Source organism: Amycolatopsis sp. NPDC039088 (assembly GCF_055598845.1).
This window is the reverse complement of sequence record NZ_JBVKAE010000005.1, coordinates 1-55,267: the sequence shown is the minus strand read 5'-3', so window position 1 is coordinate 55,267 and position 55,267 is coordinate 1. Positions and strand designations below refer to the sequence as shown.

The 55,267-nt window shown below is 68.1% G+C and carries 59 protein-coding genes (1 of these 59 cut by a window edge); 29 read left to right on the top strand and 30 right to left on the bottom strand.

Features of this window, described 5'->3' with window-relative positions:
- Positions 1 to 450 carry the 3' portion of a 5-oxoprolinase subunit C family protein gene (locus tag ACZ7KI_RS08105; RefSeq protein WP_470272471.1) on the top strand. It extends 426 nt beyond the left edge of the window, so only the last 450 of its 876 coding nucleotides appear in the window; the start codon falls outside the window, past its left edge; its stop codon occupies positions 448 to 450.
- Complete coding sequence (locus tag ACZ7KI_RS08100) at positions 438 to 851, top strand: hypothetical protein (protein WP_470272470.1); 414 nt, start codon at positions 438 to 440, stop codon at positions 849 to 851. The genes ACZ7KI_RS08105 and ACZ7KI_RS08100 overlap by 13 nt, the downstream gene beginning before the upstream one ends.
- On the opposite strand, the gene ACZ7KI_RS08095 is transcribed toward ACZ7KI_RS08100, so the two are convergent.
- Complete coding sequence (locus ACZ7KI_RS08095) at positions 844 to 1,698, bottom strand: aminodeoxychorismate lyase (protein WP_470272469.1); 855 nt, start codon at positions 1,696 to 1,698, stop codon at positions 844 to 846. The two genes, ACZ7KI_RS08100 and ACZ7KI_RS08095, sit on opposite strands and share 8 nt — an antisense overlap.
- Before the next feature lie 30 nt (positions 1,699 to 1,728).
- Between ACZ7KI_RS08095 and ygfZ the strand changes: the two genes are divergently transcribed.
- The 3 genes from ygfZ to ACZ7KI_RS08080 all read left to right on the top strand — a co-directional run bounded on the left by ygfZ (position 1,729) and on the right by ACZ7KI_RS08080 (position 4,883).
- Positions 1,729 to 2,856 carry a CAF17-like 4Fe-4S cluster assembly/insertion protein YgfZ gene (gene ygfZ / locus ACZ7KI_RS08090; protein ID WP_470272468.1) on the top strand — a complete coding sequence of 376 codons (1,128 nt, stop codon included), beginning with the start codon at positions 1,729 to 1,731 and terminating at the stop codon, positions 2,854 to 2,856.
- 519 nt (positions 2,857 to 3,375) lie between these two features.
- A complete protein-coding gene (locus ACZ7KI_RS08085) occupies positions 3,376 to 3,939 on the top strand; it encodes an RsiG family protein (RefSeq protein ID WP_470272467.1) in 564 nt (187 codons plus the stop codon).
- Positions 3,936 to 4,883 (top strand): asparaginase, encoded by a 948-nt coding sequence (locus ACZ7KI_RS08080; protein WP_470272466.1) that lies wholly within the window; start codon positions 3,936 to 3,938, stop codon positions 4,881 to 4,883. Before ACZ7KI_RS08085 ends, ACZ7KI_RS08080 begins: the two co-directional genes overlap by 4 nt.
- Here ACZ7KI_RS08080 and ACZ7KI_RS08075 read toward each other — a convergent pair.
- Positions 4,880 to 5,779, bottom strand: a complete 900-nt coding sequence (locus ACZ7KI_RS08075) for a DUF8083 family protein (RefSeq protein WP_470272465.1) — start codon at positions 5,777 to 5,779, stop codon at positions 4,880 to 4,882. The genes ACZ7KI_RS08080 and ACZ7KI_RS08075 overlap by 4 nt on opposite strands.
- A gap of 207 nt (positions 5,780 to 5,986) precedes the next feature.
- Here ACZ7KI_RS08075 and ACZ7KI_RS08070 point away from each other — a divergent pair, with 207 nt between their 5' ends.
- The 3 genes from ACZ7KI_RS08070 to ACZ7KI_RS08060 all read left to right on the top strand — a co-directional run bounded on the left by ACZ7KI_RS08070 (position 5,987) and on the right by ACZ7KI_RS08060 (position 8,143).
- A complete protein-coding gene (locus tag ACZ7KI_RS08070) occupies positions 5,987 to 6,172 on the top strand; it encodes a DUF3073 domain-containing protein (protein ID WP_007032561.1) in 186 nt (61 codons plus the stop codon).
- Between the two features lie 89 nt (positions 6,173 to 6,261).
- Positions 6,262 to 7,122 carry a 3-hydroxybutyryl-CoA dehydrogenase gene (locus ACZ7KI_RS08065; protein WP_465499932.1) on the top strand — a complete coding sequence of 287 codons (861 nt, stop codon included), beginning with the start codon at positions 6,262 to 6,264 and terminating at the stop codon, positions 7,120 to 7,122.
- Positions 7,123 to 7,198: 76 nt separating this feature from the next.
- Complete coding sequence (locus ACZ7KI_RS08060) at positions 7,199 to 8,143, top strand: alpha/beta fold hydrolase (RefSeq protein WP_470272464.1); 945 nt, start codon at positions 7,199 to 7,201, stop codon at positions 8,141 to 8,143.
- Positions 8,144 to 8,300: 157 nt separating this feature from the next.
- Here ACZ7KI_RS08060 and ACZ7KI_RS08055 read toward each other — a convergent pair whose 3' ends face one another.
- Positions 8,301 to 8,759 (bottom strand): helix-turn-helix domain-containing protein, encoded by a 459-nt coding sequence (locus tag ACZ7KI_RS08055; protein WP_470272463.1) that lies wholly within the window; start codon positions 8,757 to 8,759, stop codon positions 8,301 to 8,303.
- 122 nt (positions 8,760 to 8,881) lie between these two features.
- On the opposite strand from ACZ7KI_RS08055, the gene ACZ7KI_RS08050 reads away from it, so the two are divergent.
- From ACZ7KI_RS08050 to ACZ7KI_RS08040, 3 genes are all read left to right on the top strand, one after another.
- Positions 8,882 to 9,781: a Gfo/Idh/MocA family protein gene (locus ACZ7KI_RS08050; protein ID WP_470272462.1), complete on the top strand. Its 900-nt coding sequence runs from the start codon at positions 8,882 to 8,884 to the stop codon at positions 9,779 to 9,781.
- A 232-nt stretch (positions 9,782 to 10,013) separates the two neighbouring features.
- Positions 10,014 to 10,664 carry a VanZ family protein gene (locus ACZ7KI_RS08045; protein WP_470272461.1) on the top strand — a complete coding sequence of 217 codons (651 nt, stop codon included), beginning with the start codon at positions 10,014 to 10,016 and terminating at the stop codon, positions 10,662 to 10,664.
- A 194-nt stretch (positions 10,665 to 10,858) separates the two neighbouring features.
- Positions 10,859 to 11,617, top strand: a complete 759-nt coding sequence (locus ACZ7KI_RS08040; RefSeq protein ID WP_470272460.1) for a GNAT family N-acetyltransferase — start codon at positions 10,859 to 10,861, stop codon at positions 11,615 to 11,617.
- Here the strand turns inward: ACZ7KI_RS08040 and arfB are convergent.
- The 6 genes from arfB to ACZ7KI_RS08010 form a co-directional block, all read right to left on the bottom strand.
- Entirely contained in the window at positions 11,606 to 12,037 is a 432-nt protein-coding gene (gene arfB, locus ACZ7KI_RS08035) for an alternative ribosome rescue aminoacyl-tRNA hydrolase ArfB (RefSeq protein WP_470272459.1), read from the bottom strand. The two genes, ACZ7KI_RS08040 and arfB, sit on opposite strands and share 12 nt — an antisense overlap.
- Positions 12,038 to 12,069: 32 nt before the next feature.
- Positions 12,070 to 13,140, bottom strand: coding sequence for a phosphoribosylformylglycinamidine cyclo-ligase (gene purM, locus ACZ7KI_RS08030; RefSeq protein WP_061981905.1), 1,071 nt, complete (start codon positions 13,138 to 13,140; stop codon positions 12,070 to 12,072).
- Positions 13,141 to 13,170: 30 nt separating this feature from the next.
- Entirely contained in the window at positions 13,171 to 14,709 is a 1,539-nt protein-coding gene (purF, locus tag ACZ7KI_RS08025) for an amidophosphoribosyltransferase (protein WP_470272458.1), read from the bottom strand.
- Positions 14,710 to 14,964: 255 nt separating this feature from the next.
- On the bottom strand, positions 14,965 to 15,366 hold the full coding sequence (locus tag ACZ7KI_RS08020) for a hypothetical protein (protein WP_470272457.1): 402 nt from the start codon (positions 15,364 to 15,366) through the stop codon (positions 14,965 to 14,967).
- The gene (locus tag ACZ7KI_RS08015; protein WP_005152616.1) at positions 15,350 to 15,589 is read right to left on the bottom strand and encodes a DUF397 domain-containing protein; all 240 of its coding nucleotides are present in this window, start codon (positions 15,587 to 15,589) and stop codon (positions 15,350 to 15,352) included. Before ACZ7KI_RS08015 ends, ACZ7KI_RS08020 begins: the two co-directional genes overlap by 17 nt.
- Positions 15,590 to 15,872: 283 nt before the next feature.
- Complete coding sequence (locus ACZ7KI_RS08010; protein WP_470272456.1) at positions 15,873 to 16,751, bottom strand: helix-turn-helix domain-containing protein; 879 nt, start codon at positions 16,749 to 16,751, stop codon at positions 15,873 to 15,875.
- Positions 16,752 to 16,955: 204 nt separating this feature from the next.
- Between ACZ7KI_RS08010 and ACZ7KI_RS08005 the strand changes: the two genes are divergently transcribed.
- Positions 16,956 to 17,753, top strand: a complete 798-nt coding sequence (locus ACZ7KI_RS08005) for an SAM-dependent methyltransferase (protein ID WP_470272455.1) — start codon at positions 16,956 to 16,958, stop codon at positions 17,751 to 17,753.
- Positions 17,754 to 17,836: 83 nt separating this feature from the next.
- On the opposite strand, the gene ACZ7KI_RS08000 is transcribed toward ACZ7KI_RS08005, so the two are convergent.
- On the bottom strand, positions 17,837 to 18,217 hold the full coding sequence (locus tag ACZ7KI_RS08000) for a sterol carrier family protein (protein ID WP_470272454.1): 381 nt from the start codon (positions 18,215 to 18,217) through the stop codon (positions 17,837 to 17,839).
- Between the two features lie 59 nt (positions 18,218 to 18,276).
- Between ACZ7KI_RS08000 and ACZ7KI_RS07995 the strand changes: the two genes are divergently transcribed.
- From ACZ7KI_RS07995 to ACZ7KI_RS07970, 6 genes are all read left to right on the top strand, one after another.
- Complete coding sequence (locus ACZ7KI_RS07995) at positions 18,277 to 18,897, top strand: type VII secretion system-associated protein (RefSeq protein ID WP_470272661.1); 621 nt, start codon at positions 18,277 to 18,279, stop codon at positions 18,895 to 18,897.
- Positions 18,898 to 19,013: 116 nt separating this feature from the next.
- A complete protein-coding gene (locus ACZ7KI_RS07990) occupies positions 19,014 to 19,817 on the top strand; it encodes a lysozyme (RefSeq protein WP_470272453.1) in 804 nt (267 codons plus the stop codon).
- A 184-nt stretch (positions 19,818 to 20,001) separates the two neighbouring features.
- Positions 20,002 to 20,847 (top strand): lysozyme, encoded by an 846-nt coding sequence (locus ACZ7KI_RS07985; protein WP_470272452.1) that lies wholly within the window; start codon positions 20,002 to 20,004, stop codon positions 20,845 to 20,847.
- 187 nt (positions 20,848 to 21,034) lie between these two features.
- Positions 21,035 to 21,865, top strand: a complete 831-nt coding sequence (locus ACZ7KI_RS07980) for a Twin-arginine translocation protein TatA (protein ID WP_470272451.1) — start codon at positions 21,035 to 21,037, stop codon at positions 21,863 to 21,865.
- Positions 21,866 to 21,869: 4 nt separating this feature from the next.
- Complete coding sequence (locus tag ACZ7KI_RS07975) at positions 21,870 to 22,979, top strand: pentapeptide repeat-containing protein (RefSeq protein ID WP_470272450.1); 1,110 nt, start codon at positions 21,870 to 21,872, stop codon at positions 22,977 to 22,979.
- Positions 22,976 to 23,812, top strand: coding sequence for a hypothetical protein (locus tag ACZ7KI_RS07970; RefSeq protein ID WP_470272449.1), 837 nt, complete (start codon positions 22,976 to 22,978; stop codon positions 23,810 to 23,812). The genes ACZ7KI_RS07975 and ACZ7KI_RS07970 overlap by 4 nt, the downstream gene beginning before the upstream one ends.
- Before the next feature lie 43 nt (positions 23,813 to 23,855).
- On the opposite strand, the gene purL is transcribed toward ACZ7KI_RS07970, so the two are convergent.
- On the bottom strand, positions 23,856 to 26,141 hold the full coding sequence (purL, locus tag ACZ7KI_RS07965; RefSeq protein WP_470272660.1) for a phosphoribosylformylglycinamidine synthase subunit PurL: 2,286 nt from the start codon (positions 26,139 to 26,141) through the stop codon (positions 23,856 to 23,858).
- A 119-nt stretch (positions 26,142 to 26,260) separates the two neighbouring features.
- Between purL and ACZ7KI_RS07960 the strand changes: the two genes are divergently transcribed.
- Entirely contained in the window at positions 26,261 to 27,886 is a 1,626-nt protein-coding gene (locus tag ACZ7KI_RS07960; RefSeq protein ID WP_470272448.1) for an ABC transporter ATP-binding protein, read from the top strand.
- Positions 27,883 to 29,610, top strand: coding sequence for an ABC transporter ATP-binding protein (locus ACZ7KI_RS07955; RefSeq protein WP_470272447.1), 1,728 nt, complete (start codon positions 27,883 to 27,885; stop codon positions 29,608 to 29,610). The genes ACZ7KI_RS07960 and ACZ7KI_RS07955 overlap by 4 nt, the downstream gene beginning before the upstream one ends.
- 150 nt (positions 29,611 to 29,760) lie before the next feature.
- Here the strand turns inward: ACZ7KI_RS07955 and purQ are convergent, their stop codons facing one another.
- Both purQ and purS read right to left on the bottom strand, forming a co-directional pair.
- Positions 29,761 to 30,435 (bottom strand): phosphoribosylformylglycinamidine synthase subunit PurQ, encoded by a 675-nt coding sequence (gene purQ / locus ACZ7KI_RS07950; protein WP_465454231.1) that lies wholly within the window; start codon positions 30,433 to 30,435, stop codon positions 29,761 to 29,763.
- Positions 30,432 to 30,671, bottom strand: a complete 240-nt coding sequence (gene purS / locus ACZ7KI_RS07945) for a phosphoribosylformylglycinamidine synthase subunit PurS (protein WP_003056885.1) — start codon at positions 30,669 to 30,671, stop codon at positions 30,432 to 30,434. The genes purQ and purS overlap by 4 nt, the downstream gene beginning before the upstream one ends.
- A gap of 66 nt (positions 30,672 to 30,737) precedes the next feature.
- Here purS and ACZ7KI_RS07940 point away from each other — a divergent pair, with 66 nt between their 5' ends.
- Positions 30,738 to 31,523, top strand: coding sequence for a hypothetical protein (locus ACZ7KI_RS07940; RefSeq protein ID WP_470272446.1), 786 nt, complete (start codon positions 30,738 to 30,740; stop codon positions 31,521 to 31,523).
- A 104-nt stretch (positions 31,524 to 31,627) separates the two neighbouring features.
- The gene (locus ACZ7KI_RS07935; RefSeq protein WP_470272445.1) at positions 31,628 to 33,208 is read left to right on the top strand and encodes a GMC family oxidoreductase; all 1,581 of its coding nucleotides are present in this window, start codon (positions 31,628 to 31,630) and stop codon (positions 33,206 to 33,208) included.
- Positions 33,209 to 33,465: 257 nt separating this feature from the next.
- On the opposite strand, the gene ACZ7KI_RS07930 is transcribed toward ACZ7KI_RS07935, so the two are convergent.
- The gene (locus ACZ7KI_RS07930; protein ID WP_470272444.1) at positions 33,466 to 34,968 is read right to left on the bottom strand and encodes an aldehyde dehydrogenase family protein; all 1,503 of its coding nucleotides are present in this window, start codon (positions 34,966 to 34,968) and stop codon (positions 33,466 to 33,468) included.
- A gap of 86 nt (positions 34,969 to 35,054) precedes the next feature.
- Entirely contained in the window at positions 35,055 to 36,197 is a 1,143-nt protein-coding gene (locus tag ACZ7KI_RS07925; protein WP_470272443.1) for an MFS transporter, read from the bottom strand.
- Positions 36,198 to 36,258: 61 nt separating this feature from the next.
- On the opposite strand from ACZ7KI_RS07925, the gene ACZ7KI_RS07920 reads away from it, so the two are divergent.
- Both ACZ7KI_RS07920 and ACZ7KI_RS07915 read left to right on the top strand, forming a co-directional pair.
- Complete coding sequence (locus ACZ7KI_RS07920) at positions 36,259 to 37,203, top strand: ArsR/SmtB family transcription factor (protein WP_470272442.1); 945 nt, start codon at positions 36,259 to 36,261, stop codon at positions 37,201 to 37,203.
- A 32-nt stretch (positions 37,204 to 37,235) separates the two neighbouring features.
- Positions 37,236 to 37,871: an MBL fold metallo-hydrolase gene (locus tag ACZ7KI_RS07915; protein WP_470272441.1), complete on the top strand. Its 636-nt coding sequence runs from the start codon at positions 37,236 to 37,238 to the stop codon at positions 37,869 to 37,871.
- A gap of 62 nt (positions 37,872 to 37,933) precedes the next feature.
- On the opposite strand, the gene ACZ7KI_RS07910 is transcribed toward ACZ7KI_RS07915, so the two are convergent.
- Both ACZ7KI_RS07910 and ACZ7KI_RS07905 read right to left on the bottom strand, forming a co-directional pair.
- The gene (locus ACZ7KI_RS07910; RefSeq protein WP_470272440.1) at positions 37,934 to 38,644 is read right to left on the bottom strand and encodes a DUF2334 domain-containing protein; all 711 of its coding nucleotides are present in this window, start codon (positions 38,642 to 38,644) and stop codon (positions 37,934 to 37,936) included.
- 95 nt (positions 38,645 to 38,739) lie between these two features.
- The gene (locus ACZ7KI_RS07905) at positions 38,740 to 39,621 is read right to left on the bottom strand and encodes a phosphoribosylaminoimidazolesuccinocarboxamide synthase (RefSeq protein WP_470272439.1); all 882 of its coding nucleotides are present in this window, start codon (positions 39,619 to 39,621) and stop codon (positions 38,740 to 38,742) included.
- 35 nt (positions 39,622 to 39,656) lie between these two features.
- Here ACZ7KI_RS07905 and ACZ7KI_RS07900 point away from each other — a divergent pair, with 35 nt between their 5' ends.
- The gene (locus ACZ7KI_RS07900; RefSeq protein WP_470272438.1) at positions 39,657 to 40,463 is read left to right on the top strand and encodes an SAM hydrolase/SAM-dependent halogenase family protein; all 807 of its coding nucleotides are present in this window, start codon (positions 39,657 to 39,659) and stop codon (positions 40,461 to 40,463) included.
- Here ACZ7KI_RS07900 and ACZ7KI_RS07895 read toward each other — a convergent pair.
- The 10 genes from ACZ7KI_RS07895 to ACZ7KI_RS07850 form a co-directional block, all read right to left on the bottom strand.
- Positions 40,346 to 41,233 carry an MOSC domain-containing protein gene (locus ACZ7KI_RS07895; protein WP_470272437.1) on the bottom strand — a complete coding sequence of 296 codons (888 nt, stop codon included), beginning with the start codon at positions 41,231 to 41,233 and terminating at the stop codon, positions 40,346 to 40,348. The genes ACZ7KI_RS07900 and ACZ7KI_RS07895 overlap by 118 nt on opposite strands.
- A 26-nt stretch (positions 41,234 to 41,259) precedes the next feature.
- Complete coding sequence (locus tag ACZ7KI_RS07890; protein WP_465459908.1) at positions 41,260 to 42,006, bottom strand: amino acid ABC transporter ATP-binding protein; 747 nt, start codon at positions 42,004 to 42,006, stop codon at positions 41,260 to 41,262.
- Positions 42,003 to 42,761 (bottom strand): amino acid ABC transporter permease, encoded by a 759-nt coding sequence (locus tag ACZ7KI_RS07885; protein ID WP_470272436.1) that lies wholly within the window; start codon positions 42,759 to 42,761, stop codon positions 42,003 to 42,005. The genes ACZ7KI_RS07890 and ACZ7KI_RS07885 overlap by 4 nt, the downstream gene beginning before the upstream one ends.
- Positions 42,762 to 43,544: an ABC transporter substrate-binding protein gene (locus tag ACZ7KI_RS07880; RefSeq protein ID WP_470272435.1), complete on the bottom strand. Its 783-nt coding sequence runs from the start codon at positions 43,542 to 43,544 to the stop codon at positions 42,762 to 42,764.
- 8 nt (positions 43,545 to 43,552) lie between these two features.
- Positions 43,553 to 44,326, bottom strand: a complete 774-nt coding sequence (locus tag ACZ7KI_RS07875; RefSeq protein WP_470272434.1) for an ABC transporter substrate-binding protein — start codon at positions 44,324 to 44,326, stop codon at positions 43,553 to 43,555.
- 5 nt (positions 44,327 to 44,331) lie between these two features.
- Positions 44,332 to 45,159: a substrate-binding periplasmic protein gene (locus tag ACZ7KI_RS07870; RefSeq protein ID WP_470272433.1), complete on the bottom strand. Its 828-nt coding sequence runs from the start codon at positions 45,157 to 45,159 to the stop codon at positions 44,332 to 44,334.
- A gap of 162 nt (positions 45,160 to 45,321) precedes the next feature.
- The gene (gene purB, locus ACZ7KI_RS07865; protein ID WP_470272432.1) at positions 45,322 to 46,752 is read right to left on the bottom strand and encodes an adenylosuccinate lyase; all 1,431 of its coding nucleotides are present in this window, start codon (positions 46,750 to 46,752) and stop codon (positions 45,322 to 45,324) included.
- Between the two features lie 53 nt (positions 46,753 to 46,805).
- Positions 46,806 to 47,399: a TetR/AcrR family transcriptional regulator gene (locus tag ACZ7KI_RS07860; RefSeq protein ID WP_470272431.1), complete on the bottom strand. Its 594-nt coding sequence runs from the start codon at positions 47,397 to 47,399 to the stop codon at positions 46,806 to 46,808.
- Between the two features lie 39 nt (positions 47,400 to 47,438).
- Complete coding sequence (locus ACZ7KI_RS07855; protein WP_470272430.1) at positions 47,439 to 48,143, bottom strand: hypothetical protein; 705 nt, start codon at positions 48,141 to 48,143, stop codon at positions 47,439 to 47,441.
- The gene (locus ACZ7KI_RS07850; protein ID WP_470272429.1) at positions 48,130 to 48,648 is read right to left on the bottom strand and encodes a SigE family RNA polymerase sigma factor; all 519 of its coding nucleotides are present in this window, start codon (positions 48,646 to 48,648) and stop codon (positions 48,130 to 48,132) included. The genes ACZ7KI_RS07855 and ACZ7KI_RS07850 overlap by 14 nt, the downstream gene beginning before the upstream one ends.
- Positions 48,649 to 48,783: 135 nt before the next feature.
- Between ACZ7KI_RS07850 and ACZ7KI_RS07845 the strand changes: the two genes are divergently transcribed.
- From ACZ7KI_RS07845 to ACZ7KI_RS07835, 3 genes are all read left to right on the top strand, one after another.
- Entirely contained in the window at positions 48,784 to 49,812 is a 1,029-nt protein-coding gene (locus ACZ7KI_RS07845; RefSeq protein WP_470272428.1) for a threonine aldolase family protein, read from the top strand.
- A 2-nt stretch (positions 49,813 to 49,814) separates the two neighbouring features.
- Positions 49,815 to 50,405: an HAD family hydrolase gene (locus ACZ7KI_RS07840; protein WP_470272427.1), complete on the top strand. Its 591-nt coding sequence runs from the start codon at positions 49,815 to 49,817 to the stop codon at positions 50,403 to 50,405.
- Between the two features lie 90 nt (positions 50,406 to 50,495).
- Positions 50,496 to 51,323, top strand: a complete 828-nt coding sequence (locus tag ACZ7KI_RS07835) for an SAM-dependent methyltransferase (protein WP_470272426.1) — start codon at positions 50,496 to 50,498, stop codon at positions 51,321 to 51,323.
- On the opposite strand, the gene ACZ7KI_RS07830 is transcribed toward ACZ7KI_RS07835, so the two are convergent.
- From ACZ7KI_RS07830 to ACZ7KI_RS07820, 3 genes are all read right to left on the bottom strand, one after another.
- Complete coding sequence (locus tag ACZ7KI_RS07830; protein ID WP_037320551.1) at positions 51,320 to 51,505, bottom strand: hypothetical protein; 186 nt, start codon at positions 51,503 to 51,505, stop codon at positions 51,320 to 51,322. The genes ACZ7KI_RS07835 and ACZ7KI_RS07830 overlap by 4 nt on opposite strands.
- A gap of 85 nt (positions 51,506 to 51,590) precedes the next feature.
- A complete protein-coding gene (locus ACZ7KI_RS07825; RefSeq protein WP_470272425.1) occupies positions 51,591 to 52,778 on the bottom strand; it encodes a pyridoxal phosphate-dependent aminotransferase in 1,188 nt (395 codons plus the stop codon).
- 9 nt (positions 52,779 to 52,787) lie between these two features.
- A complete protein-coding gene (locus ACZ7KI_RS07820) occupies positions 52,788 to 53,690 on the bottom strand; it encodes a TetR/AcrR family transcriptional regulator C-terminal domain-containing protein (RefSeq protein ID WP_470272424.1) in 903 nt (300 codons plus the stop codon).
- A 172-nt stretch (positions 53,691 to 53,862) separates the two neighbouring features.
- Between ACZ7KI_RS07820 and ACZ7KI_RS07815 the strand changes: the two genes are divergently transcribed.
- Positions 53,863 to 55,047 carry an FAD-dependent monooxygenase gene (locus ACZ7KI_RS07815; RefSeq protein WP_470272423.1) on the top strand — a complete coding sequence of 395 codons (1,185 nt, stop codon included), beginning with the start codon at positions 53,863 to 53,865 and terminating at the stop codon, positions 55,045 to 55,047.
- Positions 55,048 to 55,267 lie beyond the last annotated feature (220 nt).

The following is a 55,267-nucleotide window of genomic DNA, read 5'->3' as shown; positions in this document are numbered from 1 at the left end:
CTACGCCCGGGTGACCGACTCCCGCTGGGTCCGCCGTCCGGAGTGCCGATCGGCGCCGACGTCGTGTTGCCCACGGTGGTGCCGTCGGAACTGGTCGTGCCGGTCGACCCCGGTCCGCGGGCTCACTGGTTCGCGGGACTGGCGGCAGGGCTCGCGAAGACCTGGACGGTGACAGCGGAATCCAACCGCGTCGGCCTTCGGCTCGACGGCACCGCCTTGGCGCGCGAGCACGACTACGCCGAGCGGGAGCTGCCGAGCGAAGGCCTGCTGACCGGTGCGATCCAGGTGCCGCCGAACGGGCTGCCGGTCGTATTCTTGGCGGATCATCCAACTACCGGTGGTTATCCGGTGGCGGCCGTGGTGAGACAGGCGTCACTCCCGGCACTCGCGCAGGCTCGTCCCGGAACCCTTCTCCGCTTTCACTCGTCCACGAGGATGTGGAACAGGTAAAGGTCGACGGTGGCACGGGTGTCATCGACACGAACAGCGTCCCAACCCAACCAGAACTGCCGCAGTCGCTGCGGATCGCGCTGGCCACCGGCCAGATGCGGCGCCCGCTCGGCGACACGCTCCGCCCGCTTCTCGATCTCTTCGCCGACGGCGAGTACCAGGTCACCGGACCCGAGCGACTGGCCGAAGACCGGTACCTGACCCCGAGCGCGGACTGGCCGCCGTCCGACGTCTCGCGGGTCGGCTACTACCGGACGGCGATCAAGAGCGGGCACCGTCCGGTGGCCGTGGTGCTGGAAACCGCGGACGCGGCGGTGATCCTCGACGGGCATCACAAGATCGCGGCCTACCGCGAGGAAGCGATCCTGCCGCATCTGCTGATCATCAGCCCGCTCAGCTGATCGTGTATTCGCTCTCGTAGGCGGCGGCCAGTTCGGCGTGGACCGCGCTGGAGTCGCTCAGCGCGACACCGTCGAGCGTGTGCACCCTGGTCAACTTGCGGACCGAGGAGGCGAGGAAGAGGCCATCGCCCTCGCTGAGGTCCGCGACCTGGAGCGGCTCGACCTTGATCGACCAGCCCGCCCGCTCGGCACCACGGAACAGCGCCGCCTGCGTCGTCCCCGGCAGAATGCCGATGGTCGCCGGCGGCGTGTAGAGCGTCCTGTCCTTCGCGAGGACGACCGTCGAAGTCGGCCCTTCGAAGACCGAACCGTCGGCGGCGGTGAAAATCACATCGCTCGCGCCGCGGCGGCCCGCCTCGCGCAACGCGGCCATGTTGACGCCGTAGGAAATGGACTTCGCCCCCAGCAACAGCCACGGCGCGCGCTCGGCGAGGCCGGGGTCGATGCCGCGTTCGAGGGTGATCGCCGCGACGCCTTCGACACGGGCGCGCTGCACCTTCTCGTCGATCTCCACACCGAGCGCGAACCCGAACGGCTTCTCTTCCGGGTCGCCGTCGATTCCCCTGGTGTACACCAGTTTCAGCGCGATCTCGGCGCTGCCGGTCCAGTTGTCGATGACGGTCTGCGCGGCCAGTTCCCAAGCGGCGAGGTCCGGCGCCGGGAGGTCGAGCATGGCGGCGGAACGGGCCAGCCGATCGAGATGCGGGCCAAGCTCGCGAGGTCGCCCGTCGACTACGAGGATGGTCTCGAACACGCCGTCCCCACGAAGGAGTCCGAGATCGTCCACCCGCAGGTGAGCGGCTTCGGGGTCGGCAAGGGTCCCGTCGAGAAAGGCAAGCACGCGCATACCGACACGGTACTCACTAACATGGGTTTTATGCCCTACCGCTCCCCCCTGCTCGACCTTCCCGGACCGATCGCGGCACCCGACGGGCATCCCGAAGAGGGTGTCCCGTGGCATTGGGGAGACCCGTTCGCCGAGCAACGGACGGCGGCGCGCGGCGTGGTCGTGATCGACCGTTCGCACCGCGAGATCCTGGCCGTGACCGGGGAAGAACGGTTGTCCTGGCTGCATTTGGTGATCTCGCAGCACGTCACCGGGCTCGCGGAAGGCACCGGCACCGAGGCGCTCGTCCTGGACAGCCAAGGCCGCGTCGACACCCACATGGTCGTCGCGCACGCGGACGGCACGGTGTGGCTGGACAGCGACAGGGGCGCGGTGGCGTCGAGCGCGCTGCCGTCCGGTGGCAAGCAACCGCTGCGCGAGTACCTCGAAGCGATGAAATTCTGGTCCAAAGTGGACATCCGCGATGTCTCCGGCGAACTGGCGCTGCTGACCGTCCTCGGCCCCGACGCGGACCGCGTCCTGGCCGCCGTGGACGTTTCGCTGGGCTCGGACGCGTACACCGTCGCCGCGATCCCCGGCGGCTTCGCGCGGCGGATGCCGTGGCCCGGGCGGAACAGCGTCGACCTCGCCGTACCTCGTGCCGACCTGGCGGCCTGGTGGCGCCGGCTGACCGACGCGGGCGCGCGACCCGCGGGCAGCTGGGCGTTCGACGCGCTGCGGGTCGAGTCGCTGCGGCCGCGGCTGGGCATCGACACCGACGACCGCACGATCCCGCACGAGGTGAACTGGGTCGACTCCGCCGCGCACGTGGCGAAGGGCTGCTACCGCGGGCAAGAGACCGTCGCGAAGGTCCACAACGTCGGGCGGCCGCCGCGGTACATGGCGCTGCTGCATCTGGACGGTTCGCCGGAGATCACGCCGGAGACCGGGGATCCGGTGGTCGTCGGCGAGCGGACGGTCGGCCGCGTCGGCAGCGTGGTGCAGCACCACGAACTGGGCCCGATCGCGCTCGCGCTGGTCAAGCGCTCGACGCGACCGGGCGCCGAACTGCTGGTCGGCGCCGAGGACCGTGTCGTGCAGGCGGCCATCGACCCGGACTCCGTCCCTGGTGAGGCCCCGGCTCCGGGACGGGAAGCCGCGCAACGGCTGAGGAGCTGAGGCTTCGGGCTTTGCGCCTTGAAGGCCTCCTTCCCTGCCGGTGACCTGCAGGAGGACGACGGTCCGTGCTGGTGCCGGGATCGACGGTGGAGGATTTGGGACGTTGAACGTCCCAAATCCTCCATCGTCACCAGGCCCGGGGATCTCGAACCTTTGAGCAACGGCGGCAGTCGCCGACCGCTGCTCGATGTGGCCCTTCGCCCGCGATCGAAGTACGTGAAGGCCCCCTTCATTGCGCCTATCGCAATGAAGGGGGCCTTCACGTACTTGCCCCTGTCCACAGCGTCCACCCCGGTTATCCACAACTCTGCCCACCTGTGGACAACCCCGCCGACCAGCCCTTTTCCACCCCCACCCCCGGTAGACTGGACCAGGGGCCGCCCCCGGGACGGGTGGGGGGCGCGCTCTGGAAGGAACCGAAAGAGCAGCGGCGCGCCGGGAGGTCTTCGGGAGGACGAAAGATCCTTGTGGTATCGCGCCCTGCGGAACATTTCCGCTGGAGCGCGATAAGCTACCGGCGTGATCGAAGTCCGGCCCGGTGGTCGCCGTCGTATCGACCGCGTGCTCGGCCCTGGGTATCTCAGCGACCTCGGCGAGCTGCCCCTTTCCGTGCTGCGCGAGCGCCGTGACGAGGCCGCGCAGGAGGAGACCGACCTGTCGTACCTGCGGCGGCTGTTGCACGCGCGTATCGACATCGTGCGGGCCGAGCAGGAGCGCCGGAGTTCGGGCGGGGAGCGCAGCGTCGTCGAGCGGCTGGCCGCGATCCTGGCGGACAACGCGATCGGCCCGGCCACGGGTTCGGGCAGGCATCAGCGGTTGGAGCCGTCGCGGGCGGGTGAGCACCGGCGGTTCGCCGAGGCACTCATCGGCGACACGGACCTTTCCGACGTGAGCACCCTGTCGGACGAGAAGCTGGTCAGCGCCCTCAACCGGTACGCCGACGAAGAGGTTTCGGTCTCCTCGTACCGTCGCGAGGTCCAGAGCGTCATGGACACCATCAACGCCGAGATCGCGACCCGTTACCGCAAGGGCACGGCTTCCGTCGACGATCTGCTCGACACCGAACGCGGCGGACCCGAGTGACGAACCCCGTCCTGGTCGAGGTCGCCCGGTCCGGTTTCGTGGAGAGCGTCCACCGCGGCGCGCTGGTGATCACGGCCCCGGACGGGTCGGTGCGGTTCTCCGCGGGCGACGTCGAACGGCCGGTCTACCCACGCTCGTCCAACAAACCGCTCCAGGCCGTCGCGATGCTGCGCGCCGGTCTCACCATCGGCGACGAAGAACTCGCGCTGGGTTGCGGGTCGCACAACGGCGAACCCGGCCACGTCGAGGGCGCTTTGTCGATGCTCGCCCGCACGGGGCTGACCGAGGACGCGCTGGCGTGCCCGCCCGCGTTCCCGCTGCACGAGCCGAGCATGCTCGCCGTGGCCGCCGCCGGGAAACGCCGGGCCGCCATGAACTGCTCCGGCAAGCACGCCGCGATGCTCAGCACCTGCGCCCAGCTCGGCTGGCCGACCACGGACTACGTGGCCGCGACCCACCCGCTGCAAAAGCTCATCCAGGCCACCATCGCCGACCTCACCTGCGAACCGATCGAAACGGTCGGCGTCGACGGCTGCGGTGCCCCGCTGTTCGCGTTCTCCCTCACCGGCCTCGCCCGCTCCTTCGGCAGGCTGGTCACCGCCATCGGCGGCGCGGAACGCCGCGTCGCGGACGCCGTCCGCGCGCATCCGTGGCAGGTCGCCGGCACCGGCCGCGAGGACACCGTGCTGATGCGGAACGTCGACGGCCTGCTCTCGAAGGGCGGCGCCGAGGGAGTGCATGCGTTCGCTCTCCCCGACGGGACCGCGCTGGCGCTCAAGATCGACGACGGCGCCGCGCGGGCCCGGCTCCCGCTGCTGCTCGCGACCCTGCGTCACCTCGGCATCGACCCGGGTGACGAGGCCGAGGATCTCGCGCGCGATGTCGTCCTCGGCGGCGGGAAACCCGTCGGCGAACTGCGCGTCACCGCCGGTCTCTTCGGCTAGTTCGCGCGTTCTCGCGCGGCCAGGTCGCCCCAGAAGTCCCGCAGGTCGGCGAACAGTTCCGCCAACTCGTCGACATTGCCGGTGCGAAGCGCGTCGAGGATGTCGTGCACCTCTTCGGCGGTCGTGTCGGCCTGCAGGATCGAGTCGGCGAAGAGCTGCACGAGACCGCCGTAGTCGAGTTCGACCGCGGAGCCGGGGTGGAAGCTGTCGAGCCAGCGTCGCGTCTCGAGGAGCACCCGGCCAGGCCCTGAGTCACCGAAGGTCGCTTCGAGCAGGTCACCGACCTCGCGGGCACGATGCCGGGCGTCGGCGATCGAGACCCGCCACGACACTTCGCGTTCGGGGTCGTGGCGGCCCTTGCCCAGTTTGATCCGGCGCATGCCGGGATCGAACAGGACGAACCATGGGAGCGGAACGGTCCATGTCGTCGAGAGCGTGTGCGAGGCCCCGGCGGTCAGATCACCGATGGCCGACTTCGCCCGCGAACGGATCATGTCGAGTGAAGCGCCGCCCGCGTCGAGGACCGAGTTCTTCAACGCCGGGTGGGCGTCACCGAGGAAGGTCACCAGCGCCGCGGCCGAACGCGCGCGGATCTCCATCGGGCAGACCAGCGGGCCCGGGCCCGCGTCGCCGTGCTCACCCTCCGGCACGTCTTCCGGGTCCAGGACGAGGACGTCGGTGATCAGACTGGGCGATGGCCTGCCGTCCGCGAGCTCGGCGGGCAGCAACCGGCCGACATGCTGTGACTTGAGCCACAGTGCCTGCTCGCGCATTCCGGCGGCCGAACGATCGAGCCGGGCCGCTTCGACGGCCTCCAGCAGGCGTTCGTCCGGTGGATCACCCAGCGCGAGCAGGGGCTCATAGACGCGGAGATAAGCCGAGAACGGACGGGGCACACGAGCATCGTGACACGCCGACCTGCGACTATCGCCACCGACCGGCCGGTAACCGGCGTTCGGGGAACACTGTCACCACCGGCACACCGTGCCACGTCGCATCCAACCCCCCGGACACGGTACGGTGTCAGCAGGAAATAATTGTCGAGACGATGCGGGGCCGCCGATTCCCCCGGCCGCCCCGCCCCTGTGCGAGGGGGTCGAGCCATGGGGCGCGGCCGGGCTAAGGCCAAGCAGACGAAGGTGGCGCGCGAGCTCAAGTACAGCTCGCACGAAACCGACTTCGATGCTTTGCAGCGCGAGCTGTCCAGTAGTTCCTCGGAAGACAGGCACGAGGACGACAAGCGGTATGACGACGACCCGTACGACGGGTACGACGAATACCGCCGCTGAGCAACGCGTGACACGCGAGGGTGGATCGGGGCTTGCCCCGGTAACCACCCTCGCGTGTCGCGTGCTGCCCAAAATATGGAAGAGGTGCCATGTCTGACGTATCCCGAGTAGGTGTCGTCGGAGCCGGTCTCATGGGCTCCGGCATCGCCGAGGTGCACGCGCGTGCCGGTTTGGACGTGATCGTCACCGAGGTGAACCAGCCGGCGCTGGACTCCGGGCGGGCGCGGATCGAGAAGTCGCTGCAACGCGGCGTCAAGAACGGGAAGCTCTCGCAGGAAGACGCCGACGCGGCGCTCGGACGGCTCCGCTTCACCACCGAGATCGGCGAGTTCGCCGACCGCGACCTCGTCATCGAGGCCATCCTGGAACAGGAGCAGGCCAAGGTCGAGGTGTTCCGGTCGCTGGACAAGATCGTCGAGCGTGAGGACGCCCTGTTCGCGTCCAACACCTCCTCGATTCCGATCATGAAGCTCGGGATGGCCACCGGCCGCCCCCAGCAGGTGATCGGCATCCACTTCTTCAACCCGGTCCCGGTGCTGCCGCTCGTCGAGCTCGTGCCCTCGCTGCTGACCAGCGACGACACCGCCCGACGCGCGGAGGAGCACGCGACGTCGGCGCTGGCCAAGACGGTGATCCGGTCGCAGGACCGCGCCGGGTTCATCGTGAACTCGCTGCTCGTGCCGTATCTGCTTTCGGCGATCCGGATGATCGAGTCGGGCTTCGCGTCGGCCGAGGACATCGACCGCGGTATGGAGCTCGGCACCGCGCACCCGATGGGCCCGTTGCGGCTGTCGGACCTGATCGGCCTGGACACCATCAAGGCGATCGCGGACTCGATGTACGCCGAGTTCAAGGAGCCGCTGTATTCCTCGCCGCCGTTGCTGCTGCGCATGGTCGACGCCGGTCTGCTCGGCAAGAAGACCGGCCGCGGTTTCTACAGCTACTCCTGACCCGCAACTTTCGTAGCGGCGGAAGACCACTTCTTCGGCTGTCCAGGCGACCGGTATGTCCGGTTGCCTGGACAGCGTGAACGAACACACGCGTCGCAAGGCGATCACCGTCGCCGGACTGACCGGCCTCACCGGACTCGTCACCTCGGGCTCGGCGTCCGCGCATGAACGGCGTGGCGTCCCGACGTTCGTCTTCGCCGCGGGCGCGAACGGCGTCTCCGGTGTCCCGAACGAACTCGTGTTGCGCGGTTATCGCTGCGTCGGCGTCGATCTGCCCGGCCAGCGCCCGGCCGACGGCCAGTTCCGGCTCTCGTACCAGGCTCCGCAGGATCTCGCGGCGTTCGCGACCGAGCCGTCGCCGCTGGCCGGGGTGACCGTGGCCGACCACCTCGCCGCGACGGTGGAGACCGTCCGCCGGGCGGCCGCGCACGGTCCGGTCGTGCTCGTCGGCGCCAGCATCGGCGGCGCGGCGATCAGCCTGGTCGCGAACCAGGTGCCGCGGCTGATCGACCTGCTGGTCTACGACACCGCGTTCTGCTGCGGCGCGCTCCGCACCCCCGGCGAGTACCTCGGCACCGAGGAAGGCTCGACGACGCAGGTGACGGCACTTCTCGAGTTCATGGCCGGCGATCCGGCGACGCTCGGGGCCTACCGCTCGAACTGGCGTATCGCCGACCCCGTGGGCCTCGCGAAGGCGAAAGAGGTCTTCATGAGTGACAGCACCGATGCCGAGTTCTACACGTTCCTGAACTCGATGGCGCCCGACGAACTACCCGGGAAAAGCGAGGTCGATTCACGCGGTGACCTGCGCTCCTGGGGACGGATCCCGCGCGTCTACGTCCGGCACCTGCGCGACAACGTCATCCCGCTCGCACTGCAGGACCGGATGATCCGGGAGGCGGACGAGCGGACGCCCGGCAACCGGTTCCGGGTCTTCGACCTCGACACCGCGCACGTCCCGGCCTCCGCCAGGCTCGCCGAACTGCTGGACCTCTACGACCGGCTGGCCCGGCCTCTATGAGCGCAGACCCGCTGAGCCCAGTGCGCTCGAGTGCGTTGAGGACCTCGGCGAAGCTCGTCGGTGGAGCGCTCCGGGAATCCGCGATCCGGATGAGGAGATCGCGCAGAGCGTTCGGGTACAGCACGTTCGCGTCGAGAAGGACCACGAAGGCCACTTGCTAGGTCAGCCCCATCTCCTGGTTCAGCGCGGAAAGCTCGTCCGCCGCGTCGCGACGCCGCTGATCGTCTCGGCTCAGATAGTCATGCAGGGAACTCGCTTTCACGCGGCGATGTTTGCCGACCGTGCGGAATTCGATCTGCCCCGTTTCGAGCAGTCCGATGAGGAACGGCCTCGAAACGTTGAGCAGATCGGCCGCTTGTTGAGTGGTGAGCTCGGCGTGCGACGGAACGATGGAGACGCTCTCGCCTGCCGCCACGAGCGCCAGGACCCTGGCCATCAAGTCGACGACGCCGCGAGGGATCACCAGCGACTCTTCGCGCTCGTCGACGACCACCACGCGCACGGTGTCCTCTTCATGGCGCCTGGCCAGGTAAGCCTCCACGTGCGGAAGTGCCTCGATCGCCACGTCGATGTCATGCCGCCCGGGGACGATCTGATCAATGGTCAGCGCGCTCATCCCTGCTCCCTACCGGCGTGAATCCAGCATCGGCCATAAACGAATTATTCGCAACAAACGCAACAAACGCAACTCGATGGTGCGTTCACCTTGCGCGACGGCAGCACACCTAGACTGGGGCCGTGGGACAGGGACAGCTGCGTGCGGGTCTGGTCGGGGCCGGTCCATGGGCGAAGACGGTGCACGCGCCGGGCCTCGCCGATCACCCCGGAACCACCTTGAGCGCGGTCTGGACGAGGCGCCCTGAAGCCGCGAAGGAGCTGGCCGAGGCGCATGGCGCCGAAGCGGTCGGCAGCTTCGAAGAGCTGTTGGACCAGGTGGACGCGGTCGCGTTCGCCGTGCCGCCCGCTGTTCAGGCGGAGCTGGCGGTCAAGGCCGCCGAGGCGGGCAAGCACATCATCCTGGAGAAGCCGATCGCCGCGGATCTCGACGGCGCTCGGCGGCTCGTGGACGCGGTCGAGGCCGCGGGCGTGGCGGCTCTCGTGGTCCTGACCTTGCGGTTTTCGCCGATGACCCGCGAGTGGCTCGACGGGATCAAGGAAGCGGGCGGCTGGCGCGGCGGGGGTGCGCGCTGGCTTTCGGGCGCGCTGCTCGGCGGGCAGTACCAGTCGTCGCCGTGGCGGGTGGACTCCGGCGCGCTCGCCGACATCGGACCGCACGCCTTCGATCTGCTGGACGCGGCGCTCGGTGAGATCACCGACGTGCTCGCCGCCCACCGTACCGATGACGATCTGTGGCAGATCCTGTTCGCCCACGCGGGTGGCGCGACCAGTACGGCGACCCTGTCGTTGCGGCTGCCGATCCAGCCGACGGTCGTCGAAGTGGCCGTCTACGGCGAGCACGGTTATCGCACTTTAGGGCGGAAGCCGGGTTCGGCAGGCGAATCGTTCACCGCGCTTCTCGACGATTTCGCCGCGATGGCGGCGAGCGGAACGACGTCGCATCCCTGCGACGTGCGTCGCGGTCTGCACCTGCAGAAGCTGATCGAACGCGCGCGCGAGCTCGCCGGGCACGGCAAGTAGTACACAGGTCACCCACAAGGCTTTTCCTTGTGCGATAACGCCTTCTCCTCATCGCTTCGCGGTCATCCACAGGTTGTCCACAGGCTCCATTGTGGACAGTCGCCGCTTGGACCCAAGCATGGGAAAGCCTTTTCCGCTACCGGAAAGATCACCTCATAGTGCGGCGACTCCGCGATGCCGAGTCGATCTTGTGATGCGAAGGTGATCTTGGGCGCTCCGGAAAGGAAGGTCCATGGGAGAGCTGCTCCGCACTTTCGGCGAGATGATCCCGTTGACGATCACCGCGACTCCGTATGCCTTGATCGGCTGGCCGCTGCTTGCCGCACATCGGCGGCGAAGACAAGCCGACCGCTTCTCCGCGTCGGCGACAGCCGCCGTGGACATGACGCTCGCGCTAGCCTGCTTTCTGGTGTTCTGCCTGGTCACGATGCCGGTGGCGGGGGCACACGGCAGCAAGCTGAGTCTCGAACCCGGCACAGATCTGCGCCTCGCGCTGAGCGACAGCGCCACGCTCGGGCAGGTACTGGGCAACGTCCTCATGCTGAGCCCTCTCGGCGCCCTGCTCCCGTTGCGATCTCGCCGCCTGCGTTCGCTCGGCCGGATCGCGCTGGGCGCGCTGGCCGTCTCGGTGCTGGTGGAGGGTACGCAATATCTGATACAGGCGGGCCGGGTGACCTCCGCCGACGACATCCTGCTGAACACCCTCGGGGCCGTGCTCGGCGCCGCGCTGAGCAAGCGGGTGTGGCACCGGCTGGATGTCCGGCCGCCGGTGACGATCCCGGTGCAGGTCCGGCGGGTGTGCGAAGCCCCCGTGCGACTGCGCGTGCCGAGGTCGGTGTGGGACGAGCGGTACTCGAGTGTCGCTCATCCGCAGCGCCGGTAAACCATTTGACCACCGTGCGACAGTGGTCGCGAAAGCTCTGTTCACCACGTGGTGTTCATTCATGAAAGAGGGATGCCTCATGCCTGACGCCTTCGGTGGCGTCGGCACGAGCTGGCCGGCGCTCACGCCAGCTCCATCACGCACGCGAGTACTCCCGTGCGTCATTCCCCCTTGCCTGAAAGGCTTTTCCACCAGTGTCTGCTGAGACGATCAACGCACTGCAGTCCTACATCCGCACCACGGCGGCGAAGTTCCGCGAAACCGAGCGGATCGGGCCGTTCCTCGCCACCTACACGACCGGGCACGACCACCTGTTCCTCAACTACGCGATCCCCGACAACGGCAGCGTGCCCACCGCGGGTGACGTCGCGAAGCTGACCGAGGCGTTCCGCGCTCGCGGACTCACGCCACGGCTGGAGTTCCTGACCGAGGCCGCTCCCGAAGCCGAGAGCGTGCTGGTCGAAGGCGGTTACCGCCTGGAACGGCGGGTCCCGTTGATGGTCTGCCCGCCGGGGCAGGTCGTCGAACAGCCGGTTCCCGCCGGGATCGTCCTGAAGACCCCCGCGACACCCGCCGAACTCCGGTCGATGATCCGGGCGCAGAACATCGCGTTCGAAGAACCCGATCCCGGCGAGCACGTCGAGCCGTCGCCCGCGCAGCTGAGCGGCGACACGATCTCGGTCATGGCACTCACCGAAACCGGTGAATGTGTCGGCGGCGGGGTCGCGACGGCGATTCTCGACGGCGCGAGCGAGATCGCCGGGATCGGGGTGATCGAGGAGTATCGGCAGCGTGGGATCGCCGCGGCGCTGACCGAGCACCTGACCCGCGAGGCCCATGCCCGTGGCGGTGCTTCGGTGTTCCTCACACCCGGCGCCGGGCAGGCGGAACGCGTCTACGGCCGCGTCGGTTTCAAAAACGTGGCCGAGTGTGTGCACCTGTCACTCGTCTGAATAACCGCCACGGCGAGTTCGTTTGACCTCGCCGCGGCGTTTCTTCGAGGCCAGGCGGCGTTCCTTCGAACCGCGTGACGGTTTGGTGGGACGCCGTTTGGCCGCCGGAGGCGCCGACGCCTCCAGGAGCAGCATCACCAGCCGTGCCCGCGCGGCTTCCCGGTTCATCAGTTGCGAGCGGTGTTCGGACGCGGCGATCGTGACCACGCCGTCGACCAGGCGCGACGAAAGCCGGTCCAGCATCCGGGCCCGGAGATGTTCCGGGACGGCGGCCGAACCGGCCACGTCGAAGGACAGCTCGACCCGCGAGTCCGTGGTGTTCACGCCCTGCCCACCCGGACCAGAGGACCGGGAGAACCGTTCGTTCAATTCGGCACCCGGGATCACGAACCGGGTACCGACCACCACGTCATCAGCCACGGATCCAGTGTGTCATCCGGGACCAACAGATATTAGAAGCGCGGGTGGTCACCGGAAAGCACGGCGCGCGGGCCGTCCGGGTCCTCCGCGGGCTGCACGTCGCCGAGGATCCACGCCGGCACGTGCCGCGCGGTCAGCATCGCCAGCGCGCGGTCGACGTCGTCGGCGCCGACGATCGCGACCATGCCGATGCCCATGTTGAACGTCTTCTCCAGCTCGGCGCGTTCGACCTTGCCGCGGTGCCCGATCAGCGCGAACACCGGCGCCGGGGTCCAGGTGCCGCGTTCGAGCTTCGCGACCAGGCCGCGAGGCATGACGCGGGCGAGGTTCTGCTCCAGACCGCCGCCGGTGATGTGCGCGAACGTGCGGACATCGGCCTCGGCCGCCAGCGCGAGGCAGTCCTTCGCGTAGATCCTGGTCGGCTCCAGCATCTCCTCGCCGAGCGAGCGGCCGAACTCCTCGACGTGCCCGTCGAGCGGCATGCGCGCGATGTCCAGCAGTACGTGCCGGGCGAGCGAGTAGCCGTTGGAGTGCAGGCCGGACGAGCCGAGCGCGAGGACGACGTCACCGGGGCGGACCCGCTCCGGGCCGAGCACCTTCGACGCCTCGACGACACCGATACCGGTGCCGGAGAGGTCGTAGTCGTGCTCGCCCATCAGGCCGGGGTGCTCCGCGGTCTCGCCGCCGAGCAGCGCGCAACCCGCCTGGACACAGCCCTCGGCGATACCGCCGACCAGTGCCGCGATCTTCTCCGGCACGACCTTGCCGACGGCGATGTAGTCCTGCATGAACAGCGGTTCGGCGCCGGTGACGACCAGATCGTCGACGACCATCGCGACCAGGTCGATGCCGACGGTGTCGTGCTTGTCGAGCGCCTGCGCGACGGCGATCTTGGTGCCGACCCCGTCGGTCGACGAGGCCAGCACCGGCTCTTTCCACTTGTCCAGCTTCAGTGAGAACAGCCCGGCGAAGCCGCCGACCCCGCCCATCACCTCGGGCCTGGTGGCCCTTTCGGCGTGCGGTTTGAGCAGCTCAACGGCTTTGTCACCAGCGTCGATGCTGACTCCGGCGGCGGCGTACGTGGCGCTCGTGGACTCGCTCACGGAAGCGGACTCCAACTCTGAAAGAGAGGTCTAGGGACGCCGGACGGCGTCTTCAGCACCGTACCCGGCTGGGGTTACGGGCTTCGCCGCACCATTGACCGAGTCCATGCTCTCCAGCAGGTGCTTCCCGATCAAGGCGTCGTCGGGGAGCGCGATCGGGTACTCGCCGGAGAAACACGCGGTGCAGAGCCGCGACTTCGGCTGTTCCGAAGCGGCGACCAAGCCGTCCAGGGAGATGTAGCCCAGGGAGTCGGCGCCGATCGACCGGCGGATGCCGTCGACGTCGACGCCGTTGGCCACCAGTTCGGCGCGCGATGCGAAGTCGATGCCGTAGAAACACGGCCAGCGGACGGGCGGCGAGGCGATCCGGACGTGCACCTCGAGCGCGCCGGCCTCCCGCAGCATGCGGACGAGCGCCCGCTGGGTGTTGCCGCGGACGATCGAGTCGTCGACCACGACGAGCCGCTTGCCGCGGATGACATCGCGCAGCGGGTTCAGCTTCAACCGGATGCCCAGCTGGCGGATGGTCTGCGACGGCTGGATGAAGGTACGGCCGACGTAGGCGTTCTTCACCAGGCCGGTGCCGTAGGGAATGCCGGAGCCCTGTGCGTAGCCGATCGCGGCCGGGGTGCCGGATTCGGGCACCGGCATGACCAGGTCGGCGTCGGCCGGATGCTCACCGGCGAGGCGGCGGCCGATCTCGACGCGGGTGGCGTGCACGCTGCGTCCGGCGATCGAGGTGTCCGGGCGCGCGAGGTAGACGTACTCGAAGACGCAGCCCTTGGGCTCGGGGGTGGCGAACCGCGAGGAGCGCAGGCCCTCGGCGTCGATGGCGATGAGCTCACCGGGCTCGACCTCGCGGACGAAAGACGCGCCGCAGATGTCCAGCGCGGCCGTCTCGCTCGCGACCACCCAGCCGCGTTCGAGCCTGCCGAGCACCAGCGGGCGCACACCGTGCGGGTCGCGGGCGGCGTACAAGGTGGACTCGTCGGCGAAGACCAGGCAGAACGCGCCCTTGAGAGTGGGCAGCAGTTCCAGCGCGGCGGCTTCGATGCCCTTGTCGGCGGCGTTGGCCGCGAGCAGCCCGCACACCAGGTCGGAGTCGCTGGAGGAACCGGTCAGGCCGGCGTGCGGCTTGAGCCCGGCGGCGACCGTGCGATCGCGCAGCTCGGCGGTGTTGACGAGGTTGCCGTTGTGCGCGAAGGACAGTCCGCTGCCGGTGGCGGTGGTGCGGAAGATCGGCTGCGCGTTCTCCCAGATGGTCGCACCGGTGGTCGAGTAGCGGCAGTGGCCGACGGCGATATGGCCCTGCAAGGACTGCAGGACCTGCTCGTCGAAGACCTGACTGACCAGGCCGAGATCCTTGAAGACGACGATCTGCGAACCGTCGGAGACCGAGATGCCGGCCGCTTCCTGGCCACGGTGCTGTAGTGCGTAGAGCCCGTAGTAGGTCAGCTTCGCGACCTCTTCTCCGGGCGCCCAAACACCGAAGACGCCGCATTCCTCACGGGGTTCCGGATCGGGCTGGTCGGTTACGGGCTGTCCGGCGACGGACGGGTCGGAAACCACCGAGGTGCTCCCAGGGGAGAAGTAGGGCAGGCCGCCACCAGTGTAAACGGTGGGCAGCTGATCAACGCGCTGCGCGACGTGGCACTGGACACGATTCAGTCAGCCACTGTGAGTGAACCAGCGAAGACCTCGGCTCGCACAGCGGGCCCCTGTGACCGTGAGTGACGGGCGGGTTCAGGACCCGGCACTCACGACCCCCGACCAGCGGACCGCTCCCCCTCGACAGAGGCGGTCGACTGTGCTTGAGCGGCTCGATCAACCGGCGGCGAGCCACTTGGAGTTGCCGCCACGACCCGGGACCCAGCAACCCTTGGAAGCCTTCTCCGGGAGGTACAGCGAGCCGGGTGTCCGCTCGTCCGGGAGCGCAAGCAGTGCCGTCAGCACCGTCGCCGCGTCGCCGGCGGAACGCCACAGCCACACCTCCGGCTCGAGGATGTCTTCCTCGGTGCCGGGCATGCGGGTCGCCACAACATCGTCTTCGGCGTTGAGCCGGACGACATCGACCACGTTGTCGTGGACTCGCACGCCGACCACGGCCAGGACCTCGCCGTTCGCGTCGCACGGGTGCACGAACTGATACCCGCGATCGATCAGTTCCCGAAGACCGCTTTCGATATCGGTGATCTCCGCGGTAATGGTGTCACCCGAGAACATCATCGAATTCGCCGTCCTTGGCACCCGCGAGGAACGCGGCCATCTCGGCCTGGGTGTAGATCAGCGCCGGCCCGGTCGGAAAGCGCGAGTTGCGCATTGCGATCTCGCCGGACGCGAGCGGAGCCACCTCGACGCAGTTGCCGATCGCGTTGCTGTAGCTCGCTTTGCGCCACTGCGCACCGGTAAGACGATCGGCCGGGATGCCGTTGTCGAACTGTTCAGCCATGTTCCCCACCTTCCCCGACAGAAGACTTCGGGCGATGCATCTGCATGTGCATTTGCCTGTGATCCAAAGTTAGCACGTGTGCCTGCAGCGGTAAATGCACGTGCAGAAGTTTTTGCAGAATTCGCGTGCAGTGAGGACTTAAGACCCCAACCGTCCCACTAAAGCGTGACGGAGGGCGTCCCCAACGGGCCAACAACTACTGTTCGTGGCCACGTTTTCGGGTGCGCACAAGAAAATTCCGGCCGCCCCCCGAACGGCCAGGGAACCCACAACGGTGAGTGACTCAGATTTCCGCGCGGCGCTTCAGGAGCATCTGGCGGCTGCGGTCCGGCGTCTCCGCGTCGACCGCGAGCATGTCCAGTGCCCGGCTGTACCGCTCGATCTCGTCGCGCTTGTCGATGTAGTGCGCGCCGGTCAGGTATTCGGTGTAGGCGATGTTCGGCAATTCCTCTTCCGCGAACCTGAGCAGCGAGAACGCGCTGTCGGCGGAGTAGCCGCTCCGGTCGAACGGGAGGATCTGCACCGAGATGTTCGGCTGCTGGATCATCTCCAGCAGGTGGTCGATCTGGCCCTTGAGGATCTCGCGGTCACCGATCGGCCGGTGGAGCACCGACTCGTCGAGCACCAGCCACAACCGCGGCGCGTCCGGCCGGGACAGCATCTTCTGCCGTCGCATCCGCAACGCGACGCGGCGGCGGACCTGCTCGTCGACCATGTCCGCACGGCCATGGCTCATGATCGCCCGCGCGTAGGCCTCGGTCTGCAGCAGACCCGTGACGTACAGCGGCTCCCAGACCTGGATCCGGGCCGCCGCCTCTTCGAGCCCGACGAGGTCGTTGAACCAGCTCGGCATCAGGTCGCCGTAGCGGCGCCACCAACCCGGCTCGTTCGACTCCTTGACCATGTCGAGGAAGAGCTGCCGCTCGGCGGGGTCGGTCATCCCGTACATGGTCAGCAGGTCGGCGACGTCGCGTTCCTTGAAACCGACGCGGCCCAGTTCGAGACGGCTGATCTTCGACTCGGACCCGCGAATGCTGTAGCCGGCCTCCTGGCGCGTGATCCCCGCGTCCTCACGCATCCGCCGCAGCTGCGAGCCGAGGATCATCCGCCGCGCGGTGGGACCCAGTGACTGCTCACCACCGGGCGGGGTGACCGCGTTCATGGACGGGGGACCTTTCGTACGTCAACACTCACCTGGGGATCAAGCCCGACTACTCAAAGTACACGTTTGGACCTCGACACGACAGGTACGGCTCGGTTTACCGGTCGGGTACGTGGTTCTACTCTACGTAGAGCCCGAGACTTCCGACACAGTTTTGTGAGGTTCAAGATGCCCGACGCCCCGCCCCGGACGGAACGAGTGCCTGTGGGTGTCGACCCGACCCGGGCCAGCATCGCCCGGGTGTACGACGCCTTCCTCCTCGGCAAGGACAACTACGAAATCGACCGGGAGGTGCTGCGCAAGGTCCAGCAGGCCGCTCCCGAGGCGCAGGACCTGGCGACCGAGAACCGCGGCTTCCTCATCCGCGCCTGCCGGTTCCTCGCCAGCCAGACGGGCATCACCCAGTTCCTCGACTGCGGCTCCGGCCTCCCGACCGCGGAGAACACCCACCAGGTCGTGCAGCGGATCAACCCGGAGATCAAGGTCGTCTACGTCGACAACGACCCGGTCGTCCTCGCGCACGGGCGCGCCCTGCTCGAAGAGAACGAGAACACCCACTTCGTCTCGGACGACATCTTCGAGCCGGAGCGGATCATGGAGCACCCGGACATCCGGCGGCACATCGACTTCTCGCAGCCGATCGCGTTCCTGCAGCTCGGGACCCTGCACCACTACAACGGGCCGCACGGCGACCCGGCCAAGATCATGAAGAAGTACATCGACGCGCTGCCGTCGGGCTCCTACGTGGCGATCTCGCACTTCTCCGATCCCGAGGACGAGCTGTCCGAGACGGCCCGCAAGATGGAGGACTTCTTCCTCCACAGCCCGATGGGCTCCGGCACCTTCCGCACCAAGGCCGAGATCGAGGAGCTGTTCCACGACCTCGAGATGGTCGACCCCGGCGTCACCCTGTGCGCCGACTGGTGGCCGGACGGCCCGCGGATCAAGGAGCTGAACACGGCTCAGCGGACGATCTCGGGCGGCGTCGGCCGCAAGCCCTGAGTTCCCTCGCTGGCGTGCAATGAAAGGTCCTTTCCTTGCAAATTTGCAAGGAAAGGACCTTTCATTGCACGCGGGGACCGGGTTCAGAGGCGGACCAGCGGCAGCCACCGAGCGAGGTCGGCCCGGCTCCCCGAGGCGGTGACCCGCCCCGATTCGACGGCGTCGGCCCAGCTCAGCAGCCCGGTCGCCAGTTCAAGCCAGGTGCGCGGATCCGTTTCGACGACGTTCGGCGGCGTCCCGCGCGTATGCCGCAATCCTTCGACACACTGCACCGCCGCGAACGGCGGCACCCGCACTTCGACACTCTTCCCCGGGGCGTCCGCGGCCAGCGTCCGCAGGCTCAGCCGCACCGCCGCGGCCAGCTCGGGACGGGCCGGATCCGGACCGGATCCGCTCAACCAGGGGGAAATCGCCGTGATCGCGGCACGTAACTCAGCGGGGTCGACCGAACGCGAAGAGGCCATGGGAGAACAGTAGAGTGAGCGCGAACAAACCTTCAGGCACCCGGAACGTGGGGATGGCGATGGCGCAGCGGGACGAGGCGGATCGGTCGGCGTCGAGCCTGGCGGGCAAGCGGAAACCGGCCAAGCCGAAGATCACCGACGAGATGCGCGCCAACGCCAAGGCCAATCCGAACAGCTGGCTGTACGTCATCGACGAGGCCTTCGACCCCGACGGCCCGGTGCCGTCCTGGGCGGTCGTCGGCGCGTACCCGGTGAACGGCGCGGGCGAGATCGTCGAGGACTTCCACCCGAACGACCGCTACCGCCCCTCGCCCAAGGCGCTCGGCTTCCCGGAGCCGCGCAACGAGCTCGAGCAGTTGCTGCAGCTGGTGCGCACGAACCACCGCCCGGTCACCGACCTGCCGAGGGTCTTCCTCGACTCGACGCTGTTCGTCTACGCCCTTTCCCCGGTGCAGCGCACGGTGATCGGCTTCCACAACACCGACGGCCAGGTACTCGTGCCCGCGTACACGGCCAAGTCGCTGGTCCCGCGCGAATGGCCGCACGCCCGCGCGGTGCTGGGCCGGGACATGGTGCCGTTGCTCGCGGGGCATCCGGTGGCGATCAATCCGCACGACCGGCTCACCGCGATCGTCCCCTCGGAGCACCTCGACAAAGCCCTTCTGGACGAGCGTCGTTAGGGCTCGATTAACCCACTCGGCCCAATATATTCAGGCTGAGAGCAACTCTTTCGGGTGATGTTCGAGTCGCTGATTCCCTTTGCGCGGGGGATCGTGGCGACGTGATGAGTTGCAGAGTGTGTTCGAAAGGCTGGGGGGCCGTCCTCGCGGCGGGGGTCTTGCTGCTCGCGCAGACCCCCGCCTCGGCACAGCAAGCGGGGCCCAAAGACGGCGGGGCCGAAGAGCATTACGCCGGCTCGCAGATCGCGCTGCACGAAGGGGTCGAGGCCGCGATCGGACCGCTTTACGGCGGGGAAGCGCAGACTCTCGGGCACGATGTCAGCGGACATCAGGGCGACGTCGACTGGCCGGGAGCGTCCAGGACCGGGGCGAAGTTCGTCTACGTGAAGGCGACCGAAGGCACCGGGTTCGTCAATCCCCGGTTCCTCCAGCAGTACAACGGTTCCCACGGCGTCGGCCTGGTCCGCGGCGCGTACCACTTCGCGCGTCCCGACATCTCGGACGGCGCCGCGCAGGCGCATTACTTCGTCGACCACGGAGGCGGCTGGTCCGGCGACGGCAGGACACTGCCCGGCGCGCTCGACGTCGAGTACAACCCGTACGGCGAAACCTGTTACGGCAAGACTCCCGCGCAGATGGTCGCGTGGATGGCGTCGTTCGCCGAGACCTATCTGTGGCGGACCGGGCGGCATCCGACGATCTACACGTCGACGAACTGGTGGAAGCGCTGTACCGGCAACAGCAACGCCTTCTGGCAGAACCCGCTGTGGCTCGCGCGCTACAACACGGAGATCGGCGAGCTTCCGGCCAGTTGGAAGACCCAGACCATCTGGCAGTTTTCGAACAAGGGCAGCCTGCCCGGCGACCAGAACTGGTTCAACGGCACGGAAGATCGAGTGCGCGCCCTTTCACTGGGCTGAGCCCACTCTCGTGGGTGTTACAAGATCACAGAACACCACCAAGATGGAAATGAAAATCACCCACGCGTAGCATCAATTTCACGGAAGTTAGTGACAAACCCGACATCGTCGTCAACAATCGTGGCCGGACGACTACCTGCAGTTAGTCGTCCTCAGCGAGGGTTATCCGTGAAGGGATTGTCGTATGCGCACTTCCCGAAGAATCGCCATCGCCGTCGGCTCCGCGCTGCTCCTGCTCGGCAGCACGGTCCAGGCGTCGGCGGCTCCGTCACCGGAGATCATGTCGATCGACCAGGATCTCCAGCAGAACGACCACACGATCGGATCGCAGATCCGGCGCGTGGAAGGGGACACCTCCACCCCGGAGTCCAAGGCCAAGGCCGCTCAGCCACAGCCTGAAGCCGGGGTGCTCGCCACCGTCGCGGGCATGGACGTCGCCAGCTATCAGCAGAATGTCGACTGGGCCTACTGGTGGGGACAAGGCAAGCGTTTCGTGTGGACGAAGGCCACCGAAGGCACCAGCTACAAGAACCCGTACTTCGCCCAGCAGTACAACGGTTCCTACAACCAGGGCTTCATCCGCGGGGCTTACCACTTCGCGCTGCCCAACGTTTCCGGCGGCGCCGCGCAGGCGGACTTCTTCGTCAACAACGGCGGGGGCTGGTCCGGTGACGGCAAGACCCTGCCGGGTGCGCTCGACATGGAGTACAACCCGTACGGGGCCACCTGTTACGGCTTGAGCCAGGCGTCCATGGGGGCATGGATCCGGGCGTTCCACGATCGCTACAAGGCACGCACCGGCCGCTGGCCCGTCATCTACACCTCGACGAGCTGGTGGAGCACGTGCGTCGGATCGACGCAGAACTTCGGTGGCACCGTCCCGCTGTGGGTCGCGCGCTACGCGTCGACCGTGGGCTCCCTGCCCTACGGCTGGAGCTACTACACCGTGTGGCAGTACACCTCGAGCCCGCTCGACCAGAACACCTTCAACGGCGCATACGACCGCTTGCAGGCACTGGCCAACGGCTGAGCTGCGTATTTCGTGAAGAAGCGGCTCCCGGCCTTGCCGGGAGCCGCCTTCGCGTGCCGCTCTCGATCGCACTGTACCTTTCCGAGCAGAATGCCCCTGAACTCCTGGCACGGGCGGATCCGGAACCAGCGCTGACCGCCGGCCGTCTGACCTCCAGCCTCAGGCCCCAGCACGGAAGGCGAGACCGATGACCTACCCACCCCAGCCAGGCCAGCCCTACGGCCAAGACCCACAGGGCCAGCAGCCCGGCGGCTACCCGCAGCAGGGTGGATGGGACCAGACTCAGCAGTACGGTCAGCCGCAGGGCTGGGACCAGACCCAGCAATACCAGCAGCAGCCACAGCAGGGCTGGGACCAGACTCAGCAATACCAGCAACAGCCTCAGCAGGGCTGGGATCCGAACGCGCAGCAGCAGGGCTGGGACCCGAACAACCCCGGCTACCCGCAGGGTTACGGCGGCCCGCCCGCGCCGCCGCCGAAGAGCAAGACCGGGCTGATCATCGGGATCGTGATCGGTGTCGTCGTACTGATCGCCTTCGGTGTCACCGGTTTCGTCGCGCCGGGATTCCTGCTGAGCAAGGACGAGGGCAACAACACGGCCGCGCCGCCCGCGTCGTCGTCCGAGAAGGCGCCGACTTCCGCGCCGAAGAGCAGCCCGAAGTCGAGCGCGCCCAAGAGCAGCCCGAGGAGCACCGAAAGTGGTGGCGCCGGTTCCGAGGGGAACCCGAAGGGCGTCCAGAACCTCAAGGACTTCTTCGCGAAGGTGAGCGCCGGTGACAAGGCGGGCGCGCTGTCGCTGGCCTGCTCGGACATGAAGGCGAGCTTGGGCCAGTCGATCGACATCATGGCCCCGGCGCCGTCACAGCTGGAGATCACCTCGACCACCGGCATCGGCGACGGTTTCGTCACCGGCGACATCGAGGGCACGGTCAAGGGCAAGAAGGTGACCGGCTCGGGGATCTCCTCGGACGACAACCCGGACAAGTCCTTCTGTGTCCGCAACTTCTTCGTATTCTGAGCAGATGAAGCGGTCGCTTCGCTCTCCACTGCTCTGGACGTTCGTCGTCTCGCTCGGGCTGCTGCTCGCCGTCGGCGGCTGGTTGCTGACCGATCCGGCGACCAGCCGCAGCGAGGCACTGAAGACCGGCGGTCTCGCCGGTGGCGCCATCGTCGCGCTCTACGCGTTGTGGCTCAACGACCGGCGCCGCCGCGTCGAGGAACGACGGCAGGAGATCGAACGACAGCGGCAAGAACTCGAGCTCCGGCGGGCCGACCAGGACCGGGACCGGATCTCGGACGAACGGTTCGCGAAGGCCGTCGAACTGCTCGGGCACGACGCCGATCAGGTCCGGGTCGGTGCCCTGCACGCGTTGGCCGGGCTGGCCCGCGGACGGGCGATCTACACGCAGACCGTGCTGGACATCCTGTGCTCGTACCTGCGGCGGCCGTTCGAACACCCGAGGTACGCGGACACGGCGAAACTGCCGGGGAACACCCCTCCCAAGGAGGGCTCGGCAGAGGAAGATCAGGAACTCCAGGTGCGGCAGACCGCGCAACGGCTCATCGGCGAACTGCTGCCCGCGGCGGATTCCGAGGGCACCCGCGGGTACGACCTCGATCTGACCGGCGCGGTGCTGGAGTACTTCGATCTGTCGGATCGCAAGATCGGCAAGCTGCTGCTCCGCTACGGCGGGCTGTACAACAGCACCAATCTGTCCGGCTGCGTGTTCCTCGGGCCGGTGTACCTGACCGGCGCCGGCACGAAGGAGAAGAAACGCATCGGCTTCTTTCGGTGCAGCGGAGCCAAGTTCACGCAGCGGGCGTGGTTCAGCGGGGTGCAGTTCTCCGAGGACGTCGAGTTCGACGGCACCGTGTTCGCGGACGAAACGTCCTTTAAGGACAGTGTCTTCGCGAAGAACGCCGTCTTCACCGAAGCCGAGTTCGAGAAGACGCTGGACCTTCGCCGTGCACGGTTCGAAGGCATCAGTGACCTGAAGTTCCGCAAGGCACCGGATTCCGTGTCGTTGTACAACACGACGGTGGAACCGGCGAGGGACCACGAACTCCCGGCGGGCTGGGTCGTCGAGACCCTGCCCGACGGCCGCGCCCGGCTGACGGTGAAGGACGGATGAGGCGCCTGCTCCGATCTCCGCTGCTGTGGACGTTGCTGTCCTCGGTCGCGGTGCTGATCGGCGTCACCGCCTGGCTGCTCACCGATCGCGCGACCAGCCGCGGCGACGCGTTGAAGACCGGCGCTCTCGCCGCCGGGGCGATCGCCGCGCTCTACGGACTTTGGCTCAACGACAGGCGAAGGCGAACAGAAGAGGACAGGCACGAGATCGAGCGCAGCCGGATCTCGGACGAACGCTTCGCCAAGTCGATCGAGCTACTGGGCAACGAGGCCGACCAGGTCCGGGTCGGGGCGATGCACTCACTGGCCGGGCTGGCCAGGACGCGGCCGGAGTACCGGCAGACGGTGCTCGACGTGCTGTGCGCGTACCTGCGGCGGCCGTTCGAACACCCGAAGTTCGACCAAGACCGCGAGTGGGAACCCGCGGACGAGGCGGCCGCGGAACGCGAACGACTGGTCAGGCGCGCTGCCGAACGGCTGATCCGCGACATCCTTCCCCACACCGGGACCACCGGGCCGACGCTGTCGCTCAACCTCAGCGACGCCCGGCTCGACAAGCTGGGCCTGCTCGGCAGGCGGGTCGGCTGGTTCGGCGCGGATCGTTGCGAGGTGCTGACCTATCTCGACCTCACCGACGCACAGCTGTCCGGGAAGTTCCTGCTCGAGAACGTGACGATCCACGGCAAGTTCGAACTCACGGGGGCGAAGTTCGAACGACGAGTGTCGATGGACAACTCGGTCGTCGAAACGCCTGTCGACTTCAGCGTGGCCACGTTCGCGGAACCGCCGTCGCTGGAGGGCGCGAAGTTCGCGGCCGGCTCGCAGATGTCGTGAGTGGTTCGGGTCGTTAGAACGACCCGAACCACTCACGACATCTTTACCCGAACAGCGCCGGAAGCGTCTTCTCCCAGGTCTCGCGAAGCTCGTCCAGGGTGAACTCGGTGATGTCCTGGAGTTCGAGCGAGCCCGACTCCGGGTCCACCACACCGGTCTTGCGCCACGGCATCCCGCGCGCGGTCAGCATCTCGGTGAACCGCAGTTCCTCGGTGCGCGGCACGGCGACCAGCACCCGGCCCGCGGACTCGGAGAACAGCTGCACGAACGGATCCTGCTCCGTGTCGAGGAAGACGCGGGCACCACACTGTCCGATGAGGACGGTCTCGACGAGCGTCTGGATCAGCCCGCCGTCGGAGATGTCGTGCGCGGCGGAGATCATGCCGTCGCGCGAACCGGCGATGAGGATGTCGGCGAGCAGCTTCTCGCGCGCCAGATCCACGCGAGGCGGACGGCCGCCGAGGTGGCCGTGCAGTTCACGCGCCCAGGCGGAACCGTCCAGCTCGTCGTGGGTCTCGCCGAGCAGCAGCAGGGTTTCCCCCGCCTCCGCGCCGATTCCGGTCGGGATGCGGCGGGTGACGTCGTCGATCACACCGAGCACGCCGACCACCGGCGTCGGCAGGATGGCGACGTCACCGGTCTGGTTGAAGAAGCTGACGTTGCCGCCGGTGACCGGGATGCCGAGTTCGACACAGCCGTCGGCCAGCCCGTGCACGGCCTGCTCGAACTGCCACATCACACCCGGGTCGGTCGGCGCGCCGAAGTTCAGGCAGTCCGACACCGCGACCGGCTTCGCGCCACTGGTGGCGACGTTGCGGTAGGCCTCGGCCAGCGCGAGCTTCGCGCCCTCGTACGGGTCGAGGAAGACGAACTTGCTGTTGCAGTCGGTCGACACGGCGACACCGCGGCCGGTCGATTCGTCGATCCGGATGACGCCGGAGTCCGACGGCTGCGCGAGCACGGTGTTGCCGCGCACGTAGCGGTCGTACTGGGAGGTCACCCATTCCTTCGACGCCTGGTTCGGCGACGAGATCAGCTTGAGGATGTCGGCGCGTAGTTCGTCCGAAGTGGACGGTCGCGGCAGCTTGGCCGAGGTGTCCGCCTGCAGCGCGTCCTGTGTGGACGGACGCTGGATCGGGCGGTCGTACACCGGGCCCTGGTGCGCCACGGTGTGCGCCGGGACGTCGACGACGATCTCGTCGTTCCAGGTGATGACCAGGTGCTCGCCGTCGGTGACCTCGCCGATGTCAGTGGCGATGACGTCCCACTTCTCGCAGACCTTCATGAACGCCTCGACGTTCTCCGGCGAGACGACGGCGCACATGCGCTCCTGCGACTCGCTGGACAGCACCTCCGCCGGGGTCATCCCGGTGGCCCGCAACGGAACCCGGTCGAGGTAGATGTGCATGCCGCCGTCACCGGCGGCCGCGAGCTCCGACGTCGCGCAGGAGAGCCCGGCACCGCCGAGGTCCTGGATGCCGACGACGAGCTTCTGCTCGAACAGTTCGAGGCAGCACTCGATGAGCACCTTCTCGGTGAAGGGGTCGCCGACCTGGACGCTCGGGAGCTTCTTGCGGCCACCCGAGGACTCGTCCCCGGAGAACGTGTCGCTCGCGAGGACGGACACGCCGCCGATGCCGTCGAGACCGGTGCGCGCGCCGAACAGGATGATCTTGTTGCCCTTGCCGGAGGCGAAGGCGAGGTGCAGGTCCTCGACGCGCATCGCGCCGACGCACAGGGCGTTGACCAGCGGGTTGCCCGCGTAGCTCGGGTCGAACACGAGCTCGCCGCCGATGTTCGGCAGGCCGAGGCAGTTGCCGTAGCCGCCGACGCCGGCGACCACGCCGGGCAGCACGCGGCGGGTGTCGGGCGCGTCGGCCGGGCCGAACCGCAGCGCGTCGGCCACGGCCAGCGGGCGGGCGCCCATCGCCATGATGTCGCGGACGATGCCGCCGACGCCGGTCGCGGCGCCCTGGTACGGCTCCACGTAGGACGGGTGGTTGTGGCTCTCGACCTTGAAGGTGACCGCCCAGCCCTCGCCGATGTCGACGACGCCGGCGTTCTCGCCGATGCCGGCGAGCATCTTCTCCTTCATCTCGGGAGTGGCGGTCTCACCGAAGTAGCGCAGGTGCTTCTTCGAGGACTTGTACGAGCAGTGCTCGCTCCACATCACCGAGTACATCGCCAGTTCGGCGTCGGTCGGACGGCGGCCGAGGATCTCCCGGATCCGGGCGTACTCGTCGTCGGCGAGGCCGAGCTCGACGTACGGCTGGGTCTGCTCCGGAGTCGCCTCGGCGCGTGCGGTGGTGTCGACGTCGGTGCTGGTCACGGTGTCCACATCAGGGTTCGCCACGGCCTTAAGAGTAGGCGAGCGCCGGGGGCGGCTCGCGGTCGCCCACGCATAAATCGGTCGCGCCGACACGGGTGATCCGCTTACCGTCGATAATCGTGCTTTCCGCCACATATCCCTTTCCGCGACTGCGGCTGCCCGCCAAGCCGACCGCCTGGCGCTACCTGGTCGCGATGATGCTCGCGCGGCCGGGGCTGCTCGTCGTCTCGGCGATCAGCGGTGCGCTCTGGTCGTTGCCGATCGCGCTGCTGCCGGTCGCGATCGGCCGGGGCATCGACGCGATCGGCCGGAGTGACGGCGACGCCGTCTGGCTGTGGGGTCTCGTCGCGGCGGGACTCGGGATCGCGCAGACGCTCGCGGGAACGGTGCAGCATTTCGCCTCCTACGGCTGCTGGGTGCACGGCGCGGGGGTCACCCAGCGCCTGGCCACCGAGCAAGCGGCGAAGCTGGGCGTGAATCTGCGGGACACGACCACCACCGGGGACGTCGTCGCGATCACCACCAGCGACATCAACCCGATCGGTGACTCCTTCGAGGTCCTCGGCCGGGCCTTCGGTTCGCTGATCGCGTTCATCGTGTGCGCGACGGCGCTGCTGACGACGTCTCCGCTGCTCGGCGTGGTCGCGCTGGTCGGCGTCCCGCTGGCGGTGGTGGGCATCGGGCCGCTGTTGAAGCCGCTGGAGAAGCGCCAGACGAAACAGCGCGAGGAGAAGACCGAGGTCAACGCGCTCGCCGCGGACATCGTCTCCGGCCTGCGGATCCTTCGCGGTGTCGGCGGGGAGAAGCAGTTCCTCGACCGCTTCCGCCGCTCCAGCCAGCGGGTCCGGGCGGCCGGTGTCCAGGTCGGGCGCAGCGAGGCGTGGCTCGCGGCGGCGGAGGTCGCGCTGCCGGGTCTGGTCACGGTGGTCATCACCTGGCTGGGCGCGCAGCTGGCGATGAACGGCACCATCGAAATCGGCGAGCTGATCACGTTCTACGGCATCTCGGTGTTCTTGGTGATCCCGGTGACGACGGCGACCGAGTTCGCGGGCGTGCTGAGCGCCGCCCTGGTTTCGGCGCGGAAGGTGTGCAAACTGCTGTCCACCGAACGCACGCTCGCCGAACCGGAGAATCCGGTGCCGCTGCCGGCAGGCCCGCTGGACCTGTACGACGAGACGTCCGGGATCAAGGCCGAGGCGGGCAAGCTGACCGTCATCGACGTCGGAGCCGACGCCGAGGCGGTGGCTTCGCGGATGGCGCGGTTCACCGATCCGGATGAACCTGCCCTGGTGGGCGGGGTCCCGGTGAACCAGGTCGCCCTCGACGAACTGCGGCGAAGGGTCGTGTTCGCGCACAACCAGGACATCTGGTTCTCCGGGGTGTTGCGCGAGCAGGTCACCGCCGCCGAGCCCGGCGATGTCGAGATCACCGAAGCGCTGTACGCGGCGGACGCCGACGACATCGTGGAGGCGCTGCCCAACGGCGTCGACGAGGTCATCGGCGAACGCGGACGTGAGGTTTCCGGCGGTCAGCGGCAGCGGCTGAACCTGGCCCGCGCGCTGGCGACCGACGCCGACGTCCTGCTGCTCGACGAGCCGACTTCGGCGGTCGACGCGCATACCGAAGCTCGCATAACCGAACGCGTCGCGAAGCTGCGACGCGGCAAGACCACCGTCGTGTTCAGTCAGAGTCCTTTGTGGACTCACGTGGCCGATGTGGTCGTGAGTACGAAAGTGCCCGCATGAAGAAGCTGCCGCTGGCAGACAAGAAAGACGTTCGACGATGGATCAAGGAGACCGCGCGCGACAACAAGCGCGAGTTCTCCGTGATGATCGGCCTGTTCTGCGTCGCGACCGCGATCGGGCTGGCCGGGCCACAGCTCTTGGGCGCGCTGGTGGACGAGGTCGTGGAAGGCACGACGACCACCACCATCACCTGGCTCGCGATCGCGTTCGTGGTCGTGCTGGCGGCGCAGGCCTGGTTCAAGGGGTTGGCGCGGCTGCGCGCGCGGGTGTTCGGCGAGCGGATCCTGGCACGCAACCGCGAGGAGTTCGTGGGCAACGCGCTGAACCTGCCGCTGGGCACGGTCGAAGCGGCGGGCACCGGTGACCTGCTCAGCCGCGCGACCACCGACGTCAGCCGGATCGACCACGCGGTGCGTTTCGGCGCGCCCGAAATCATGATCGCCGCCGTCACGGTGGTGTTCACCGTGACGGCGATGGTGATCACGTCGCCGTTCCTGGCGCTGGGCCTGCTGGTCGCGCTGCCGCTGCTGGTGCCGGTGAACATCTGGTACCAGCGGCGGATCCCGGACGTCATGCGGCGGATGCTCGACAAGTGGTCCGAGTTGCAGTCCACCACGCATGAAACCGCGGAGGGCGCGCGAACGGCGGAGGCGCTGAACCTGACCGGCCGCCGGATCCGCGCCGGGCACGACGGCCTCGAAGCGTCGATGCTGGGCGAGCGCAAGATCCGGGCGCTGCAGATGCGGTGGATCCCGTCGCTGGAGATCAGCTACGTGCTGCCGGTGCCGGTGATGCTCGGGCTGGGTCTGCTCGCCTACTCGAACGGCTGGGAAGGGCTCGGCACCATCACCGCGATGCTGCTGTACTCGCAGGTCATGACGGGTCCGCTGAACGAGGCGCTGTTCTGGCTCGCGGACCTGCAGGTCGCCGGTGCCTCGCTGCGGCGGCTGCTGGGCGTGCGACCGCCTTCGTCGGTTGCCGCGGCTTCGGAGGCTCCGCGCGGACAGGACATCGAGGTCCGCGACGTCCGGTTCGGCTACCACGAGGGCCGCGAAGTGCTGCACGGGATCGACCTGCGAGTGCCCGCCGGCGAACGGCTGGCGATCGTCGGTCCGTCGGGTGCCGGCAAGTCGACGCTGGGACGGCTGCTGGCCGGGATGTCCGTGCCGACGTCGGGTTCGGTGCGGATCGGCGGGACAGAGGTGTCGACGCTGCCGGACGACGTCCTGCGCGGCGAGGTCCTGCTGCTGACCCAGGAGCACCACGTGTTCTCGGGGACGCTGCGGGACAACCTCACGCTGCCCGCCGGTGACTGGACCGACGAACGGCTGCTGGCCGCGCTGGACTCGGTCGGCGCTTCGGAGTGGGTGGCGAGCCTGCCGGACGGGCTGGACACGCGGGTCGGGGCCGGTGCGGTCGCCGTGCCGGCGGCGATGGCGCAGCAGCTCGCGCTGGCGCGGGTGGTGCTGGTCGATCCGCACACGCTGGTGCTGGACGAGGCGACGTCACTGCTGGACACGGGTTCGGCTCGGGAGCTGGAGCGTTCGCTGAGCGCGGTGCTCGAGGGGCGCACGGTGATCGCGATCGCGCACCGGCTGCATACGGCGGCCGCGGCGGACCGGGTCGCGGTCATCGAGGGCGGCCGGGTGACCGAGCTGGGTTCGCACACGGAGCTGCTGGCGGCGGGTGGGCCTTACGCGGCGCTGGTGGCGGCCGCTTCCTGACCGCATTTAGAGGACGAAATGCGTGAGGTTGCCAGGGAGACTTCACCCGTCGCGCGCCCTCTTTCGGGCCGAAGGCCCACGGAAACACGATGAAGGGGCGCCTTCGCACTTAACGTGAGTCGAGTACGAAACGGCGCCCCTTCGGCGTGTTTACGTCAGCGCGCGATCAAATACAGACAAGAACATGCCGAGGCCGTCATCGGAAGGGCCGGTGAGGGCGTCGATGGCGTGCTCCGGGTGCGGCATGAGACCGACGACGCGGCCGTTCTCGCTGCGGATCCCGGCGATGTCGTTGCGCGAGCCGTTCGGGTTGCCGCCGACGTAGCGGAACACCACGCGGCCTTCACCCTCCAGCTCGTCGAGGGTGGCCTGCTCGGCGACGAAGCAGCCGTCGATGTTCTTCATCGGGATGAGGATCTCGGCGTCCTTGTCGTACCGGGTGGTCCACGCGGTGTCGTTGTTCTCGACACGCAGCCACTGGTCACGGCAGATGAAGTGCAGACCCGCGTTGCGGATCATCGCGCCCGGCAGCAGCCCGGCCTCGCACAGGATCTGGAAGCCGTTGCAGATACCCAGCACCGGCATGCCCTTGTGGGCGGCCTCGATCACCGACGACATCACCGGCGCGAAGCGCGCGATGACGCCGGCGCGCAGGTAGTCGCCGTAGGAGAAGCCACCGGGGACGACGACGGCGTCGACGCCTTTGAGGTCCTCGTCCGCGTGCCACAGCGGCACGGCTTCGGCGTCGGCGTAGCGGACCGCGCGGGCCGCGTCACCGTCGTCGAGCGTGCCGGGGAAGGTGATGACCCCGATCCGCGCGCTCACGCGTCGACCCGCTTGATGGTCCACTGCTCGATGACGGGGTTCGCGAGGAAGCCCTCGGCGATCTTTTCGAGCGTCGCATCGTCGACGGTGTCGTCGACCTCGATCTCGAAGTGCTTGCCCTGACGGATCTCGGTGATCCCGGTGAAGCCGAGACGACCGGCCGCACCGAGCGCGGCTTGGCCCTGCGGGTCGAGGATTTCGGGCTTGGGCATGACGTCGACAACGACTCGGGCCACGGCAGGCTGCTCCTTATTCACGCAGGTCGTGGGTACCGCCAGAGCCTACTTCACTACTGTTGCCGCATGACCTACGGGCAACCGCAGTACGGGTACCAGCAGCCGCCGAAGAAGCCGAAGACGTGGCTCTGGGTAACGCTCACGCTGGTCATCCTGCTGGCGGGCGGGGTCGCGTTCACCGGCTGGGTGACGCCCGGGTTCTTCAAGACCGAGCTCGACACCGAGTCGCGTGCGACGCCGGAGCAGCTGAGCCGGTCGTTTGTGAACGGCGTCGCCGAAGACCGCGTCAGCCGGCTGTGGTGCCCGATCCGCTCGAAGCGGTCCTACACCTTCGAGCAGACCATGGCCGCCTCCGACGGCGCACAACTCAGCACACCCGCGCATCAGCGTGCGGAGCAGGAGTGGTCCGCCGCGTTCACCGCGTCGGGCATGACCGTCGGGATCGCGATGATCCCCGGCGAAGGCGGCTGGTGCGTGCGCGACGCCAAGATCGGCGGCGAGCCCGAGCCGCTGCGGAGCATCGAGACGAAGCCCGCGCCGCGCCCCGAGGTCAAGACCGGCGAAGAGGCGGGGAACAAGTTCGTCGACGCGATCAACGAGCGCGACATCCCGGCCGCGCTGTCCGTGCTGTGCGGAAAGGTGCCCGACACGACCCGCGACGGCGTGCAGCAGATCATCCACGGCGAGGCGAGGTACACCGTCGTGAAGGCCGACGTGCTGACCACCGCCAAGCAGACGATCCTGCATCTCGACGGTCTCGTCGACGGAGTGCAGAAGCCGGGGCGAGTCGAAACCGAGGACGACGCCGAGGGCGGCGCCTGCGTGGCCTCTTTTTCACCCGACTCCGACTGAGCTCGCCCCAATCCTTCGACTGGGGGATGCTCGGAGCGCGACGCTGGGCCAAGATGAGCCATTGGCGGGATGCCAACACCGGGTGAGCGACAGCAGGAGGCACCGTGGCCGATCAGGACTCCTTCGATTACGTCATCGTCGGCGCGGGCAGCGCGGGATGCGTGCTGGCGAACCGGCTGAGTGAGGATCCGTCAGCGCGGGTGCTGCTGCTCGAAGCGGGCGGCGAGGACGACGCCGACGAAATCCACATCCCGGCCGCGTTCCCTGGCCTGTTCAAGACGAAGTGGGACTGGAACTACGAGACTGTCGAGCAGAAACACACCGGCAAAACCCTCTACTGGCCGCGCGGGAAGACCCTCGGCGGCTGTTCCTCGATCAACGCGATGATCTACATCCGCGGCAACCGCGCGGACTACGACGGCTGGCGCGACGGGTATGGCGCCGAGGGCTGGGGTTTCGACGACGTCCTGCCGTATTTCAAGCGAGCGGAGGGGAATCAGCGGCTCAGCGGGCCACTGCACGGCACCGATGGGCCGCTGAACGTCGAGGACCGTCGCTTCACGCACGAGCTTTCCCACGCCTGGGTGGATTCCGCGGTCGCGTGGGGCCTCAAGCGCACCGACGACTTCAACGGGGAGTCACAGGAAGGCGCCGGCGTCTACCAGGTGACGTGCAAGAAGGGCCGACGCTGGTCGACGGCCGACGCGTACCTGCGGCCCGCGTTGTCCCGCCCGAACCTCACCGTGCGGACCAACGCGCAGGCGACCCGTGTCGTCTTCGAAGGAACCCGCGCGGTCGGTGTGTCCTATTTAGACAAAGGTGTCGAGACGACGGTGCGCGCGTCCACCGAAGTCCTGCTCAGCGGCGGCGCGGTGAACTCGCCGCAGCTGCTGATGCTTTCCGGCGTCGGCCCGGCGGAACACCTGCGGGAACACGGGATCGACGTGGTGGCCGCGCTTCCCGGCGTCGGCGACAATCTGCACGACCACCCGGCCTGCGGGATCATCTGGTCCACCCGCGGCACCACCGACCTCGTGGACGCGGCGACGCCGGGTGGTCTGGTGCGGTACCAGCTCACCAAACGCGGCCCGCTGACCTCGAACATCGGCGAAGCGGGCGCGTTCCTCCCCGCCGCGGACGGTGCTTCGCCGCCCAACATGCAGATCCACGTCGCGCCGACGTTGTTCTACGACAACGGAATGCGCGAACCGACCGTACCCGGCTTCACGTCGGCGGCGACGCTGGTGGATGTCGCGAGCCGGGGGCGGCTGCGGCTGAAGTCGCCGAATCCCTTGTGGAAGCCTGAAATCGACCCGGCCTACTACGCCGAGTCCGTGGACATGGAGAAGATGCTGGCCGGGCTGCGCGCCCTGGTGGAGATCGGGAAGTCCGGGCCGCTGGCGCGATACCTGGACAAGCCGTTCCTGCCGGAGCGGCAAGACCTGACCGACACCGAGCTGGCCGACTACGTGCGCGAGAAGACGCAGACGCTGTACCACCCGGTGGGGACCTGCTCGATGGGGACGGGCGAGAACGCCGTCGTCGACCCGTCGCTGAAGGTGCGCGGGGTGGAGGGGCTGCGGGTGGTGGACGCGTCTGTGATGCCTGTGGTGCCGCGCGGGAACACGAACGCGCCGACGATCATGGTCGCGGAGAAGGCGGCGGATCTCATCCGGGGCGCGTGAGGGTCCTTTCACGCTTTCGGCGCTCTTAATCGCGGTGAAGTACCTGGGAAAGGTGTGAAGGGTGGCACGGCGATTCGCGTCCATCCACGAGCGAGCACGCCGGCGCCCATCTCGGATTCCGTTGAGGGATAAGGCAACGTGGTGTGTCGCGAAAGCCACTTTCGCAGCGTTGAAGGTTGCGAAAGTGGCTTTCACAACGCCGAGCCAGCCTCCAGGGTGCCCCACCTTCGCCTTACCGCGGGGGTGACCGGACCGGCTCAGCGTTTCCCATGCAGCACGGTGATCAGCTTCGCCACCAACGCGTCGGTCTTTTCCTTACGGGAGAACGAGGTCAGCACGATCGGCGCGGTGAATCGCTGCCGCGCGACGGCCTTCGGCCTGGCGAACTCGCGCAGGCCTTCGGGACCGTGGATCCGCCCGAAGCCCGAGTCGCCGACTCCGCCGAAGGGCAGCGAAGCGATACCGGCGAAGGAAAGCGGCGCGTTGATCGACGTCATGCCGGTGCGCAGGCGGGCGGCCAGTTCCAGGCCGCGCGACTTCGAGAACACCGTGGAACCGAGGCCGTACTTGGTGTCGTTGGCCTTCTCGACGGCCTCGTCCATGTCGCGCACCTTGGCGATGGTGACGGTCGGGCCGAACGTCTCCTCCTTGACCGCCGAGGAATCCTCCGGCACGTCGACGAGCACCGTCGGCTGCACGTACCGGTCGCCGACCGCGTCGACGCCGCCGACCAGTGCCTTGCCGCCGCGTTCGATGGCGTCCGCGATGTGGCGCTTGATCACGGCGAGCTGCGAGGGCATCGTCACCGGGCCGTACTGCGCGGCCTCGTCCGAACCGGCCCGCACGTCCTTCGACTTCTCGACGACCTTCGCGACGAACTCGTCGTGCACGCGCTCGTGGACGTATACGCGCTCGACGCCGATGCAGGTCTGGCCCGAGTTGGAGAACGCGCCCCAGACGGTCGCGTCGGCGGCGGCTTCGAGGTCGGCGTCCGCGTCGACCAGGACCGCGTCCTTCCCGCCCGCTTCGATGATCACCGGCGTCAGTGTTTCGGCGGCGGCGGCCATGATCTTCTTGCCGGTACCGGTCGAACCGGTGAAGGCGATCTTGTCCACGTTGGCGCCGACGAGCGAAGCGCCGGTCTCGCCGAAGCCGGTGATCAGCTGCAGCACCGGCCACTCCGGGACCACCTCGTTGAAGGCGTCGACCAGCCACTTGCCGACACCCGGCGTGTACTCGCTCGGTTTGAACACGACGGTGTTGCCGGCGGCGAGGGCGTAGGCGATGGAGCCGAGCGGGGTGAAGACCGGGTAGTTCCAGGGGCCGATCACGCCGACGACGCCGAGCGGCTGGTACTCGACCGTCGCCGCCTGGTTCGACATCATCAGTCCGGCCGCGCGACGCTGTTTGCCGAGCACCTTGCGCGCGTTCTTACCGGCCCAAGCGATGTGCTCGATGGCGAGGACACTCTCCAGCTGCGCGTCCGCGAGCGGCTTGCCGGTCTCGTCGCGGACGACCTGGCACAGCTGCGGCAACCGCCGGGTGATGACGCCCTTCCAGCGGCGCAACCGCTCCGCGCGACCGTCGAAACCGAGCCCCGCCCACCATTCGGCGGCGTCCCTCGCGCGGGCCACGGCGGCGCGGACGTCCTCCCTGGTGTGCACCGGGTAGGTACCGACGACCTCGTCGGTCGCCGGGCTGAGGGAATCGAAGGTCTCCCCCACGCTGTGCGCGGTCGGCTTCGGCTGGACTGCGGTCATCGACTTCTCCCGTGTCTCGGCTCAAAGCCCAGGCTACGACGTTACTGACGACGTGCCAATAGCTCACCTGGGGCCTGCTCCCAGCATTACACAGGTGACAAGGGGGCCGGGTCAGCCTTCTTCACCCTCGCCACCTGCAGTGCCCCCGCCACCACCGCGGCCACCACCCCGGGCAGCGGGGCCAGCCACACCGGCAGCACACCGATCGCCAGCGATCCCAGCCCGAACCCCGACGCCTGCACGGTGAAGGCCAGCGAGAACCCTTCCGACCGGCGTCGTTCCGGCAGGAGCCGCTGCAGGTTGACCGACGAGACGGCCATCAGCGGACCGGTACAGAGCCCGATCAGCGCGACCCCGCCGAGCAGCCCGGCCCAGCCGGGGCCCGCCGACACCACGATGCCGCCGACCACGAACCCGGCAAGGAACAGACGCGGATCGCCGACCTTCCCCCGCGCCGCGTACAGCGCGCTCCCGATGACGCTGGCGGCGCACAGCACGACGATGACGATCGCGGTCGTCGAATCGGGCTCGCCGAGCCGCTGGACCAGCGGCAACAGGCCGACCTCGACGGTCGACAGCAACAGTCCGACGGCGAACAGCCCCACCAGCCAAGGAACGCAAGCTGCCACCGGGATCGGCTGGCGCTCGACCGTCCTTTGTGGAGCATGAGCGACAGTCCGCCTCGGCACCAGGAGGGCCGCGAGCACGGCGACCACCGCCATCGCGAGCACAGGGATGGCCGGTCCGGATGTGGCCAGCAGGGCCACCAGCAGCGGTCCGCCGACAATGACGCCTTCGAGGATCATCGCGTCGACCGAAACCGCCCTCGGCAGCTCCTCCTCGCTCACCGTTCCGGCGAGCAGCGTCCGGAATCCACCGTTGAGTCCGCCCGCGACCAGCCCCGGCGGAATCGCCAGCGCGAGCAGCACCAGGTCCGGGGCCCCGGCGGAAGCGACCGCGGCCAGCACGAACAGTCCGGCGGCGACCAGTGACAGCAGCGCGACGAGGCCGCGTGCGGGTCCGACGCGGTCGAGCAGCCGCCCGGTCGGCACCGCGCCGACCATCTCGGCGGCCACGAAAACGGCCATCATGATCCCGCCGAGCCGGTACGAACCGGTGGTCGCGGTGGTCAGCACGGTGAAGGCCAGCGGCGCCATCGTGGCGGGCAACCGGTTCAGCTGCACCCCTGCCGACCAGCGCCAATACCCGGAATTACGAAGCAAGGTCATACCGCGAACACTGCCGAAAGCGTCCTGGCGAGGACTACTGATTAGGGCATAGCCTAATCGAATGATCGAGCTGGTCCTGACCGCCGAGAGCGCCAACCGCGTCCGGTTCGGCATCTCCCCGCTCGACGAGACCATGGGCGCGATGCAGACCCTGCTCGGACGGCGCGGTCATCCGAGTCATCTGCCCTGGCTGCGCGGGGCCGCCGCGAAGCTGCCGGAGCTGCCCATCGGCGACTTCGCCAAGGTGATGAGCGCACGGCACTACATCACCGACTTCCTCAGCCCACCGCCGAGCGGGCCCGAGACCACCGCGTCCGCCCAGCTCGCCGAAATCCGCCGCACCGCACCGGCGCAGGTCGCACATGAACTGTCCAAAGTAGACGCTGACCTGAGCGGGCTTCCCGAAGACCCGGCCGAGGCAAGGGATCTGCTCGCCGAGCAGATGGAGATCGCCTGGACCGAACTGGTCGAACCGCACTGGCCGCGGATGCGCCGGTTCCTCGTCGCCGACATCGAGGAGCGCTCGCGGCGGCTGGCCGACGGCGGCATCGCGCTGGTACTGGCGGACATCCACCCGCGCGTGCGGCTCGTCGACGACGTCCTGGTGATCGAGATGAAGGAACGCAGCCGGGTTCACCTCGATCGACGCGGGCTGCTGCTGATCCCCGGCGTCTTCGCGTGGCCGTCGGTCGGCGTGATCACGATGGAGCCGTGGCAACCTTCGCTGCTGTACCCGGCTCGCGGCGTGGCCGAGCTGTGGTCGGACCCCGAACGGCCGTCCGACGCGCTCGCCGGGATTCTCGGCCGCACCAAGGCCGCCCTGCTCACGACACTCAACGAGCCCGCGAGCACCACCGAACTGGCGCGAAGACTGGCCTTCTCGGCGCCGACGGTCTCACAGCATCTGACCGCGATGCGCGCGGCGGGACTGCTCGACGCAAGACGCCGAGGTCGCGAAGTCCGCTACCTCCGCACCGAACTTGGCGACGCCCTGCTGCGGGCATAGGCTGGAATTGACCGACCGTGAAGGAGAAAGCCATGCGTATTGTCCATTTTGGACACGCTTGTGTACTGCTGGAGACCGAGGGCGCACGGATCCTGATCGACCCCGGTGCCTTCTCGGCGGGTTTCGAGGACGAGCGTGAACTGGACGCCATCCTGATCACCCACCAGCATTTCGACCACCTCGACGCCGACAGGCTGCCCGCGCTGCTGGAGGCGAATCCCGGCGCTCAGCTGATCGTGGATCCGGGCTCGGCCGAAACCGTCGAGAAGCTCGGCGCGGAATTCCAGGTCGCGAACCCCGGCGACGCCTTCGGCATCGGATCGAGCGGCATCAACGTCGTCGGCGGCGAGCACGCCGTGATCCACGACGACATCCCGGTGATCCCGAACGTCGGCTACATCGTCGACCACGGCGCGTTCTACCACCCCGGCGACTCGTTCTTCGTGCCGGAGCAGAAGATCGACGTCCTCGGCCTGCCCACCGGCGCCCCGTGGCTCAAGGCGAGCGAAGCCGTGGACTACCTGCGCGCGGTCTCCCCGCGTCTCGCCGTGCCGATCCACGAAGCCGTGCTCGCGCGGCCGCAAATGCACTACGGCCTGTTCGCGAACCTCGCCCCGGAAGGCACCGAGGTGAAGGTCCTCGACGTCGGCGAGCCCGTGAAGCTCTAGCGACACGCAGCGCCCGCGTTTAGTCCTCTAAATGCGGTAGTTGCCCCACGCAAGGAGCGCATTCAGAGGACTAAACGCGGGCGCCGGAGCGACCCGTAGGTGGTCCCGAACGCGCGGTTCTCCAGCGAGACGTCGACCGCGTCGAGGAACGCCTGCCGCAGTCCCGGCCTGGTGAGGTCGGCGGCGTCGATGCCGAGCCGCACCAGTCCGCCACGTCGTGCGGCCCTGGCGGCGGCCAGCACCAGCGCGAAGCACCGGACGGTCTCCGTCCGCTGCGACGGCCCGCCGAACTCCTGCACCCTGGCGCGCTGGACCTGGCCGGAAACCAGATCCCGCACCGAGACCAGGTCCGCGCACAGGGTGAACCCGTGCTCGCGCAGGGCCTGCACGGTGCCCTCCGACGCGATCCAGCGCGGCGGAGCGAAGCCGTCGACGGCCATGCCGTTGGCGTCGAGCGCCGCCTTCGCCGCGATCAGCCGCAGCCGCGCCTCGTGCGCGGGAAGAGCCGCGAACTCGGCGCGTTTGCCCAGGTAGACAGCGCGGTGGGTAGGTGGGACTCGGTGGTCGTATCCGTGAAGGAGGACGGAGTCGCCGCGAGCGCGACGGGTCCGTACCCATTCGGTCACCGGGCCCTCGCCGGTACGAGCGGCGTAGAGCACGGACAACGGGACCTTGCGCCGGTCGAGTTCGGCCGCGAGGTCGGCACAGCGGTGCAACGTCCGGGTGGTCACGCCGGACAGGGAAACCAGCAAACGTGCGTCCACGATCCCCATTGGGCCAGACCGGCCTTGCGTCGGACTGACGGCCGAGTAAACGCCGCAGGGCAGGCACACGAGGATTGACCGGTCCGTTCACTCGGCCGGGGGAGTCAGGCGGGCCAGTCGTCCAGCGAACGGCCGGTGATGCGTTCGTAAGCGTCGATGTACCTCGCCCGGGTGGCGGCGACGATCTCATCGGGCAACGGCGGCGGCTCCGGTCTGTTCTTGCGATGCCAGCCGGACGCGGGACCGGTGAGCCAGTCACGCAGCGGCTGCTTGTCGAACGACGGGCGCGGGCTGCCCGGTGTCCAGCCCCCGGCCGGCCAGTAGCGGGACGAATCCGGGGTCAGGACCTCGTCGGCGAGTACGAGGTTCCCCTCGCGATCGACGCCGAACTCCAGCTTCGTGTCGGCGAGCAGGATGCCGCGTTCGGCGGCGAACTCCGCGCCGCGGCGATAGACCGCCAACGTCGCTTCGCGGACTTCTTCCGCCCGCTCGCGGCCGAATTGCCCGACGACGTCGGAGAAGGTGATGTTTTCGTCGTGCGAGCCGTGATCCGCCTTGGTCGCGGGGGTGAAGATAGGTTCGGGGAGCCGGGATGACTCGGTCAGGCCGGGGGGAAGTTCGACGCCGCAGACCGTGCCGTGCGCGCGATAATCGGCGAGACCGGTACCGGTGAGGTAGCCGCGGGCGACGGCTTCGACCGGCAGCATCGCCAGCCGCCGCACCAGCAGCGCACGGCCGCGGACCTCGGCGGGAATGCGTTCGTCGTCGTAGGAGACCAGATGGTTGGGGAGGACATCGGAGAGCTGGGAGAACCAGAACACGCTCATCGCGGTGAGCACCCGCCCCTTGTCGGGGATGGGCGTGGTGAAGATGACGTCGTAGGCGGAGATCCTGTCCGAAGCGACGAGCAGCAGATGCTCGTCATCGACGGCGTAAAGCTCACGGACCTTGCCTGCGGCGATCTTCGGGTATTCGAGCGTCGTCACGGCTGCACCCTAGCGATCAAGGATGTTGGCTGATCATGCCGATCCACTGCGTCTCCTTCACGACCGACTACGGCTTGAGCGACGGTTTCGTGGCCGCTTGCCACGGGGTGATCGCTCGGATCGCACCCTCGGCGAGGCTCATCGACGTGAGCCACGGGATCCCTCCGCAGCAGGTCAGGACCGGCGCCGAGGTGCTGGCGCAGACCGCGCCCTTCCTGCCGGAGGCGGTGCACCTCGCCGTCGTCGACCCCGGAGTCGGCACCGCGCGACGCGGCGTCGTGGTCGTCGCGGGGCGCGGAATCCTCGTCGGCCCGGACAACGGACTTCTCCTCCCGGCGGCTGAAGCACTCGGCGGAGTGAAAGCCGCCTACGAATTGACCGCCCCGGAATACCGCCTTCCGGTGACCTCGTCGACCTTCCACGGACGTGACGTCTTCGCTCCCGCGGCGGCGCATCTCGCGCTCGGCGTCGCCCCCGAGGAGTTCGGTCCGCCCGTCGACGACCTCGTGCGGCTGCCGGATCCGTTCGTCGCGGTGTTCCCCGGCAAGCTAGTCGCCGAGGTGCTCACGGTCGACCACTTCGGCAACGTCCAGCTGGCCGCGAGCCCCGCCGACCTCGAATTGGCCGGACTGTCCGGCACGGTCTCGGTCAGCAGCTCCCGCGTGCTGGTGAAGGCGCTCGTCGGCGACACCTTCGGCACGGTGCCGCCGGGAGAGAACGTGCTCTACACCGATTCGGCGGGACGGCTCGCGGTCGCGGTGAACGGCGGCTCGGCCGCGTCGGTGCTCGGGCTCGGGCCCGCCCAGGAGTGCACGATCACCTCGTCACCGACGGCGAACTGACCCGGCCTGGTCACCGCCATCTTGATCCCGAACGAGACACCGCCTTCGGGTTCGCGGCGGTAGTCCGCGAGCGACCGGATCGGCTCGGGTCCCGCCTTCCGGCCGGTCTCCTGATCGACCATCGGCACCGTGCACCGGATGCAGACCTTGGCGTAGCCCAGCTCCACCCCACCCGCGGTGAGCGAGCGGATTTCGTCCTCTCGATGCGGCTCAGGCCAGCCCGCGACGACGATGTTGGGCCGGAACCGGTCCATCGGCACGGCCTCGGCGCCACGCGACGCGATCCGCTCGTTCAGACCGTCCAAAGAGGACTCGGAGGTCAGCAGGATCGCGTGCGCGTCGGCGAACGCGGCGGTGCCGGGGATCTCGCCGTTGGTGACGCGCTCGTGTTCGGGCGCGAGCCCGACGAACACCGACGGGAGACCGAGGACCTCCGAGAACCAGCCGGCGGCCTCGGCACCCTGGTGGACGCCCTTGCCCTGCCAGGTGAACGTCGACGCCGGCTGCCGCGGCCCGTCCGTGACCGGCTCGACGAGCAGATCTTCGACGCCGGGAGCGGCGAGCCGCAGGCGGGCGCCGTCGTCCAGCACTTCCGCCCGGATCGACGCCATCACCGGATGCTTCCGCTGGCTGCGGAACTCGCCCTCCGGTGACACGACCATCCAGGCACGGTCGAACTTCAGGCCCGCCGGGGTGACGTCGGCCGTGTCGACCGACGTCCCCGCGCAGCCCTTGACCGGGTAATAGACCAGCCTCGCCACTCTCGCCATGGCCGCAGATTAACGACTCGTCGGCGTCAAAGCACCTGGGATAGGAACCGTTGCAGCCGCTCGCTGCGCGGAGAGTCGAAGATCGCATCCGGAGCGTCATGTTCGACGATCTTCCCGGCGTCCATGAACGCGACCTCGTCGGCGACGCTGCGTGCGAAGCCCATCTCGTGCGTGACCACGAGCAGCGTCAGCCCACGCTCGGCCAGGCCGGCCATGAGGTTGAGGACGCCCTTGACCAGCTCCGGGTCGAGCGCGCTGGTCGCCTCGTCGAACAGCATGACCTCGGGCTCCATCGCGAGCGCCCGCGCGATCGCGACCCGCTGCTGCTGGCCACCCGAAAGCGCGCTCGGCCGGTACGGCGCCTTGTCCGCGAGACCGACCTCGGCGAGGCGGGCGTGCGCGATCTCGGCCGCCTCCGCCTTGCCGAGCTTCCGCACACTGCGCAAGGGCAACGTGATGTTGTCCAGCACGCTGCGGTGCCCGAACAGGTTGAAGTGCTGGAACACCATCCCGACCCGCTGGCGCAACGCGTCCGGGTCGGTGGAGATGACGCTCTCGCCGCCGAGCAGCAGGTCGCCGGAGTCCGGCTCCTGCAGGCGGTTCACACAGCGCAACAGCGTCGACTTGCCGGAGCCGGACGGGCCGACGATGCAGGTCGTGCGGCCCTTCTCGACCTTGAGGTTCACGCCCTTCAGCACTTCGAGGGTGCCGAAGGAGACGTGGATGTCGCGGAGTTCGACGCTCGAAGAGCGCACATCGGCGGGGATCGTCATGACATCGGCACCTTTCCGCTGGTCAGGAGTTCCGGCTCGCCGCCGTCGTCGTCGACCCGGACCTTCTTGCCGGTGCGCAGCTTCTTGTCGATGTAGTTGACCAGATGCGTCAGCGGCACGGTGATCAGCAGATAGAAGAACCCGGCCGCGACCAGCGGCGACAGGTTCCCGGTGTTGGCCGCGAGGTCCTGCCCGATCCGGAACAGATCGCGCTGCTCGGCGAGGAAGCCGAGGAAGTACACCAGGCTGGAGTCCTTGATCAGCGCGATGAACTGGTTCACCAGCGCGGGCAGCACCCGCCGCACCCCCTGCGGGATGACGACGAGCGTCATCGCCTTGGTGTAGCTCATGCCCAGCGCGCGGCTGGCCTCCATCTGTCCTTTTTCGACACTCTGGATACCGGCGCGGAAGATCTCGCCGATGTAGGCGGCCGCGATCAGGCTGAGCGCCAGGATGCCCAGCGGATAGGTGTTCCTCGCCATCGACGGGAAGAGGATCCCGCCGCCCTGCCCGATCACCAGGATGGTGAGGATCGCGGGCAGGCCGCGGAAGATGTCGGTGTACACCCTGGCCGGCCAGCGCAGCCACAGCTTGCTGGACAAGCCCATGGTGGCCAGCAACATGCCGAGCACGGTGCCGATGATCGCCGCGCACACCGACATGATCAGCGTGTTCAGCAGCCCGGTCTTGAGCAGGTCCGGGAAGACCTCCCAGATGTAGTCCCAGTTCAGGAAGGTGTTGAGGAAGTCGTTCACTTACTTCTGCCCGGCCTTGAACTCCGCGGGCACCGGCGCGTTCGGTTCGAACCGCTGGTGCACCTTTTCCCATGTCCCGTCGGCGATGACCGCCTTGAGCCCGGCGTTGATCTTGCCTGCCAGTTCGGCGTTGCCCTTCTTGACCGCGAAACCGTGCGGGATGGTCGTGGTGATCGCCTTGACCATCTTGAGTTTCGCGTCCGGGTTCTTCGCCGCGTAGTCCTCGGCCGTCGCCTGGTCGAAGACCGCGCCGTCGATCGCGCCCGTCTTGAGCGCGGCGAGGGCGGCGGCGTCCTGCGGGAACCGGACGGCCTGTGCGGCAGGCGCGTTCGCCGACAGCCAGCTGTCGGACACCGTGCCCTGGACGACGCCGATTCGCTTACCGGCCAAGGTGTTCTCGTCGGTGATACCGACGCCTTCGCGGGTTTCGATGCCGAGCGACTGGTAGTTGTACGGCGCCGAGAAGTCGACCGTCTTGCGGCGTTCGTCGGTCTGGGAGATACCGGAACTGCCGATGTCGAATTTGCCGCTGGCGACCTGGCTCAGCAGGGCCGAGAACTCCGTGGAGACGAACTCGAGTTTCAGGTTCTGGTTCGCGGCGATGGCCTTCAGCAACTCGTTGTCGAACCCGGTGAACACGCCGTTTTCCTGATAGGCGTTGGGTTTCGAGTCGCTGAGCGTACCGACGCGCAGCGTGTCACCGCTCGCGCCTTCACCGCCGCCGCACGCCGCCAGCACCGCCACGAGGGCGGCGCCTGCGACGGCGGCGATTGCCTTCTTCATCGTGATCCTCACGCCTTGAACTGGTCGGGAACCGGCGCCGTCGGCAGGAACCGCTCGTGCAGTTTCACCCAGGTGCCGTCGGCGATGACCTGCTTCAGGCCCTCGTTGATCTTCGTCTGCAGTTCGGTGTTGCCCTTCTTCACCGCGAAACCGTGCGGGACGTCGGTGGTGAAGGACTTGACGACCTTGAGCTTCACGTCGGCGCTGTCCTTGACGTTGGTCTCGGCGATCGCCTGGTCGAGGACGTAGGCGTCGACGGCGCCGCTCTTGAGCGCGGCCAGCGCCGGGGCGTACCCGGGGAAGCGCACGGCCTGCGCGTCCGGCACGGTCGAGGTCAGCCACTTGTCGCCGACGGTCGCCTGGATCACCGCGACCCGCTTGCCCGACAAGGCCTTCTCTTCGGTGATCGGCGAGCCGTCCTTGGTCTGGATGCTCATCACTTCGAAGTTGTACGGGCTGGAGAAGTCGACGTTCTTCTTGCGCTCGTCGGTCTGCGCGATGGCCGAGCTGCCGATGTCGAACTGGTTGTTCGCGACCTGGCCCAGCAGCGAGGAGAAGTCCGTCGAAACGAACTCCAGCTTCAGGTTCTGCTTGGCGGCGATGGCCTTCAGCAGCTCGTTGTCGAAGCCGGTGAAGTTGCCGTTCTCGACGTAGATGTTCGGCGGGGCGTCGCTCAGCGTCCCGACACGCAGGGTCTTTTCGGTGACGGCCTCGCCGCCACCGCAGGCGGTGAGGACCGCGAGCAGACCGGCGGCGAGCGTCGCGATCAGCGTTTTCTTCATGATGTTCAGACCCCCTGGTTCTGCACAGGCAGGCCGGGGCCACCCTGCTCGAGTTCCTTCGGCAGCGGCTCGGTCTTGAAGAACTGAGCGTGCAGACGGGCGACGGTGCCGTCGGCGATCGCCTTCGCGAGACCGTCGTTGAGCTTCTTCAGCAGTTCCTTGTTGTCCTTGCGGACGGCGAACGCGGACGGCGTGTCCTTCGTCTCGACCGTGTAGCCGAACTCCAGCGGTACAGCCGGGTTCTGGTCGATGTACTTCTGCCCGATGTCCTTCGGCACGACCCAGCCGTCGAGGCTGCCTGCCTTCAGCTGCGCGAAACCGGCGTTGTAGTCGGGGAAGCGCACGACGTTGGCGCCGGGGACCTTGCCGCTGGCGAAGTCGTCCTGCACCGACGCCTGCACGACACCGAGCCGCTTGCCGCTGAACGCGGCGACGTCCTTGAGACCCGCGCCCTTCTTGGTGAGGATCGTGGTGAACCCGGTGCTGTAGCCGTTGCTGAACGCGACGGTCTTCTTGCGGGCCTCGGTGGTGGAGATCGTGGAGCTGCCGATGTCGAACTTGTTGGTGGCGACCGACGCCAGCAGACCGGCGAACTCGGTGCCGACGAACTCGACCTCGAAGCCCTCGCGCTTCGCGATGTCGCGGAGCAGCTCGTTGTCGTAACCGGTGAAGGTGCCGTTCTCCAGGTAGATGGACGGCGGCGCGTCGGTCAGGGTGCCGACGCGCAGCTTCTGGCCACCGGCCGCGGTGTCACCGGAACCGCAGGCGGCGAGGGCGAGGGTGGCCGCTCCCGCCGTGACGACGGCGACGAATTTCGACAGCGTGGATCTCATCGCTTCTTCCGTGGGTTCGGCGCGCAAGGCGCGATACAAGCACGCCAGGCCGCGGGATGGGCGGCCTGGCGCTCCGGGTTCAGCGATCGAGATTAGGGAATTCGCCCGTTCGAGTAATGTTGTCTCACTCTGTGAACGCCCCGTGGTGGGGCTGCTCACAGGTCAGAGGATCGGTGCGGGCGAGTAGGCGGCGGCCTCCGGGAAACGCTTGAGGATCTCCTCGACGCGCGACGCGATCGCGGCCACCTGACGCGGTGCGACACCGGTGAACGAGATCCGGTCCGCGAGCAGTTTGTCCAGCTCACCGCGGTCGAGCGGGATGCGCTCGTCGGCGGCGAGGCGGTCGAGGAGGTCGTTCTCCGCGAGCCCCTGCTCCCGCATGGCGAGCGCGACGCCGACGGCGTTCTCCTTGATCGCCTCGTGAGCGGTTTCACGCCCCACGCCCGCGCGGATCGACGCCATGAGCACCTTGGTGGTCGCGAGGAACGGCAGATAGCGATCGAGCTCACGGGAAATGACCGCCGGGAAGGCGCCGAACTCGGCCAGCACCGTGAGGAAGGTCTCCAGCAGACCGTCGAGCGCGAAGAACGCGTCCGGCAGCGCGACGCGGCGGACGACGGAATCGGAGACGTCGCCTTCGTTCCACTGGTCGCCGGCGAGCTCACCGATCATCGACAGGTAGCCGCGGAGCACGACGGCGAGTCCGTTGACCCGCTCGCACGAACGCGTGTTCATCTTGTGCGGCATAGCCGACGAGCCGACCTGGCCCGGCTTGAAGCCTTCGGTGACCAGTTCGTGGCCCGCCATCAGGCGGATCGTCTTCGCCAGGCTCGACGGAGCGGCCGCGAGCTGGACCACCGTGGACAGCACGTCGAAGTCGAGCGACCGCGGGTACACCTGGCCGACGCTGGTGAACACGCGCTCGAAGCCGAGGTGGGCCGCGACCCGCGACTCCAATTCGTCCAAAGTGGACTCATCGCCGAGCAGGTCGAGCATGTCCTGCGCGGTGCCGACCGGACCCTTGATCCCACGCAGCGGGTAGCGGCCGATCAGGTCGTCGAGCCGCTCGAACGCGACGAGCAGTTCGTCGGCGGCGGTGGCGAAGCGCTTGCCCAGCGTCGTCGCCTGCGCGGCGACGTTGTGCGAACGGCCTGCCATCACGGTGTCGGCGTGCTCCACCGCGATCGCGGCGAGCCGGGCCAGCACCGCGCCGACGCGGCTACGCATCAGCTCCAGCGAACGCCGCACCTGCAGCTGTTCGACGTTCTCGGTCAGGTCACGCGACGTCATGCCCTTGTGCACGTGCTCGTGACCGGCGAGCGCGTTGAACTCCTCGATCCGGGCCTTCACGTCGTGACGGGTGACCCGCTCGCGTGCGGCGATCGAGTCGAGGTCGACCTGCTCCAGCACGCGCTCGTAGTCGGCGACGACCCCGTCCGGCACCTCCACGCCGAGGTCGGCCTGCGCCCGGAGAACGGCGAGCCAGAGCTCGCGCTCCAGCACGACCTTGCGTTCCGGGGACCACAGTTCGACCAGCTCAGGCGAGGCGTAGCGGCCGGCGAGCACGTTGGGGATGCGGGGCTTTTCCGTCACTCGGCCAGCCTAACCCGCCCGCATTTAGTCCTCTAAATGCGCTTGTCACGGGGCTAGGCGAGGGCGGCCTGCAGCATGCGGGCGGCGGCGGCCCTCGGCTCCGGGTCGACCTCGATCAGCGCGTTGACGACGGCACCGTCGACCAGCGCGACCAGCCGCTCCAGTTCCGCGCTGTCCACCGGAGTGCCGGAGCGCGCGAAGATCTCGTGAAGCAGCTCGTACAGCTGCGCGGACAGCGTCCGCATCAGGGGCCGCAGGTACGGGCGGCGACCGGTGCCGACCAGGCGTTCGTAGCGCAGCAGGACGGCCTCGGCGTCGGCCTCGCGATCCGGGCGGATCGGCCCGAGCAGCATGTCCAGCACCAGGTCGACGGTGGCTTCGACACCGCGGTTGCGGGTGGCCAGCTCTTCGAGCCGGTTCCGTCCGGTCTGCAGCTCCTGGTTGGAGTGGTGTTCGACGGCGGCGGTGACGAGTTCTTCGAGCGAGTCGAAGTAGTACGTCGTCGAGGCCAGCGGCAAGCCTGCTCGTTCGGCCACCGCGCGATGCCGCACGGCGTCGAATCCGCCCTCGGCCAGCAGTGACGCGGCGGCCTCGATGAGCTCGGCGCGCCGTCGCTCACCCTTCGGCGTGGTCGCTGCGGCTGTCATGACGGGCTATTTTGCCAGGCACCTTCAGTACAGGCGTCTTCAGTAGCGGGCGGCGAGCACACCGGCGAACCGGTCGACGTCGGCCTCTCCGAACAGCGGACCGCCCGAGCCGTCACCGAGGCTCACCACGACCACCAGCGATCCCTTGGCGGTGGTCCGCTCGGCACTGGACGCTCCGGCAGGCAAGGTCGGAAGAGCCGCGCCCGCCGGGAAGACCGCGGCGGAAACCGTGCCGCCCGGTAGCTGGAACCCCGCGGACCTGGCTGCCGTCGTACAGATGTCGCCGGGCGTCGACTTGGCGACATCCACGGGGACCGGGAGCTCGCCAGCGAGGGCGGTGGCGAGCTCCCGATCCACCTGGTCGCACCCGTAGGTGCCTTCGGCCGACATCTGGCCGGTCTTCTCTGGCCCGCCGCCCCCCTGCTGAGGCGGCGGATTCGAGAAGTTCGAGGACTCCCCGCTGTCAAGAGGACGTGCGGAAGCCGCTCCGGGTTGCCCCGCGGAAGCGGCCTCCCTGTCGGATTTCGCCGCTGTCGGCGAACCGAGATCGACGTCGCCGAGCACGCCGAACATGCCCACTCCGCCCAAGACCAAAACCAGTGCACTACAGGCCACCGCGATACCGTTGCGACGGCGCGCAGTGGCGCGTTTGGAGGCACGGACGACGTCGGCGGTGTCGAAGCTCGGCGACGGCGCGTCACCAGGGGCGTCACGGAACAACGCCTTCAGCTCATTCTCGTCCATCCCGTGCCACCTCCTCCTTCTCCATGACCTGCCTGAGGTTCGCCAGCCCGCGCGCGGTCTGGCTCTTCACGTTCCCCTCGCTGCAGCCGAGCGTCTTCGCCGCCGCACCGACGTCCAGCCCCTCGAAGAACCGGAGCACCAGCACGGCCCGCTGTTTCGGGGGCACTTCCCGCAACGCGGCCAGCAGGTCTTCCCTGGTGACGACCTGTTCGCCGAGGTCGAAGCCGTCCTGCGGGGGTTCGGGCAGCTCTTCGGTCTGCCACTCCCGCCGCCACGGTCGCCTCGATTCGTCGATGGCCGCCCTGACCAGCGTCTTCCGCACATAGGCGTCGGTCGCCGCCCGTTCCCTGATCTTCTTCCACCTCCGGTGCAGCGCGACGAACGCCGTCTGCGCGAGATCGTCCGCGCGATGCCAGTCACCGCAAAGCATGTACGCGGTCCTGCGCACGGAGTCCCGCTTCGCGGCGAAGTACTCCGCGAACTCTTGTTCGTCGCGCTGGTTCACGCGGTTGTTGTCTCCGCTCTTGCCTCGTCGGTGGGTAGGACGGAACCGGGGGCGTCCACGGTTGCATGAGCGGGCGCGGCGGACCAGCCGGGGAGGAGGTTCCTGGTGGACCGGACGATGTGATGTGATCGTACCGTGACCTTGAGCCCTGACTCGTTGATCGATTTCCGCTCCGACACCGTCACCCGGCCGGACAGCGTCATGCGCGAGGCCATGGCGAAAGCCGAGGTCGGCGACAACGTCCTCGACGGAGATCCGACCACCGCCGCCCTCGAACAGCGTGCCGCGAAACTCCTCGGCATGCCCGCCGCGCTCTGGACGCCGAGCGGGACCATGGCGAACCTGATCGCGCTGAGCCTTCATCTCCAGCGCGGAGACCGGTTCCTCGCGCCGCGCGGTTCGCACGTGATCACCGACGAGCTCGGCTCGGCCGCCTGGCTCGCGGGTGGCATGGCGGATCCGCTGGAACACGACGCCGGGCCCGGACGGCCGACCCCGGACACGCTCGCCGCGGCGATCGGCATTCCCACCGGGCCGTACTACTCGATGCGCACCACACTGCTGTGCCTGGAGAACACGCACAACTCGGCAGGCGGCGCGGTCACCCCGCCGGACGAGCACGCCCAGCTGCTCGCGGTGGCGAAACAGGCCGGGCTCACCGTGCACCTCGACGGCGCCCGCCTCTGGCACGCGGCGGTCGCGCTGCAGGTCCCGCCCGCCGCGCTCACGGTCGGCGTCGACAGCGTTTCGGCCTGCTTCTCCAAGGGGCTCGGCGCGCCGGTCGGCTCGGTGCTGGCCGGCAGCCCGGAGTTCATCGAACGGGCGCGGCGGATGCGGCAGATGCTCGGTGGCGGCGTCCGGCAGAGCGGTGTGCTGGCCGCGGCCTGCCTGGTCGCGCTGGATCGCATCGACGAACTGGCCGAGACACACGAGAACGCGGCACGGCTCGCGGCCGGGCTCGCCGAACACGGCTGGGAGGTCAACGAGCCCGAGACCAACATCGTGCTGGCCGCCGCCCCCGATCTCCAAGGCCGCCTGAAGCTGCTGGACGGGCTCGGGATCCGCGTGCTGCCGACGGCGGGCCGGGTCCGCTTCGTGGTGCACCGCGACCTTTCGGCCACCGACATCGAGGAAACCCTTCACCGCATCAGGACCGGGAGCTGACCGTGAACTGGATCGTCTTCGACTACGGCGACGTCATCAGCGAGCACACCGACGCGCTGCCGACCCTGGCCAAGGCCTTCGGCCTCGAGGTGGCCGAATTCGAGCCGCACTACTGGGCCGAGCGGGTCCGGTACGACTCCGGCGGCACGGACCTCGAGTACTGGCAAAGCATCGGCCGCGCGCTCGACGTCGAGGTCGACCGGGCTTTCTCCGACGAGCTGACCAGGATCGACGTCACCGGCTGGTCGCACGTGGAACCCGCGGTGCTCGAGCTGCTGGAAGGCCTGCACGAGGCGGGCGCCGCGCTCGCGCTGCTGTCCAACGCGTCGTCGACCTTCGGCCGTTGGGTACGCGAACAGGACTGGGCGCGCCTCTTCCGGGTGACGCTCTTTTCCGGCGATCTCGGCTGTATGAAGCCCGACGCGAAGATCTACCGGATCCTCCTCGGCGAACTCGGCGCCGAACCGGCCGACTGCCTGTTCTTCGACGATCGTCAGTCCAATGTGGACGGAGCGCGGGCGGTGGGGATGAAGGCGGAACGCTGGGTCGGCGTGACAACAGCGAAATCTGCCTTCGGCTCTTCGGAGGAATAATTCACCCTCGTCGCTTATCCGCTTACGCGCGGTGAATCCGATGACCTAAGCTGGCCTTCGTCCCGAACCGAGTTTCCACGGTAGGTGCCCATGCCAGGTCCAGTCGCCCGGCGCCCGATCGTGCCCGTCGATTTCGACCGGCCGAGTATCGCGCGAGTCTTCGACGCGCTCATGGGCGGCCAGGACAACTACGAGGCCGACAGGGTGGTGCTGCGCCAGATCCTGGAGCTGGCACCGGACGCGCAGGTGATGGCCAAGGAGGTCCGGCACTGGCTGGTCCGGACCGTGCGCTACTTGACCGACAGGGCGCGCGTCGACCAGTTCCTCGACCTCGGCTCCGGCTTCCCGACCGGCGACAACACCCATCAGGTCGCGCAGCGGTACAACCCCGAGGCGCGAGTCGTCTACGTCGACCATGACCCGGTGGTGCTGGCACACGGCCGCGCACAACTCGCGGCGAACGACTTCGCGCATATGGCGGGTAACGACCTGACGGAACCGGCCGAGCTCATCGAGGAGCTCACCAGTACCCACCGGCTGGATTTCGACCGCCCGATCGGGCTGATCCTGTGCGCGATCATCCACCACATCTCCGACATCGACGAAGCGCGGAAGATCGTCCGCGCCTACGTCGACGCGCTGGTCCCCGGCTCGTTCGTCGTGGTGCTGCACCAGCACAATCCGGCCGACGGCTCGGAAGCGGCCGATGTCGCGACGGCACTCGAAAAACGCTTCAGCGGCACCGGACTCGACACGGCTTTCCGCACGCGCGAGGAGATCGAGTCACTCTTCGAGGGGCTCGATCTCGTCGACCCGGGGCTGACGTACCCGCATCTGTGGTGGCCGGACGGCCCGCGCTTCACCCCGCTCGCGCCCGTGAACTTCACGTCGCTCGGCGGGGTGGCGCGCAAACCTTAACGGCGGAGCTGTTTCGGGGTCCCCTTGCCCTTGATGGCCCCATACGCGGCCGTGCCGAGGAAGACCGCGCCGCCGATGACGGCGATCCAAAAGACGGCCTTCACCAGGAAGCCGAGCACGGACCCGAGCACCATGAAGGCCACCCAAGCCAGCAGCAGCCCGCCGACGATCTTCCAGAACATGGCATCCTCCGATTGCCTCACCTTGCCCAAGCGGGCCCGGTGAGTCCAGGTTGTCAGGCAGAACTCGCGAGCGCCTTCGTTCTGCCTAACGTTCAGGGAGAATTCGGGGTTCCCCCTGACCGGTGAGCCAGTCGCCGAGCCTGCGGACGCCTTCGTCGATGTCCTCGCGCGAACCCGCGAACGAGAACCGCACGAACCTGCCGCCGTCGACGGGGTCGAAGTCGATGCCGGGAGCGATCGCGACGCCGGTGTCGGCGAGGATCCGCTGACACCAGCTGAGGCTGTCGTGCGTATACGCGGAGACGTCCGCGTAGGCGTAGAAGGCGCCTTCGGCCGGCGCGAGCTTGTCGATACCGATGCCCTTGAGACCGGCGAAGAGCGCGTCGCGGTTGGCGCGGTAGCGCTCGACGTGACCGTCGGCCTCCGCGTACGACTCCGGGGTGAACGCGGCGACCGCGGCGTGCTGGGAGACCGCGGGCGGGCAGATGGTGAAGTTGCCGGTCAGGACGTCGATCGCGCGGTGCAGCCGCTGGGGCGCGAGCATCCAGCCGAGCCGCCAGCCGGTCATGGCGAAGTACTTCGAGAACGACCCGAGGACGAGTGCCTCCGTCCCGTACTGCCAGGCGCAGTCGAGTCCGGCGCCGTAGGAAATCCCGTGGTAGATCTCGTCGCTGATCAACTGCACGCCGCGTGACGCGCACCAGCCGCTGATCGCGGCGAGTTCACCCGGAGGCAGCACGGTGCCGGTGGGATTGCTCGGACTGGCCACGATGAGTCCCTTGATCGGACCCAGTTCGTCGAGCAGGCCGACCGTCGGCTGGAAGTTCGTGTCGGGTCCGGTGGCGAACTCGACGACCTCGCAGCCGAGCACCTTCAGCAGGTTGCGGTAGGCCGGATAGCCGGGACGCGCCATCGCGACGCGATCACCCGGTTCGAAGGCGCTGAGGAACGACAGCAGGAAGCCGCCGGAGGAGCCGGTCGTCATGATGACGTCCTGCGGGCTCACGTCGACCGAATAGGTGCGGTTGTAGTGCGCCGCCACGGCCTCGCGCAGTTCGAGGATGCCGAGTTGCTCGGTGTAGCCGAGGGTGTGCTCTTTCAGGGCCCGCTGGGCGGCTTCGAGCACCGCCTGCGGTGCGGGCGCGGATGGCTGCCCCGCGACCAGCGGGACCAGGTCACCGTGACTGCGCTGCCGTGCCTGCGCGGCCGAAAGGACGTCCATGACATGGAACGGGGGGACGTCGGAACGAGCGGCGGGACCGGGAAAGGACATGGGGTGAGGCTAACCCGCCTTCGCGAGGAGAACCGCGAAGCCGTCGAGGAGGCGCTGCAGGCCGAACTCGAAAAGCGTGTCGAGCTCGAAGTCGAACGGGGCACGCATGACGACGTTGGTGAAGTTCGGGAACCGGCCACCGGAGACCAGGTCCCAGAGGATCGGCTCATGTTCGGCGAGCCAGTCGTCGGCCGTGAGCGCGGTGCCGGATTCGGACTCCGCCTCGGCCTCGAAATTGAGGGCCGTGCCGCGGACGTGATTGAAGATCGTGATGTGCGCGTACATGATCGTCGACGACGGGAGGCCGTGGCCGTCGAGGGCACGGGTGGCCCAGTCGGCGTGGTGGAGCAGGTTCGGCAGCGGCTGCGGACGCGTGACCGAAAGTGCCTGCGCGAGCCAAGGATGGCGGCGGAACAACGCCCATTGGGCCCTGGCCATCAGCTCCAGTTGCGCCCGCCAGCCGGACGGCGGGTCTGGCGGGAAGCGGACTTCACCGAGCGCGACGTCGGCCATCTCGAGGATCAGGTCGTCCTTCGCGGAGACATGGCGATAGAGCGCCATCGTCGCGACACCCAGCCCGGACGCGATGCGGCGCATGGAGAGCGCGCGGATGCCCTCGGCGTCGGCGATCCGGATCGCGGCCTTCACCACTCGCTCGCGTGAAAGCTCCGCTTCGGTCCTCGGCGCGGCTTTCGGAGCACGGCTCGCGACGACCGTGCCGGTACCGGGTTTGGCGATGACCAGGCCTTCGCGTTTGAGGGTGGCGAGCACCTTCGTCGCGGTCGCCATCGCGACACCCCACTCGGCGATGATCTGACGCGTCGACGGGATCTTCTGGCCCTCGCGCAGCTCGCCGGTGACGATCCGGCGCCGGATCTCGGCGGCGATCCGCAGGTAGGGCGGATCGGTCATGGTCGGCTCCTTGCCATAGTGCGCGTCACCCGCTTTGCGACCCATGTCAGCCGCTGCACTAGGCCTAGCGCACTAGGGCAGCGAGGATTTTGTAGGCGTTTTCCTGGAGTTTAGTTGCCACGCTCATACGTTGTACGCAGTGCTGCAAAACAGCGTACACAGGGGAGCTCACATGCAGAAGGTGCTGATTTCGGGGGCGGGAATCGCCGGGACGACACTGGCGTACTGGCTGCGGAGACACGGCTTCGCCCCGACAGTCGTCGAACGGGCGCCCGCGCCGCGCGTCGGCGGACACGCCGTCGACATCCGCGGCACGGCACTCGGCGTCGTCGAACGGATGGGAGTACTCGGGCGGCTCCGGGAACTGAGCACGGACATGCGCGGGATGTCGTTCGTGAACGCGGCGGGGAAGACACTGGTGAAGGTCACCGAGCACACGCTGACCGGCGGGCTCACCGACAGCGACGACGTCGAGATCCTGCGGGACGACCTGACCGGCGTACTGGCCTCGGTCGCACAGGAAGGCGTCGAGTACGTCTATGGCGACTGGCTCACCGGAATCGCGCAGCGTCCCGAGGGAGTGCGGGTCGCTTTCGCCAACGGCGAGCCGCGCGACTTCGATCTCGTGATCGGCGCGGACGGGCAGCACTCGACCGTGCGTTCACTGGTTTTCGGGGCGGAGAAAGAGTTCTCACACCATCTGGACACCTATCTGGCGGTGTTCACCGTGCCGAACTTCCTCGAGCTGGATCATTGGCAGACCTTCCACCTGACACCGGGGAAACTGGCCGGCCTCTACAGCACCCGAGGGAACACAGAGGCGCGCGCGATGCTCGGCTTCCAGTCGCCGGAACTCGATTTCGACCGGCATGACCTTGAACAGCAACGAAAACTCATCGCCGACCGGTTTCTCGGCCAGGACTGGGAAGTGCCGAGGCTAGTGCGGGAAATGGCTTCGAGTGAGCTGTACTTCGATTCGATGACGCAGATCCGGATGGACCGGTCTTCCGACGGACGAGTCGCTTTGGTCGGTGACGCGGGCTACGGTCCTTCGCCACTTTCGGGACAGGGCACGAGTTTGGCGATCGTCGGGGCCTACGTGCTGGCGGGTTCGCTTGCTGTCCACAGTGACCATCGCGCCGCTTTCGCCGAGTACGAAAGGGAGATGCGGCCGTTCGTGCTCCGGAATCAGGCGCTGGCCGCGTTGAACCAGCGGAAACAGACGCGGTTCGCGCAGTGGAAGCAGATCCAGTCGATGCGGATGCTGGCGTACTTGCCGTTCCGGGAGCGGGTGATGAAGGCGGCGATGCGGCCGTTGACGGAGGCTTCGAACGCGTTGGCACTGAAGGAATATTGAGGACGCACGCTCATCGGAAGCCGCGAGCCGGGAAGTCCGTGAAGGCCTCCTTCCCTACCCTGAGAGTCAGGGTCCCGGCAAAGTCGCAGAGTTGCTGGTCGGCACTTGTTCTTGGTGGTCTGGATGTGGCATCGCTGATGCCTGCGGGGTCTGAGTGTGGAGGATTTGGGACGGTGGACGTCCCCAACCCCCCCCCCTCGAGGTGTACCGGGTTTCGGGG

Coding starts and splice junctions, on each gene's coding strand:
- ACZ7KI_RS08020 (WP_470272457.1), bottom strand. CDS start 15,366: ATGATGTTCTCGGGTGACACCATTACCGCGGAGATCACCGATATCGAA.
- ACZ7KI_RS07975 (WP_470272450.1), top strand. CDS start 21,870: ATGAAGCGGTCGCTTCGCTCTCCACTGCTCTGGACGTTCGTCGTCTCG.
- ACZ7KI_RS07980 (WP_470272451.1), top strand. CDS start 21,035: ATGACCTACCCACCCCAGCCAGGCCAGCCCTACGGCCAAGACCCACAG.
- ACZ7KI_RS07995 (WP_470272661.1), top strand. CDS start 18,277: ATGGCGCAGCGGGACGAGGCGGATCGGTCGGCGTCGAGCCTGGCGGGC.
- ACZ7KI_RS07985 (WP_470272452.1), top strand. CDS start 20,002: ATGCGCACTTCCCGAAGAATCGCCATCGCCGTCGGCTCCGCGCTGCTC.
- ACZ7KI_RS07940 (WP_470272446.1), top strand. CDS start 30,738: ATGACCTACGGGCAACCGCAGTACGGGTACCAGCAGCCGCCGAAGAAG.
- ACZ7KI_RS07830 (WP_037320551.1), bottom strand. CDS start 51,505: ATGTTCTGGAAGATCGTCGGCGGGCTGCTGCTGGCTTGGGTGGCCTTC.
- ACZ7KI_RS08000 (WP_470272454.1), bottom strand. CDS start 18,217: ATGGCCTCTTCGCGTTCGGTCGACCCCGCTGAGTTACGTGCCGCGATC.
- ACZ7KI_RS08015 (WP_005152616.1), bottom strand. CDS start 15,589: ATGGCTGAACAGTTCGACAACGGCATCCCGGCCGATCGTCTTACCGGT.
- ACZ7KI_RS07880 (WP_470272435.1), bottom strand. CDS start 43,544: ATGAAGAAGGCAATCGCCGCCGTCGCAGGCGCCGCCCTCGTGGCGGTG.
- ACZ7KI_RS07970 (WP_470272449.1), top strand. CDS start 22,976: ATGAGGCGCCTGCTCCGATCTCCGCTGCTGTGGACGTTGCTGTCCTCG.
- ACZ7KI_RS07920 (WP_470272442.1), top strand. CDS start 36,259: ATGATCGAGCTGGTCCTGACCGCCGAGAGCGCCAACCGCGTCCGGTTC.
- ACZ7KI_RS08065 (WP_465499932.1), top strand. CDS start 6,262: ATGTCTGACGTATCCCGAGTAGGTGTCGTCGGAGCCGGTCTCATGGGC.
- ACZ7KI_RS07815 (WP_470272423.1), top strand. CDS start 53,863: ATGCAGAAGGTGCTGATTTCGGGGGCGGGAATCGCCGGGACGACACTG.
- ACZ7KI_RS07930 (WP_470272444.1), bottom strand. CDS start 34,968: ATGACCGCAGTCCAGCCGAAGCCGACCGCGCACAGCGTGGGGGAGACC.
- ACZ7KI_RS07955 (WP_470272447.1), top strand. CDS start 27,883: ATGAAGAAGCTGCCGCTGGCAGACAAGAAAGACGTTCGACGATGGATC.
- ACZ7KI_RS08070 (WP_007032561.1), top strand. CDS start 5,987: ATGGGGCGCGGCCGGGCTAAGGCCAAGCAGACGAAGGTGGCGCGCGAG.
- ACZ7KI_RS08095 (WP_470272469.1), bottom strand. CDS start 1,698: ATGCGCGTGCTTGCCTTTCTCGACGGGACCCTTGCCGACCCCGAAGCC.
- ACZ7KI_RS08010 (WP_470272456.1), bottom strand. CDS start 16,751: ATGAACGCGGTCACCCCGCCCGGTGGTGAGCAGTCACTGGGTCCCACC.
- ACZ7KI_RS07825 (WP_470272425.1), bottom strand. CDS start 52,778: ATGTCCTTTCCCGGTCCCGCCGCTCGTTCCGACGTCCCCCCGTTCCAT.
- ACZ7KI_RS07910 (WP_470272440.1), bottom strand. CDS start 38,644: ATGGGGATCGTGGACGCACGTTTGCTGGTTTCCCTGTCCGGCGTGACC.
- ACZ7KI_RS07895 (WP_470272437.1), bottom strand. CDS start 41,233: ATGGCGAGAGTGGCGAGGCTGGTCTATTACCCGGTCAAGGGCTGCGCG.
- ACZ7KI_RS07855 (WP_470272430.1), bottom strand. CDS start 48,143: ATGGACGAGAATGAGCTGAAGGCGTTGTTCCGTGACGCCCCTGGTGAC.
- ACZ7KI_RS07900 (WP_470272438.1), top strand. CDS start 39,657: ATGCCGATCCACTGCGTCTCCTTCACGACCGACTACGGCTTGAGCGAC.
- ygfZ (WP_470272468.1), top strand. CDS start 1,729: ATGCCCTACCGCTCCCCCCTGCTCGACCTTCCCGGACCGATCGCGGCA.
- ACZ7KI_RS07870 (WP_470272433.1), bottom strand. CDS start 45,159: ATGAGATCCACGCTGTCGAAATTCGTCGCCGTCGTCACGGCGGGAGCG.
- ACZ7KI_RS07925 (WP_470272443.1), bottom strand. CDS start 36,197: ATGACCTTGCTTCGTAATTCCGGGTATTGGCGCTGGTCGGCAGGGGTG.
- ACZ7KI_RS07875 (WP_470272434.1), bottom strand. CDS start 44,326: ATGAAGAAAACGCTGATCGCGACGCTCGCCGCCGGTCTGCTCGCGGTC.
- ACZ7KI_RS08045 (WP_470272461.1), top strand. CDS start 10,014: ATGGGAGAGCTGCTCCGCACTTTCGGCGAGATGATCCCGTTGACGATC.
- ACZ7KI_RS07820 (WP_470272424.1), bottom strand. CDS start 53,690: ATGACCGATCCGCCCTACCTGCGGATCGCCGCCGAGATCCGGCGCCGG.
- ACZ7KI_RS07915 (WP_470272441.1), top strand. CDS start 37,236: ATGCGTATTGTCCATTTTGGACACGCTTGTGTACTGCTGGAGACCGAG.
- ACZ7KI_RS07860 (WP_470272431.1), bottom strand. CDS start 47,399: ATGACAGCCGCAGCGACCACGCCGAAGGGTGAGCGACGGCGCGCCGAG.
- ACZ7KI_RS08055 (WP_470272463.1), bottom strand. CDS start 8,759: ATGAGCGCGCTGACCATTGATCAGATCGTCCCCGGGCGGCATGACATC.
- ACZ7KI_RS07835 (WP_470272426.1), top strand. CDS start 50,496: ATGCCAGGTCCAGTCGCCCGGCGCCCGATCGTGCCCGTCGATTTCGAC.
- ACZ7KI_RS07890 (WP_465459908.1), bottom strand. CDS start 42,006: ATGACGATCCCCGCCGATGTGCGCTCTTCGAGCGTCGAACTCCGCGAC.